General features: G+C 61.3%; 52 protein-coding genes and 1 pseudogene (2 of these 53 running past the window's edge). 24 read left to right on the forward strand and 29 right to left on the reverse strand.

Going from position 1 to position 56,973, the window contains the following annotated elements; genetic code table 11:
• The 4 genes from A7X77_RS23230 to A7X77_RS23245 form a co-directional block, all read right to left on the reverse strand.
• Window positions 1–410: the beginning of an ABC transporter ATP-binding protein gene (locus A7X77_RS23230; RefSeq protein ID WP_064685198.1), read on the reverse strand. Its footprint begins 598 nt before the window's first position; the window shows 410 of its 1,008 coding nt (coding positions 1–410); the start codon lies at window positions 408–410; the stop codon falls past the left edge of the window.
• The gene (locus A7X77_RS23235; RefSeq protein ID WP_064685199.1) at window positions 407–1,366 is read right to left on the reverse strand and encodes an ABC transporter permease; all 960 of its coding nucleotides are present in this window, start codon (window positions 1,364–1,366) and stop codon (window positions 407–409) included. Before A7X77_RS23235 ends, A7X77_RS23230 begins: the two co-directional genes overlap by 4 nt.
• Before the next feature lie 2 nt (window positions 1,367–1,368).
• The gene (locus A7X77_RS23240) at window positions 1,369–2,325 is read right to left on the reverse strand and encodes an ABC transporter permease (protein ID WP_064685200.1); all 957 of its coding nucleotides are present in this window, start codon (window positions 2,323–2,325) and stop codon (window positions 1,369–1,371) included.
• Window positions 2,326–2,452: 127 nt separating this feature from the next.
• Window positions 2,453–4,090: an ABC transporter substrate-binding protein gene (locus A7X77_RS23245; protein WP_064685201.1), complete on the reverse strand. Its 1,638-nt coding sequence runs from the start codon at window positions 4,088–4,090 to the stop codon at window positions 2,453–2,455.
• A 317-nt stretch (window positions 4,091–4,407) separates the two neighbouring features.
• Between A7X77_RS23245 and A7X77_RS23250 the strand changes: the two genes are divergently transcribed.
• The 4 genes from A7X77_RS23250 to pdxA all read left to right on the forward strand — a co-directional run bounded on the left by A7X77_RS23250 (window position 4,408) and on the right by pdxA (window position 9,000).
• Complete coding sequence (locus A7X77_RS23250; RefSeq protein WP_064685338.1) at window positions 4,408–5,313, forward strand: dihydrodipicolinate synthase family protein; 906 nt, start codon at window positions 4,408–4,410, stop codon at window positions 5,311–5,313.
• A 12-nt stretch (window positions 5,314–5,325) separates the two neighbouring features.
• Window positions 5,326–6,513, forward strand: a complete 1,188-nt coding sequence (locus A7X77_RS23255) for a sialidase family protein (protein ID WP_064685202.1) — start codon at window positions 5,326–5,328, stop codon at window positions 6,511–6,513.
• A 336-nt stretch (window positions 6,514–6,849) separates the two neighbouring features.
• Window positions 6,850–7,983 (forward strand): iron-containing alcohol dehydrogenase, encoded by a 1,134-nt coding sequence (locus A7X77_RS23260; protein WP_064685203.1) that lies wholly within the window; start codon window positions 6,850–6,852, stop codon window positions 7,981–7,983.
• A gap of 30 nt (window positions 7,984–8,013) precedes the next feature.
• Entirely contained in the window at window positions 8,014–9,000 is a 987-nt protein-coding gene (gene pdxA, locus A7X77_RS23265; protein ID WP_064685339.1) for a 4-hydroxythreonine-4-phosphate dehydrogenase PdxA, read from the forward strand.
• 104 nt (window positions 9,001–9,104) lie between these two features.
• On the opposite strand, the gene glpK is transcribed toward pdxA, so the two are convergent.
• The 10 genes from glpK to A7X77_RS23315 all read right to left on the reverse strand — a co-directional run bounded on the left by glpK (window position 9,105) and on the right by A7X77_RS23315 (window position 20,223).
• Window positions 9,105–10,607 (reverse strand): glycerol kinase GlpK, encoded by a 1,503-nt coding sequence (glpK, locus tag A7X77_RS23270; protein ID WP_064685204.1) that lies wholly within the window; start codon window positions 10,605–10,607, stop codon window positions 9,105–9,107.
• A 150-nt stretch (window positions 10,608–10,757) separates the two neighbouring features.
• A complete protein-coding gene (locus A7X77_RS23275) occupies window positions 10,758–12,482 on the reverse strand; it encodes an ABC transporter substrate-binding protein (RefSeq protein WP_040112842.1) in 1,725 nt (574 codons plus the stop codon).
• Window positions 12,483–12,561: 79 nt separating this feature from the next.
• Entirely contained in the window at window positions 12,562–12,843 is a 282-nt protein-coding gene (locus A7X77_RS23280) for a DUF2160 domain-containing protein (protein WP_064685205.1), read from the reverse strand.
• A 12-nt stretch (window positions 12,844–12,855) separates the two neighbouring features.
• Window positions 12,856–13,683, reverse strand: coding sequence for a carbohydrate ABC transporter permease (locus tag A7X77_RS23285; protein WP_064685206.1), 828 nt, complete (start codon window positions 13,681–13,683; stop codon window positions 12,856–12,858).
• A 14-nt stretch (window positions 13,684–13,697) separates the two neighbouring features.
• Entirely contained in the window at window positions 13,698–14,564 is an 867-nt protein-coding gene (locus A7X77_RS23290; RefSeq protein WP_064685207.1) for a carbohydrate ABC transporter permease, read from the reverse strand.
• A gap of 3 nt (window positions 14,565–14,567) precedes the next feature.
• Window positions 14,568–15,638 (reverse strand): ABC transporter ATP-binding protein, encoded by a 1,071-nt coding sequence (locus A7X77_RS23295; RefSeq protein WP_064685208.1) that lies wholly within the window; start codon window positions 15,636–15,638, stop codon window positions 14,568–14,570.
• Between the two features lie 9 nt (window positions 15,639–15,647).
• Window positions 15,648–16,742 carry an ABC transporter ATP-binding protein gene (locus A7X77_RS23300; RefSeq protein WP_064685209.1) on the reverse strand — a complete coding sequence of 365 codons (1,095 nt, stop codon included), beginning with the start codon at window positions 16,740–16,742 and terminating at the stop codon, window positions 15,648–15,650.
• A gap of 41 nt (window positions 16,743–16,783) precedes the next feature.
• The gene (glpD, locus tag A7X77_RS23305) at window positions 16,784–18,298 is read right to left on the reverse strand and encodes a glycerol-3-phosphate dehydrogenase (protein ID WP_064685210.1); all 1,515 of its coding nucleotides are present in this window, start codon (window positions 18,296–18,298) and stop codon (window positions 16,784–16,786) included.
• Window positions 18,299–18,419: 121 nt separating this feature from the next.
• A complete protein-coding gene (locus tag A7X77_RS23310; protein ID WP_064685211.1) occupies window positions 18,420–19,193 on the reverse strand; it encodes a DeoR/GlpR family DNA-binding transcription regulator in 774 nt (257 codons plus the stop codon).
• A gap of 112 nt (window positions 19,194–19,305) precedes the next feature.
• Window positions 19,306–20,223: a DMT family transporter gene (locus A7X77_RS23315; protein WP_082928855.1), complete on the reverse strand. Its 918-nt coding sequence runs from the start codon at window positions 20,221–20,223 to the stop codon at window positions 19,306–19,308.
• A gap of 73 nt (window positions 20,224–20,296) precedes the next feature.
• Here A7X77_RS23315 and A7X77_RS23320 point away from each other — a divergent pair, with 73 nt between their 5' ends.
• Complete coding sequence (locus A7X77_RS23320) at window positions 20,297–21,226, forward strand: LysR substrate-binding domain-containing protein (RefSeq protein ID WP_064685213.1); 930 nt, start codon at window positions 20,297–20,299, stop codon at window positions 21,224–21,226.
• 143 nt (window positions 21,227–21,369) lie between these two features.
• Here the strand turns inward: A7X77_RS23320 and A7X77_RS23325 are convergent, their stop codons facing one another.
• The 4 genes and pseudogenes from A7X77_RS23325 to A7X77_RS23340 form a co-directional block, all read right to left on the reverse strand.
• Window positions 21,370–21,891: a DUF992 domain-containing protein gene (locus A7X77_RS23325; protein ID WP_064685214.1), complete on the reverse strand. Its 522-nt coding sequence runs from the start codon at window positions 21,889–21,891 to the stop codon at window positions 21,370–21,372.
• 327 nt (window positions 21,892–22,218) lie between these two features.
• Window positions 22,219–22,383, reverse strand: a complete 165-nt coding sequence (locus A7X77_RS23330; RefSeq protein ID WP_003571841.1) for a DUF1328 domain-containing protein — start codon at window positions 22,381–22,383, stop codon at window positions 22,219–22,221.
• Between the two features lie 99 nt (window positions 22,384–22,482).
• Window positions 22,483–23,072 (reverse strand): annotated as a pseudogene (locus A7X77_RS23335) (hypothetical protein).
• A gap of 132 nt (window positions 23,073–23,204) precedes the next feature.
• Window positions 23,205–24,827: an ABC-F family ATP-binding cassette domain-containing protein gene (locus A7X77_RS23340; RefSeq protein ID WP_064685216.1), complete on the reverse strand. Its 1,623-nt coding sequence runs from the start codon at window positions 24,825–24,827 to the stop codon at window positions 23,205–23,207.
• 140 nt (window positions 24,828–24,967) lie between these two features.
• On the opposite strand from A7X77_RS23340, the gene A7X77_RS23345 reads away from it, so the two are divergent.
• The gene (locus A7X77_RS23345) at window positions 24,968–25,297 is read left to right on the forward strand and encodes a DUF6665 family protein (RefSeq protein ID WP_064685217.1); all 330 of its coding nucleotides are present in this window, start codon (window positions 24,968–24,970) and stop codon (window positions 25,295–25,297) included.
• 39 nt (window positions 25,298–25,336) lie between these two features.
• Complete coding sequence (locus A7X77_RS23350; RefSeq protein WP_064685218.1) at window positions 25,337–26,209, forward strand: aldose 1-epimerase family protein; 873 nt, start codon at window positions 25,337–25,339, stop codon at window positions 26,207–26,209.
• Between the two features lie 157 nt (window positions 26,210–26,366).
• Here A7X77_RS23350 and uxuA read toward each other — a convergent pair whose 3' ends face one another.
• Window positions 26,367–27,554 (reverse strand): mannonate dehydratase, encoded by a 1,188-nt coding sequence (gene uxuA / locus A7X77_RS23355; RefSeq protein ID WP_064685219.1) that lies wholly within the window; start codon window positions 27,552–27,554, stop codon window positions 26,367–26,369.
• Between the two features lie 43 nt (window positions 27,555–27,597).
• Entirely contained in the window at window positions 27,598–28,320 is a 723-nt protein-coding gene (locus A7X77_RS23360) for a GntR family transcriptional regulator (protein WP_064685220.1), read from the reverse strand.
• 183 nt (window positions 28,321–28,503) lie between these two features.
• On the opposite strand from A7X77_RS23360, the gene A7X77_RS23365 reads away from it, so the two are divergent.
• From A7X77_RS23365 to A7X77_RS23370, 3 genes are all read left to right on the forward strand, one after another.
• Window positions 28,504–28,905: a DUF2934 domain-containing protein gene (locus tag A7X77_RS23365; protein WP_064685221.1), complete on the forward strand. Its 402-nt coding sequence runs from the start codon at window positions 28,504–28,506 to the stop codon at window positions 28,903–28,905.
• 52 nt (window positions 28,906–28,957) lie between these two features.
• On the forward strand, window positions 28,958–29,203 hold the full coding sequence (locus tag A7X77_RS32600; RefSeq protein ID WP_082928856.1) for a hypothetical protein: 246 nt from the start codon (window positions 28,958–28,960) through the stop codon (window positions 29,201–29,203).
• Between the two features lie 310 nt (window positions 29,204–29,513).
• Entirely contained in the window at window positions 29,514–30,788 is a 1,275-nt protein-coding gene (locus tag A7X77_RS23370; protein WP_064685222.1) for an O-antigen ligase family protein, read from the forward strand.
• Between the two features lie 33 nt (window positions 30,789–30,821).
• Here the strand turns inward: A7X77_RS23370 and A7X77_RS23375 are convergent, their stop codons facing one another.
• The 6 genes from A7X77_RS23375 to A7X77_RS23400 form a co-directional block, all read right to left on the reverse strand.
• Window positions 30,822–32,816 carry a polysaccharide biosynthesis protein gene (locus A7X77_RS23375; RefSeq protein WP_064685223.1) on the reverse strand — a complete coding sequence of 665 codons (1,995 nt, stop codon included), beginning with the start codon at window positions 32,814–32,816 and terminating at the stop codon, window positions 30,822–30,824.
• Between the two features lie 123 nt (window positions 32,817–32,939).
• Complete coding sequence (locus tag A7X77_RS23380; protein WP_064685224.1) at window positions 32,940–33,506, reverse strand: sugar transferase; 567 nt, start codon at window positions 33,504–33,506, stop codon at window positions 32,940–32,942.
• Window positions 33,507–33,780: 274 nt separating this feature from the next.
• Window positions 33,781–35,073, reverse strand: coding sequence for a plasmid replication protein RepC (repC, locus tag A7X77_RS23385; RefSeq protein ID WP_064685225.1), 1,293 nt, complete (start codon window positions 35,071–35,073; stop codon window positions 33,781–33,783).
• Between the two features lie 149 nt (window positions 35,074–35,222).
• A complete protein-coding gene (gene repB, locus A7X77_RS23390) occupies window positions 35,223–36,272 on the reverse strand; it encodes a plasmid partitioning protein RepB (RefSeq protein WP_064685226.1) in 1,050 nt (349 codons plus the stop codon).
• A gap of 42 nt (window positions 36,273–36,314) precedes the next feature.
• The gene (gene repA, locus A7X77_RS23395; RefSeq protein ID WP_064685227.1) at window positions 36,315–37,529 is read right to left on the reverse strand and encodes a plasmid partitioning protein RepA; all 1,215 of its coding nucleotides are present in this window, start codon (window positions 37,527–37,529) and stop codon (window positions 36,315–36,317) included.
• A gap of 297 nt (window positions 37,530–37,826) precedes the next feature.
• A complete protein-coding gene (locus A7X77_RS23400; RefSeq protein ID WP_064685228.1) occupies window positions 37,827–38,285 on the reverse strand; it encodes a helix-turn-helix domain-containing protein in 459 nt (152 codons plus the stop codon).
• Window positions 38,286–38,635: 350 nt separating this feature from the next.
• Here A7X77_RS23400 and A7X77_RS23405 point away from each other — a divergent pair, with 350 nt between their 5' ends.
• The 5 genes from A7X77_RS23405 (at window position 38,636) to scpA (ending at window position 45,097) form a co-directional block, all read left to right on the forward strand.
• Entirely contained in the window at window positions 38,636–39,838 is a 1,203-nt protein-coding gene (locus A7X77_RS23405) for an MFS transporter (protein ID WP_064685229.1), read from the forward strand.
• 343 nt (window positions 39,839–40,181) lie between these two features.
• Window positions 40,182–41,021, forward strand: coding sequence for a MetQ/NlpA family lipoprotein (locus tag A7X77_RS23410; protein ID WP_064685230.1), 840 nt, complete (start codon window positions 40,182–40,184; stop codon window positions 41,019–41,021).
• Between the two features lie 90 nt (window positions 41,022–41,111).
• Entirely contained in the window at window positions 41,112–42,200 is a 1,089-nt protein-coding gene (locus A7X77_RS23415) for a methionine ABC transporter ATP-binding protein (RefSeq protein ID WP_064685231.1), read from the forward strand.
• On the forward strand, window positions 42,181–42,834 hold the full coding sequence (locus A7X77_RS23420; protein ID WP_064685232.1) for a methionine ABC transporter permease: 654 nt from the start codon (window positions 42,181–42,183) through the stop codon (window positions 42,832–42,834). Before A7X77_RS23415 ends, A7X77_RS23420 begins: the two co-directional genes overlap by 20 nt.
• A gap of 124 nt (window positions 42,835–42,958) precedes the next feature.
• Window positions 42,959–45,097, forward strand: a complete 2,139-nt coding sequence (gene scpA, locus A7X77_RS23425) for a methylmalonyl-CoA mutase (RefSeq protein ID WP_064685340.1) — start codon at window positions 42,959–42,961, stop codon at window positions 45,095–45,097.
• On the opposite strand, the gene A7X77_RS23430 is transcribed toward scpA, so the two are convergent.
• Entirely contained in the window at window positions 45,098–46,258 is a 1,161-nt protein-coding gene (locus A7X77_RS23430; RefSeq protein WP_064685233.1) for a fumarylacetoacetate hydrolase family protein, read from the reverse strand.
• Between the two features lie 36 nt (window positions 46,259–46,294).
• Between A7X77_RS23430 and A7X77_RS33175 the strand changes: the two genes are divergently transcribed.
• The 3 genes from A7X77_RS33175 to A7X77_RS23440 all read left to right on the forward strand — a co-directional run bounded on the left by A7X77_RS33175 (window position 46,295) and on the right by A7X77_RS23440 (window position 48,718).
• Window positions 46,295–46,453: a hypothetical protein gene (locus A7X77_RS33175; protein WP_156668149.1), complete on the forward strand. Its 159-nt coding sequence runs from the start codon at window positions 46,295–46,297 to the stop codon at window positions 46,451–46,453.
• Window positions 46,454–46,623: 170 nt separating this feature from the next.
• Window positions 46,624–47,634 (forward strand): Gfo/Idh/MocA family protein, encoded by a 1,011-nt coding sequence (locus A7X77_RS23435; protein ID WP_064685234.1) that lies wholly within the window; start codon window positions 46,624–46,626, stop codon window positions 47,632–47,634.
• A 10-nt stretch (window positions 47,635–47,644) separates the two neighbouring features.
• On the forward strand, window positions 47,645–48,718 hold the full coding sequence (locus A7X77_RS23440) for a Gfo/Idh/MocA family protein (protein ID WP_064685235.1): 1,074 nt from the start codon (window positions 47,645–47,647) through the stop codon (window positions 48,716–48,718).
• Between the two features lie 79 nt (window positions 48,719–48,797).
• On the opposite strand, the gene A7X77_RS23445 is transcribed toward A7X77_RS23440, so the two are convergent.
• Entirely contained in the window at window positions 48,798–49,307 is a 510-nt protein-coding gene (locus A7X77_RS23445) for a GNAT family N-acetyltransferase (RefSeq protein ID WP_064685236.1), read from the reverse strand.
• A gap of 155 nt (window positions 49,308–49,462) precedes the next feature.
• Here A7X77_RS23445 and A7X77_RS23450 point away from each other — a divergent pair, with 155 nt between their 5' ends.
• Window positions 49,463–49,858, forward strand: coding sequence for a VOC family protein (locus A7X77_RS23450; RefSeq protein ID WP_064685237.1), 396 nt, complete (start codon window positions 49,463–49,465; stop codon window positions 49,856–49,858).
• A 35-nt stretch (window positions 49,859–49,893) separates the two neighbouring features.
• On the opposite strand, the gene A7X77_RS23455 is transcribed toward A7X77_RS23450, so the two are convergent.
• Window positions 49,894–50,814 (reverse strand): helix-turn-helix domain-containing protein, encoded by a 921-nt coding sequence (locus A7X77_RS23455; RefSeq protein WP_064685238.1) that lies wholly within the window; start codon window positions 50,812–50,814, stop codon window positions 49,894–49,896.
• Between the two features lie 86 nt (window positions 50,815–50,900).
• Here A7X77_RS23455 and A7X77_RS23460 point away from each other — a divergent pair, with 86 nt between their 5' ends.
• From A7X77_RS23460 to A7X77_RS23480, 5 genes are all read left to right on the forward strand, one after another.
• On the forward strand, window positions 50,901–52,175 hold the full coding sequence (locus tag A7X77_RS23460; RefSeq protein WP_064685239.1) for an ABC transporter substrate-binding protein: 1,275 nt from the start codon (window positions 50,901–50,903) through the stop codon (window positions 52,173–52,175).
• Between the two features lie 82 nt (window positions 52,176–52,257).
• Window positions 52,258–53,118 (forward strand): carbohydrate ABC transporter permease, encoded by an 861-nt coding sequence (locus A7X77_RS23465; protein ID WP_064685240.1) that lies wholly within the window; start codon window positions 52,258–52,260, stop codon window positions 53,116–53,118.
• A complete protein-coding gene (locus A7X77_RS23470; protein ID WP_064685241.1) occupies window positions 53,115–53,951 on the forward strand; it encodes a carbohydrate ABC transporter permease in 837 nt (278 codons plus the stop codon). Before A7X77_RS23465 ends, A7X77_RS23470 begins: the two co-directional genes overlap by 4 nt.
• 12 nt (window positions 53,952–53,963) lie before the next feature.
• A complete protein-coding gene (locus A7X77_RS23475; protein ID WP_064685242.1) occupies window positions 53,964–55,046 on the forward strand; it encodes an ABC transporter ATP-binding protein in 1,083 nt (360 codons plus the stop codon).
• A gap of 35 nt (window positions 55,047–55,081) precedes the next feature.
• Window positions 55,082–56,973, forward strand: the 5' portion of a protein-coding gene (locus A7X77_RS23480) for an aldo/keto reductase (RefSeq protein WP_064685243.1). The gene runs 112 nt beyond the window's last position; the window shows 1,892 of its 2,004 coding nt (coding positions 1–1,892); the start codon lies at window positions 55,082–55,084; the stop codon falls past the right edge of the window.

Raw genomic sequence — 56,973 nt, forward strand, 5'->3', positions numbered from 1 at the left:
CGGGCGCGAGCCTCGGCCTTCTTCATTTTGCGGTGATAGATCAGCGGCTCGCAGATCTGGTCGCCGACGCGCATGACGGGATTGAGCGAGGTCATCGGATCCTGGAAGACGAAGCCGATATCGCCGCCGCGCACCTTGCGCAGCTCGGCATTCGACATCGTCTGCAGATCGCGGCCGGCGAAGGCGGCCGTTCCCTTGGCGACCTTGATCTTGTTCGGCAGAAGCCGCATCAGGCTCAGCATGGTGAGGCTTTTGCCGCAACCGGATTCGCCGACGACGCCCAAGGTTTCGCCTTTGTCGACATGGAGATCGATGCCGTCGACGACGACGGCCGGGCCGTTGCGGCCGTCGATCTCGACGGTAAGTCCCCTGACATCGAGCAGGCGATCGCTGTTTTGCGTGTCCATCATTTGCTGCCCCGCGGATTGAGCGCGTCGTTGAGACCGTCTCCAAGGAAGCTGAAGGCAACCGAGGCAAGGCCGAGCACGGCCGCCGGGGCGGCGAGAAGATGCGGATAATGCTGCCAGACGCGCAGGCCGTCCGAGATCATATTGCCCCAGCTCGGCGTCGGCGGGTTGACCCCGACCCCGAGGAAGCTGAAGGCGCTTTCCAGCACCATCGCCGTGCCGAGACCGGCGCTGACCGAGACGATCAGCGGCCCGAGCGCATTCGGCACGACATAACGCTTGATGATGACCCAGTTCGACAGGCCGAGCGCCTGGGCGGCGGTGATATAAGGCCGGCTGCGGATCGACAGCACCTGGGCGCGCACCAGGCGCGCATAGGGCGGCCAGGAGATCAGCGCCATCGACCCGAAGACGAGGATGAAATCCACCCAGATCGTCTGGCGGTAGAAGGGATTGAGGGTCTCCAGGTAGCGCGCCTCCATCCAGCGGGTGATCGGCGCTTTCAGCGAGGCGTTGATGACGACGACGAGCAGCAGGTTAGGAACCGACATCGTCACGTCGGTCAGCCACATGATGGCCCGGTCGAAGGGATTGCCGAAGAAACCGGCCACGGCACCGAGCGTCAGGCCGATCAGCACAGCGAAGAAGGTGACGATGACGGCGACGAGGAAAGCGGTCCGCGTGCCGAACACGACGCGGCTGAAGACGTCGCGGCCGAGGTCGTCGGTGCCGAAGAGATGGCTCATCGACGGCAGCGCGTTGCGGGCATTGAGATCCTGGCTGAGATAATCATAAGGCGTGAGGTAGGGACCGAAGATCGCCGTGAAGGCGAGGATCAGCACGATGACGAGGCCGAAGACGGCGAGCTTGTTGCGCCGCAGCCTATGCCAGGCGTCGCGCCACAGGCTAACCGGCGGTTCCTCGACGGTTTCGGTGGTGGAAAGAGGGATGGCGGACATGGTCAGCGGCTCCTTCTTGAATCATTGGCGCGGGGATCGAGCAGCGGATAGAGCACATCCACCAGCAGGTTCGACACCATCACCAGGAACGAGCCGATCAGCGTGATCGCCAGGATGACCGGATAATCCGAATTGATCAGCGCCTGCACTGTCAGCCGTCCGAGACCCGGCAGGCCGAAGACGAGTTCGACGAAGATCGCGCCGTTGACGATGGTGATCATGATCAGGCCGAGCTGCGTCACGACAGGGGTCAGTACCGGCCGCAGGATATGGCGCAGCGCCACGATGATCTCGGGCACGCCCTTGGCGCGGGCGGTGCGGACGAAATCCTCCGACAGCACTTCGATGACGGCGGCACGGGTCTGGCGCACGATCAAAGCGATCGGCTGGAACGACAGCACGAGCAGCGGCAGCAGGATGCGGATATCGAAGATGCCGCCCCAGCCATAGGGCACGCTGGCGCCCGGCAGCAGCACGATGAGGCCGACCATCAGCAGTGGACCTGCGACATAGGCGGGGATGGCCCAGAGGAAGAGCGCCGAACCCAGAATGGCATAATCGAGGCGCGAATTCTGGTTCAGCGCGGCGACCATGCCGAGCGGGATTGCGACGAGGGCCGTCAGAATGATGGAACAGAGGGCGAGCTGGAAGGAGACGGGTGCTGCGGCCGAGACCATCGCCCAGACGGCGCGGCCCGAGGTCAGAGAATTGCCGAACCGGCCGTGCAGCAGGTTCCAAATATAAAGGCCGAACTGCTCGATGAAAGGCCTGTTGAGGCCGGCACTTTCACGGATGGCTTCGATGCGCTGCGGATTATAGGCGACGTCACCAGGCGCGCGCAGGAAGATCAGCTTGATCGGATCGCCGGCGCCGTAGAAGGCCAGCGCGTAAACGGCCAACATCACCACCAGAACGGACGGAATCCAGATGGCAAACCGGGTTAGCACGTAGCGCAGCAAGGCCACCTCCCACCTGTTGTCGATGCGGTCCGTCCTAAAGCCAGGCAGATCGCATATCTTCTTCTTGAAACTTGCGCGAAGGCCTTGCAGCCTTCGCGCGCTTATTGCCAGGGACGATAATTCCCAATCAGCCGATGGAGATGTTCCAAGGCTCGGCGATCTGCCAGTCGAGGTTCTTCTCGAGTCCCTTGATCTCCTTGGTGGCCCAGCGCGACATCGCCTGAGAATACCATGGAATGAAGGCCCAATCCTCGCGGAATGCCTTCTGGGCTTCCTGGGCGAGAGCAACGCGCTGCGGATCATCCGCAGCTTTGGTTGCCGCTTCGGCAAGGGCGCTGTCGACCTTGTCGTTCTTGTATCCGCCGAGCTTGTTCTGCGCGTTCGACGAAGTCGAGGCGATGCTGCCCGTCAGATAGGAAACGGCGTCGGGAACACGGGTGCCGACGTCGTCGCGGAAGATCTGAACCGAGTTCTGATCCGGACCGGCATAGGAGTCCTGCTGCGGCTTCATATCGACGGCCGTGATGCCGAGGTTCTGACGCCACTGCTCGGCGATGAACTGAGCGGCGGCCTGAATGGCCGGCGCCGAAATGCCGACGAACAGGATCTTCGGCAGGCGCTCGGGCCCGCCATAGCTCGATTCGGCAAGCAGCTTCTTGGCGGCCGCCGGATCATAGGGAAAGGGCTCGAAGCCGGAATTGTCGGCGCCGGGGACCGAATTGAGGATCTGATCGGCCTTCTTGTGCGGCCCATCCGGATAGGACGCCTTGAACAGGCCGTCGCGATCGACCGCCATGATCAGCGCCTGTCGCACCTTCGGATCGTCCATCGGTGCGCGGGAAATGTTGAACCAGAAGTGCTGGCTGGTCGGAATCAGCGGGCCTGCCGAGAATTCCGCGCCGAGATCCTGAATGATCGTTGAGGTGACGAGCTCGGTATGAGCATTGAACTCGCCCGACTTGATCAGCGAAGTCGCCGTCACATTGTCCTCGACCGAGGTGATGTCGATGCGGGCAAGCTTCGGCTTCTGCCCAAAGAAGTTCTCATTCGGCTCGAAGCTGATCTTGCCGGCATCGATATCGATGCTCGTCAGCTTGAACGGGCCGGAGAAGACCGGCTTGTTCTCCGGCTTGTACCAATCGATGATTTCCTCGCCGTCGCTGCCGCGCGACTGCGACGCCTTGGTGATCGGGGCGATGTGGTTGGCGAGTCGCATGAAGAAGATCGGATCGGCAGCAGCCAGCGTCACCACGACCGTGCCCTCGTCGGGCGTCGCGACGCCGGTCAGCTCGTTGCCGGAGCCGGCGGCGATTTCCGCATAACCCTTGACCTTACTCAGCACCTGGTCGGCGCGCTGGCTCTTGGTGTTCGGCATCGAGGCGACTTCCCACGATCCCTTGACGTCGGCCGAGGTAATCTTGCTGCCGTCGGAGAAGACGGCCTTGGGGTCGAGCTTGAAGGTCCAGACCGTGTTGTCGGCCGATTCCCAGCTGGTGAAGACGTAAGGCTTGATATTGCCCTGACTGTCGAAATACATCGGCGAAGCCCACCAGATCGAGTTCCAGCGGAACGTTCTGCCGCCGCCGCGCAGCGGCGACCAATCCTGGTCGAAGGCCGGATGGGCGACTTTCAGGACCTGGCCTTCTTCGGCCAGCACGATGCGGGCATTCATCCCGAATACGGTCAGCCCGACGCCGGCGGCAAGGCCGAGCTTCAGCGCGTTTCGGCGCGATAGATTGGTTTCATCCGACTGATCAAAAGACATGGCATTCCTCCCAGGTGAAATCGGCAGCGCTCTCCCCGCGCTGCCAGGCACAGCACAATCCGCCGCCTATCGTTCTATCGTTATTGTAAATATGTCAACAAAAAACCGCGTTTTTCATTCGAACAAAAATTTATCTCTAAAAAGCAACAACAATTACAATTAGATGAATTTTCGCTTTCAGATTAAGCCTCTTTGTCTTCTTGACAAAAGCGCCACAATGGAAAAGTTCTTATCACTCCATTGCGGGCGGATGCATGACCATCGGGCGCGGTCGCGCGGTCCGGACACGGATCACCAGCGCGCCGAAGGAGGGGGAAATGAGCCACCACAGGATCACCGGCGTCTTCAGCGCGGCCGCAACACCGCTGACCGCTGACAACACGCCGGATTTCGCGCTTTTCACCGACCACTGCCGGCAACTGCTGGCCGAGGGATGCCATGGTGTGGCCCTGCTCGGCACGACCGGTGAGGCCAATTCCTTTTCCTGTAGCGAGCGACGCGCCATTCTCGAGGCTGCTGTGAAGGCCGGCATTCCGGCCGAGAGGCTTTTACCCGGTACCGGCGTCGTCGCCATTCCGGAGACCGTGGAACTGACACGGCACGCGCTGTCGCTCGGCGTCACCAAAGTGGTGATGCTGCCGCCCTTCTATTATAAGGGCGTGTCCGACGACGGCCTCTTCGCTGCCTATTCGCAAGTGCTGGAAAAGGTCGCCGATACGCGTCTGCGGGTCATTCTCTATCATATCCCGCAGGTTTCGGGCATTGCGCTGTCCGTTCCACTGATCGGCCGGCTGATTGCGGCCTTTCCGGAAACCGTCGTCGGCATCAAGGAATCGGCGGGCGATTTCAACAACATGCAGGCAATTATCGCCGCTCATCCCGGATTTTCTGTCCTGGCCGGCGCCGATCCGCTGCTGCTGCCGCTGATGAAGGCTGGCGGTGCCGGCTGCATCACGGCCACTTCCAATCTGGTGGCGGATTCACTCCGCACCGTTTACGACCACGTTCATGACGAGGCGCGCAGCGCCGATGTCGAGGCGGCGCAGGCGCGCATCAACGCCTATCGCACGCTGTCCAACTCCTACGTCCAGATCCCGACGATCAAGGCAATGATCGGGCTGAAGACCGGCAATCCCGCCTGGAAGCGCACGCGCGCACCGCTGATGCCGCTCGCCGAGGCGGATTATGCCGCACTCGCCGACAGCTACGCCAAACTGCCCTGAGGAGATACGCCATTGACATTTACCGGTCTGCCTCCGGAAGCCGTGCCCGCTCTGATGACCGGGACCGTCACCCCTCACCCCTCTGTCGCAGGCCGCGCCGACGCCTACCTGCCCTCCCCCTGCATCCAGAACCATGCGGCCAATCTTGCCTTTCTCCCCGACGGCACGCTGACCTGCGTCTGGTTCGGCGGCACGATGGAGGGCATGGGAGACATTTCGATTTACATGTCGCGGCTGGCGCCGGGCTCCGAGCGCTGGTCAGAACCGGAAAAGATGAGCGACGATCCGGAGAAATCCGAGCAGAACCCCTTAATATTCAACGCCCCGGACGGAAAGATTTGGCTGCTTTACACGTCGCAGACGTCAGGCAACCAGGATGGCTCGGTTGTCAAATTCCGGACATCGGATGATGGCGGCAAGACATTCGGCCCGGTCCAGATCCTCTGCGACAGCCCCGGTACCTTCGTCCGCCAACCGATTGTCGTCACCGACCGCGGCGACTGGCTGCTACCGATCTTCCGCTGCGTCGGCCGTGAACGCCAACGCTGGAGCGGCGATGCCGATACTGCAGCGGTGCTGATCTCGCGTAACGGCGGCGCCAACTGGCAAATGGTCGATATTTCGGACAGTCTCGGCGCCGTGCACATGAACATCCTGCCGCTTGGCGGCAGCGAGATGGTCGCCTTCTACCGCAATCGCTTCGCCGAAACGATACTTTCCAGCCGATCGGCGGACGGCGGCGAAAGCTGGAGCCCGCCCGAGCCGACCGACCTGCCGAACAACAACTCCTCAATCCAGGCCACCGTTCTCGATAATGGAAGGATTGCAATGGTTTACAACCATTCGAATGCGACGATGTCGGATGCGCGGCGTCAGTCTCTCTACGACGAGATCGAGGGTGACGGGGTTGGAGAGAGCGCTGCGATCGTTGCCGAGACGGGCCGCAAGGCGGTCTGGGGGGTTCCCCGCGCGCCCCTTAGCCTGGCGATATCGAGGGATGGCGGCAGGACCTTTCCGCAGCGCATGGATCTCGATACCGGCGACGGCTTCTGCCTCAGCAACAATTCGAAGGATTCGCTGAACCGCGAATTCTCCTACCCCTCCGTCATCCAGGGAAGCGATGGCGCGCTCCATGTCGCCTACACCTATTACCGGCGCGCCATCAAATATGTGCGGCTCGCCCCGCAAGCGCTGCCGTAAGCAAGTTGCCGGCCTTAATTGTAAAATCTGCTCTTTCGATCCTGCGTGAGAGTATGCGGGACATCAGAAAATTGGCCGGCTCGCGCCGGGATTTGACAACAACACTGGCTCTCCGCCACCGGCGCGATCGCGGCTAACCTTTCAACTGCCGCTTCATTTATACATCTAATAAGTATTTGTTTTCAAACTAGATATTCACACGACCCGGCCGGTTGGACGGGCATGTCCCGCGATAAAATTTCCCCGAGCCAGGAATGCCTGCTTGACATTGATCTTACAACTTTACAATAAATGGAATGACATTATCGCCGCAAGATCCTGCAGGAGGACTGGTTCATGGCCAGCTTGGATTCGCCAATCACCATCGTTCGGCCGCATCTGATCGAATTCGGCATCGGCACGGCGGCAAAGCTCGGCAAATGGGCTGCCGAAAAGGGTTTCAGGCGCACGCTCGTCATCTCCGACGCTTTTAACGCGACGCGCCTCGACCTGCTGGAATTAAAGGGCGAGGCGACGGTCTTTGCCGAAGTGACGCCCGAGCCGGATACGGCCAACCTCGAAAAGGTGCTGGAGGCGGCCAACGGCGCCGACGCCGAGCTGATCGTCGGCTTCGGCGGCGGCAGCGCCATGGATCTGGCAAAACTCGCCGCCGTGCTTGCCGGCTCCGCGCAGACGCTGCACGACGTCGTCGGCCCGAACAAGGTGCATGGGCCGCGCAAGGCAGCGCTCGCCCAGGTGCCGACGACATCGGGCACCGGCAGCGAGGCAGGCATCCGCGCACTCGTCACCGATCCAAGGACGATGGCCAAGCTCGCGGTCGAAAGCCTGCATATGCTGGCCGACATCGCCGTCATCGATCCGGCGCTCACCTTCACCGTGCCGGCCCGAACCACGGCCGCCACCGGCGTCGACGCGATGGCCCACTGCGTCGAGGCCTTCACCAACCGCAAGGCTCATCCGATGGTCGATATCTATGCGATCGAGGGAACTCGGCTGGTCGGCAAATATCTCGCCCGCGCCGTCAGAGACGGCAACGACGCCGAAGCGCGCGCCGGTCTGTCGCTCGCCTCGCTCTATGGCGGCTTCTGCCTCGGCCCGGTCAACACCGCCGGCGGCCATGCGCTCGCCTATCCGCTAGGCACGCGCTGGCATATAGCGCATGGCGCTGCCAATGCGCTGATCTTCCCGCATGTTCTGGCCTTCAACACGCCGTCTGCGCCTGAGAAGACGAAAGCGGTGATGGAAGCGCTGGGGCGTCAAACCTCGGACAACACGACATCCGTCTTCGATGCTGCCTATGCTTTTTGCGCGGAACTCGGCATCGAGATGAAACTGTCAGGCCTCGGCGTGCCGGAAAGCGATCTCGACGCCATGGCCGACGACGCCTTTGCCATCCGCCGTCTGCTCGATAACAATCCGCGCGATCTCACCCGCGCCGACATTCGCTCGATTTATGCGGCCGCTTTCTAGGCGACACGGTTTTCAGAAGGGACTTTGATGATGGACAGGAATGCAAAAGTCGCCGTGACGCTCGGTGATCCCGCCGGCGTCGGCCCAGAGGTGATCGTCAAGGCCCTGGCGGCTCTTCCGAGCGACGAGCGCCGCGATTTCGTCATCGTCGGCAATGTCGAAGCGCTGGAACGCGCCGACCGCGTCAGCGGCACCGGGCTGAAATTCGGGCCGGCCGATGCCCCCGGCGATGACAGGATCGCTGTCGATGAAGTTCCGCTCGGCGCGGCCCTGCCCGAGATCGGCAAGGTCAGCCCGATCGCCGGCGATGCCTCGGTGCGTTATATCACCCGTGCCGTCGATCTCGCCATGTCAGGTCAAGCCGATGTTATCGTCACCGCGCCGATCAACAAGGAGGCGATGAACCTTGCCGGCCACCACCATGATGGCCATACCGGGCTGCTCGCCCATGTCACCGGTTCGAAAAGCTCCTTCATGCTGCTTGCCTCCGAGCGACTGAACACCATCCACGTCTCAACCCATATCTCGCTGAAGGGCGCGATCGAACGGGCCAAGACCGAGCGGGTGTTGGCAACCATCGAGGCCGGCCACAATCATTTCCTGCGTCTCGGCAAAAAGGCGCGCATCGCGGTAGCCGGCCTCAATCCGCATTGCGGCGAAAATGGCCTGTTCGGCACCGAGGACATGGAATTCCTGGCGCCCGCCGTCGAACAGGCGCAGGCCAAAGGCATCGACGTCGTCGGGCCGATCTCCGCCGATACGGTCTTCGCCCGCGCCTATAACGGCGCTTTCGATCTCGTCATCGCCCAGTATCACGATCAGGGCCACATCCCGATCAAGCTCGTCGCCTTCGAAACGGCGGTCAACGTCTCGCTTGGCCTGCCGATCGACCGCGTCTCGGTGGATCACGGCACCGCCTTCGATATTGCCGGCACCGGCACGGCCAATCACGTCAACATGCTCTCGGCCATCGCCTATGCCCGGCTGATGGCGCGCTCACCGCGGCGGCAGATGTGATCGGAGCGTCCGAGGAAACAAGAAGGGCGCCAGATACGATCGACGAATAGCGTGAACAGGCCTCCCGACATAACCGGGAGGCATTGTAGCCACTCCGTCCGTCGTTACCCCGCAGCGGTATCCGATATCATCCGCGATACGGCATTCTTCCAGCCGATGATCTTGGCCTGACGCTCGCCCTCCTCCATCGACGGGCTGAAGCGGCGGTCGCAGGCCCAGGCTTGCGCAAACTCCCGCCGGCCGGGCCAGATGCCGGCCTTCGAGCCGGCAAGCCAGGCCGCACCAAGCGCCGTCGTCTCGCGGATCGCCGACCGGTCGACCGGATTTCCGGTCATGTCGGCCAGGCATTGCATCGTCCAATCCGAAGCCGCCATGCCGCCATCGACGCGCAACACCGTCTCCAACTGGTTGGCGCCCCAATCCCGCTTCATCGCCACCAGCAGGTCGAGCGTCTGATAGGCCACGGATTCGAGCACGGCGCGAGCAAATTCCGCCGGTCCGCTGTTGCGCGTCAGGCCGAAGATCGCACCACGCGCAGCCGGATCCCAATAAGGCGCGCCGAGCCCGGTGAAGGCGGGGACGATATAGACCTGCTGCCCGGGATCAGCCTTGGCCGCAAGCACGCCTGCCTCCGACGCCTGGCCGATAATGCCGAGGCCGTCGCGCAGCCATTGCACGGCGGCACCGGCGATGAAGATCGAGCCTTCGAGCGCATAGGTCGTCTTGCCGTCGAGGCGGCAGGCAATGGTCGTCAGCATCCGGTTGGCGGAGGAGACTCGGTCCCGTCCGGTGTTGAGCAGGGCGAAGCAGCCGGTGCCATAAGTCGATTTCATCATACCGGGCTCGAAGCAGGCATTGCCCATCGCCGCCGCCTGCTGGTCGCCGGCGACGCCGAAGATCGGAAGCTCGGCGCCGAGCAAGGCTTTGTCGAGGCGGCCGAAATCGTCGGCGCATTCCCTGACCTCGGGAAGCATGGCGGCCGGGACGCCGAGAATGCCGAGAAGCTCCTCGTCCCAGGCGCCGTCATCGATATTGTAGAGCAGCGTTCGCGATGCATTGGTTGCATCGGTCGCATGCACGCGGCCGCCGGTCAGCTTATAGATCAACCAGCTGTCGATCGTGCCGAAGCAGACCTCGCCCGCCTCGGCCTTCTCACACAGCCCATCGACATTGTCGAGCAGCCAGCGCAGCTTGGTTCCCGAAAAGTATGGGTCGAGCAGCAGGCCGGTTTTGGCGCTGAACAGTTTCTCATACCCATCGGCTTTCAGGCTCTCGCACATTTCGGCGGTGCGCCGGTCCTGCCAGACGATCGCGCGGTGAAGCGGAGCGCCCGACCGTCGATCCCAGACGACTGCCGTCTCGCGCTGATTGGTGATGCCGATCGCGGCTATGTCGACAGCCTTGAGACCGGCATCGGCGATCGCCATGCGTGCTGTGTCGACGACGGAGCGCCAGATTTCCGCGGCATCGTGCTCCACCCAACCGGGCTGCGGATAATATTGCGTGATCTCCGCCTGAGCGGAGCCTGCCATTTTCATGTCGCCGTCGAAGATGATCGCACGCGAAGACGTCGTGCCCTGGTCGATTGCAAGAATATAGCCGCTCATATCCGTCTCCGGCTCACACGAGATCGTTCCGCCTGCCGGCGATCGGCAGGACGCGGATGTTTCATGAGAGATAGATTGTGGGTGCCACCGGCTTGTCGCCGGTGGCAGGAGGGATGGCCGGAGGCCTCGTTGCCTCCGGCCGGGGTCCGCTTACTTCTTCTGCCAGCTCTTGACGAGTTCGTCGTAGTTGACGGTGAGCGGCTTGTCCTTCTCGTTCTCGATCTTCAGCTGCGGAGCGAGGTTACCCTTCTTCACCGCGTCAGCGTTCCAATAAGCGAGATCATGCTCTTCGGCGAGCTTCGGGCCGATGTCGCCCTGGACCTTGGCGCGTTCCAAGCGCTGCAGCACCTTTTCCTGCTCCGAGCACAACGAGTCCATTGCTTCCTGCGGCGTCTTGGCGCCGGAGGATGCGTCACCGATCGCCTGCCACCAGAGCTGTGCGAGCTTCGGATAGTCAGGAACGTTCGTACCGGTCGGCGACCACTGCAGGCGGGCCGGCGAACGATAGAACTCGATCAGGCCGCCGAGCTTCGGGGCGCGGTCGGTGAAGGACTTGTGGTCGAGCGTCGACTGGCGGATGAAGGTCAGACCCATATGGCTCTTCTTCACGTCGACAGTCTTCGAGGTGACGAACTGGGCATAAAGCCAGGCCGCCTTGGCGCGGTCGACGGGCGTCGACTTCATCAGCGTCCAGGAACCTGCATCCTGGTAGCCGAGCTTCATGCCGTCCTTCCAGTAGACACCATGCGGGCTCGGCGCGAAACGCCATTTCGGCGTGCCGTCGGCATTGACGACCGGCAGGCCTTCCTTGACGAAATTGGCGGTGAAGGCCGTGTAGGTGAACATCTGCTGGGCAACTTCACCCTGCGAAGGCACCGGACCGGATTCGGAGAAGGTCATGCCCTGAGCGGCAGCCGGTGCGTATGCCTTCATCCAGTCCAGATATTTCTGGATGGAATAGACAGCGGCCGGTCCGTTGGTATCGCCGCCGCGCGCGACGCACGAACCGACAGGACGGGAGTTCTCATCGACCTTGATGCCCCATTCGTCGACCGGCTTGCCGTTCGGAATACCCTTGTCGCCGTTGCCGGCCATCGACAGCCAGGCATCGGTGAAGCGCCAGCCGAGCGACGGGTCCTTCTTGCCGTAGTCCATGTGGCCGTAGACCTTCTTGCCGTCGATCTCGCGGCCGGTGAAGAACTCGGCAATATCCTCATAGGCCGACCAGTTGACCGGCACGCCGAGATCGTAGCCGTACTTCGCCTTGAAGTCCGCCTTGTTCTTCTCGTCGTTGAACCAGTCGTAGCGGAACCAGTAGAGGTTGGCGAACTGCTGGTCCGGCAGCTGATAGAGCTTGCCGTCAGGCGCTGTCGTGAAGGACTTGCCGATGAAGTCGTCGACATCGAGGCCTGGATTGGTGACATCCTTGCCTTCATTGGCCATCCAGTCGGTCAGCGAACGGGCCTGCTGGTAGCGCCAATGGGTGCCGATCAGGTCGCTATCGTTGATATAGGCGTCATAGATGTTTTCGCCGGACTGCATCTGCGTCTGCAGCTTCTCAACCACGTCGCCTTCGCCGATCAGGTCGTGGGTGATCTTGATGCCGGTTATCGCCGTGAAGGCGGGCGCCAGCACCTTCGATTCATAATCATGTGTGGTGATCGTTTCGGAAACCACCTTGATGTCCATGCCGGCGAAGGGCTTCGCGGCATCGACGAACCATTGCATTTCCTTTTCCTGATCGGCGCGGGAAAGCGTCGAGAGATCGCCGACTTCCTTGTCGAGGAAGGTCTTGGCCTCGTCCATCCCGGCATAGGCCGATGCCGTCATCGCCAGCAGCAGGCCTGCTGTCGTCGTCAATAAGTGCCGTCGCATAATATCCTCCCAGGGTTTGCGATTGCAGTCACATAGTCAGGCGGCCAAGCACCCCCGGCCATCTGTTTTCTCCTTGCCGTCACACGTAGCGGAAGACGCCGATGGCGTAGACCACGGAGATGGCAAGAGCCCACCACAGGTTGGGCCCAGCGAGCCCAAGCCATGCAAGATGAATGAAAGCGCTGCCCAGCAGCGAAATGAAAAGCCGGTCGCCGCGCGTCGTTTCGAAACGCAGCACGCCCGTGCGCGGCGAGCCACCCGGAGAAAAATACTCCCCGACGCTCATGGCGATCAGAAGCGCCAGGATCGTCAGGAAGAACAGCGCCGTCGGCAGCGTCCAGGCCATCCAGGAAAAGGTCATGTCCGGTCCTCCTCAGACGCGGCCCAGGGCAAAGCCCTTGGCGATGTAGTTGCGGACGAAATAGATGACGAGTGCGCCCGGAATAATGGTGAGCACGCCGGCAGCTGCGAGCACGCCCCAATCCAAGCCGGCCGCCGAAACCGTTCGCGTCATGATCGCCGAGATCGGCTTTGCCGCCGTCGTCGTCAGCGTGCGGGCCAGCAGCAGCTCGACCCAGGAAAACATGAAGCAGAAGAAGGCCGCCACGCCGACGCCGCTCGCGATCAATGGAATGAAGATCTTGATGAAGAAGCGCGGGAAGGAATAACCGTCAATATAGGCCGTCTCGTCGATTTCCTTCGGCACGCCGGACATGAAACCTTCAAGGATCCAGACGGCGAGCGGCACGTTGAACAGGCAGTGGGCCAGCGCCACGGCAATATGCGTATCGATCAGGCCGAAGGCCGAATAGAGCTGGAAGAAGGGCAGTGCGAAGACCGCCGGCGGCGCCATTCGGTTGGTCAGCAACCAGAAGAACAGGTGCTTGTCGCCGAGGAAGCGGTAGCGCGAGAAGGCATAGGCCGCCGGCAGCGCCACGGCAACTGAGATCACCGTGTTCATCACTACATAAATGATCGAGTTGATATAGCCGTTATACCAGGACGGGTCGGTGAAGATCACCCTATAATTGTGCAGAGTCGGGGCCGCCGGCCAGAGCGTGAAGGCGCCCGTGATTTCGGCATTTTCCTTGAAGCTCATGTTGATCAGCCAGTAGATCGGCAGGAGCAGGAAGAGGATATAGAGCGTCGTGACCACCCAGGAGAGGTTCCCGGCGGGTTTGAATTTCATCGTCGAAGCCATGGTTCTCTCCTTTCTCAAGCGTTGGCGTCGCTACTGGTCATGACCGTGTAGAAGATCCATGACAGCAGCAGAATGATGAGGAAATAGATGATCGACATTGCCGCCGCCGGGCCGAGGTCGAACTGGCCAACCGCCATCTTCACAAGGTCGATGGAGAGGAAGGTCGTCGAGTTGCCGGGGCCGCCGCCGGTGACGACGAAGGGCTCGGTATAGATCATGAAACTGTCCATGAAACGCAGGAGCACGGCGATCAGCAGCACCCGCTTCATCTTCGGCAGCTGGATGTAGCGGAAGACTGACCAGCGCGAGGCGCCGTCGATCTTGGCGGCCTGATAATAGGCATCGGGGATCGAAACCAGGCCGGCATAGCAGAGCAGCACGACGAGGCTCGTCCAGTGCCAGACGTCCATGACGATGACGGTGACCCAGGCGTCGATCGGATCGCGGACATAGTTATAGTCGAGGCCGATCGCGGCGAGCGTATGACCGAGCAGACCGATATCGACGCGTCCGAAAACCTGCCAGATGGTGCCGACGACATTCCATGGAATGAGCAGCGGCAGCGCCATCAGCACCAAGCAGACCGGGACGCCGGGACCCGACTTCGGCATGTTGAGGGCAATGAAGATGCCGAGCGGAATCTCCAGCGCCAGGATGATGAAGGAGAATAGCAGATTGCGCTGGAGCGCTTCCCAGAAGCGGTCGGAATGCAGCGTCTGGACGAACCAGTCGGTGCCGGCCCAGAAGAACTCGTTATTGCCGAACGTATCCTGCACCGAGTAGTTGACGACGGTCATCAGCGGAATGACCGCCGAAAACGCCACGAGCAGCAGCACCGGCAGCACCAGAAACCAGGCTTTGTTGTTCCACGTCTTCTGCATGGCTCAGGCCTCCCTGCCGACACGCCAGCTGTCGGCGTAGATGCTGATGGCGGACGGATCGAAGGTGACGCGGGCATCCGCGGGAATGGTGTCGTCTTCGGAGACGACGATCGCGATCGGCTGGCCGGCGAAACGGGCGCGCACGATCTTCTGCCGGCCGATATCCTCGATCTTGTTGATTGTAACCGGCATGCCCTCCCGCCCGAGTCGGATGAATTCGGGGCGAATGCCAAGTTCGGTCTTCACCGCGCCGTTGGTATTCGGCGCATAATCCAGCGTCAGCACCTCGTCTCCGACCTTGACGGCGCTGCCGTTGATCTTTGCCGGCATGACGTTCATGCCCGGCGAACCTATGAAATAACCGACGAAGGTGTGGCTCGGCCGCTCGAAGAGCTCGGCCGGCGTGCCGATCTGAACGATCTGGCCGTCATACATAACGACGACCTTCTCGGCGAAAGTCAGTGCCTCGGTCTGGTCGTGGGTGACATAGACCATGGTGAAGCCGAACTGCTTGTGCAGCCGTTTCAGCTGTGAGCGCAGCACCCATTTCATATGCGGATCGATGACGGTCAGCGGCTCGTCGAACAGGATGGCGTTGACGTCGTTGCGCACCAGCCCGCGGCCGAGCGAGATCTTCTGCTTCTGGTCGGCGGTCAGCCCCTGCGCCTTGCGCTTGGCCCAGCCCGCAAGGTCGATCATTTCGAGAATGTCGCGCACGCGCCGGTCGACATCGGCCTCGGCTACGCCGCGGTTGCGCAACGGGAAGGCGAGATTGTCGTAGACCGTCATCGTGTCGTAGATGACAGGAAACTGGAAGACCTGCGCGATGTTGCGACTCTGCGTCGAGAGGTTCGTCACATCCTTGCCGTCGAACAGAATGCGGCCATGCGAAGGCTGCAGCAGGCCGGAGATGATGTTGAGCAGCGTGGTCTTGCCGCAGCCGGAGGGGCCGAGCAGCGCATAGGCGCCGCCGTCGTTCCACTCGTGATCGACTTCCTTGAGCGAATAATCCTTTTCCGTCTTCGGATTAGCGCCGTAGGCGTGGCGGATATGGTCGAGCGTGATGCGTGCCATGGTGCTCTCCTATGCCTTTCCGGCTGCAGCGACAGCGCCGACCGCAGCAATGGCGCGGCCGTCGGCGCCAAAGGCCATCAGGTGACGGGTGTCGAGAAAGGCCTCGATCTCGATGTCCGGGTCGATGTCGTGAATGCCATGCGCCAGCATCACCCAACGCACGCCGTCATATTCCAGATGCACGAAGCTCTCCGAGCCGGTGATCTCAGAGACCAGCGTGCGCGCCTGCAGGCGGGCCGAATCGCCGGTCTGGCCGCGGAGGCCGAGATGATGCGGATGAAAGGCTATCGTCACGGGCCCGTTCGGCACCTCGGCCAGATGCGAGGGGACGGGAAGCGTGGCCCCGCTCGGGCGCGTGAAGATATCGCCCGATTTCGTCACGTCCAGCGTGTTCAACGGCGGATCGGCGAAGATGCCGGCGCTGTCGAGATCGACAGGGCGGCGATAGACGTCGATGGTCGGCCCGAACTGGGTGACCCGACCTTGGTTCAAAGTTGCCGTATTGCCGCCGAGCAGCAACGCCTCGGACGGTTCGGTGGTGGCGTAAACGAAGATCGCACCCGACTGGGCGAAGATCTTCGGCAGCTCCTCACGCAGTTCTTCGCGCAGTTTGTAATCGAGATTGGCAAGCGGCTCGTCCATCAACACCAGGCTCGCATTCTTGACGAGCGCGCGGGCAAGCGCGGTGCGCTGCTGCTGCCCGCCGGAGAGGTTCAGCGGCGTGCGGTCGAGATAGGGCGTGAGCTTCAGAAGCTCGGCGGCCTTGCGCACGTCGCGGTCGATCGTGGCGGCGTCCTTGCCCGAGATGCGCATCGGCGAGGCGATGTTTTCATAAACTGTCAATGCCGGATAATTGATGAATTGCTGGTAGACCATGGCGACATTGCGCTTCTGCACCGGCATGCCGGTGACGTCGGCGCCGTCGAAATGTACGGAGCCGGCGGTCGGACGGTCGAGCCCGGCCATCAGCCGCATCAGCGACGTCTTGCCCGACAGCGTCGGCCCGAGCAGGACGTTCAGCGTGCCGCGCTCGAGGACCAGATCGGTCGGATAGATGTGATAGTCCGCGCCCACCATCTTGGCCGCGTTTCGCAGTTCCAGCATTCCCGTTCCCGTGCCTCCACGCAGCGGGGATCACACGCCGCCTATCCGGCCATCGCCGGCATGGCAGCCATGTACTCCTCCAGTGACTGAGCCTGCTCCTTCGAAAGGCGCAGACCATCCTTTGTTCTCCTCCACAGCACGTCTTCGGCGTGCCGGGCCCATTCATATTCGACGAGATAGGCGACCTCTGCCTCGTAGAGATCGCCACCGAACAACCGTCCAAGATCATCGATGCCACGGGCATTGCCAAGCAGCGTCTCGGCCCTGGTTCCGTAGCGACGCACCAGCCGGCGCGCGTGCCGATCGGCGAGGAACGGATAGCGCCGCTTCAGCGCGGCGACCTGCCCCTCATAGCCCCGGACCGCGAAGTCGCCGCCAGGCAGATGGCTCTTGGCCGTCCACGGAGCACCCTTGACGCCGATCGCAGCACCGATCTTCTCCAACGCATGCTCGGACAGCCGGCGATAGGTGGTGAGCTTGCCGCCGAAAACATTGAGCAGTGGCGCCGCCCCCTCCTCGCCGTCCAGCTTCAGCACATAGTCGCGCGTCGCCTCCTGCGCCTTCGAGGCGCCGTCGTCGTAAAGCGGGCGGACCGCCGAATAGGTCCAGACGATATCCTCCGGCCGCACCGGCTCCTTGAAATATTCCGACGCCGCATTGCAGAGATAGACCGTCTCCTCCTCGGAGATCCTAATATCCTTGGGATCGGCGGTATAGTCGCGGTCGGTCGTCCCGATCAGGGTGAAATCGCCCTCGTAGGGAATGGCGAAGATGATGCGATTGTCCGGATTCTGAAAGAAATAGGCGCGCGGATCGTCGAACTTCTTCTTCACGACGATATGGCTGCCCTGGACGAGGCGGACATTGTGGGCTTCGTTCTGGCCGAAGGCGGAACGGATGACGTGATCGACCCAGGGGCCGGCGGCATTGACGAGCATGCGGGCCTGGTGGCTGTCATTGTGGCCGGTGACGGTATCGACAGTTTCGATATGCCACAGGCCGTTCTCGCGCCTTGCCGACACCACTTTGGTACGCGGCAGGATCGTCGCGCCCTTGTCGGCGGCGTCGCGGGCATTCAGCACCACCATTCGGGCATCGTCGACCCAGCCGTCGGAATATTCGAAAGCCCTCGTAAACAGCGCCTTCAGCGGCTTGCCGGCCGGATCCTTGCGCATGTCGAGCACCGACGTGGCCGGCAGCAGCTTGCGGCCACCGAGATGGTCGTAGAGGAAGAGCCCGAGCCGGATCAGCCAGGCGGGACGGATACCGCCCTTATGATAAGGCAATACGAATCGCAGCGGCCAGATGATGTGCGGCGCCATCGCCCAGAGGATCTCGCGCTCCATCAGCGATTCACGCACCAGGCGGAATTCGTAATGCTCGAGATAGCGCAAACCGCCATGGATCAGCTTGGTGGCGCCCGATGAGGTGCCGGAGGCGAAATCGTTCATCTCCGCCAGCGCCACGGAATAGCCGCGCCCGACGGCATCGCGCGCGATGCCGCAGCCGTTGATGCCGCCGCCAATGACGAAAATGTCGTATATCTCCCGGCCCAATTGCCCCTCCGAGCCTGCTACTGATTTCGCATCGCACAAAACTTGCGCGATTGCGAAAGTGACATCAGTTAAAACGAAAGAAATACGAATGTCAAACGAATGTTTGCGTGGGCCGGTCGGCCTAACGTGATCTGCTGTTCGTTTCGATCAGCTTCACATTATTTTCTAGGCAGAGATTTCGGATCGATGGCACGGGACAGTGGTCGGTGATGAAGGTATGAACCTGGGTCAACTGGCCGATTCGAACCGGCGCAGTGCGTTCGAACTTTGTAGAATCGGCAACAAGAATGACGTGGCGGGCATTGGCGATAATCGCCTGGGCGACCTTCACCTCGCGAAAGTCATAGTCGAGGAGCGCGCCGTCGGCATCGATCGCCGAAGCGCCGATAACGGCATAATCGACCTTAAACTGACGGATGAAATCGACCGCCGCTTCGCCGACGATGCCGCCGTCCGAACCGCGCACGACCCCGCCGGCGATCACCACCTCGATTGCCGGGAAGAGGCGCAACCGGTTGGCAACGTTGATATTATTGGTGATCACCATTAGTTCGTGATGATTGGCGAGCGCCTCGCCCACCGCCTCGGTCGTCGTGCCGATATTGATGAAGAGCGAGGCTCCACTCGGGATCAGTTCGACGGCCGCCATGCCGATCGCCTGTTTCTCCGAAGCGGCGATCTGGCGGCGCGCCTCGTATTTGACGTTTTCCGTGCCGCTCGGAAATGTCGCACCGCCATGAATGCGAGTCAGCACCTGCGCGTCGCAGAGATCGTTCAGGTCCTTGCGGATGGTTTGCGGCGTCACCGAAAAGCGGGAGGCGAGCTCTTCGACCAGAACCCTGCCGCTCGATTTCGCGATCGCCACGATTTCAGTCTGTCGGTCGGTCAAGAACATCGGCGCCCCCTTTCGATCTGCTTTCGTTTTTAAAGAAAGCGAACGGCAGCGCAATGCCTATTTCTCGGCGGCCGAGTCTCGCTCCGAATATAATCGCCGTCGCGCCATGCAATTAGCGTTTCCGCATGAGGTTGACCACGAGAACGCCGAGGATTGCCATGGCGCCGCCGATTGCGCCGATTGCCGTCGGCGTCTCCCCGAGCCAGACGAAACCGATCAGCGTCGCGACTGGCGGCACGCCATAGAGGAAATTCGAGGCGCGACCCGCCGTCAGCCGCTTCAATGCGATTGCCCAGGTGAGATAGCCGATCGCGGTCGGGAAGATGACCAGATAGGCGACGCCCCAGTTGACCTCCGCGGGAGCTTCCGCCAGCGCACGGATCGTCGCCGGAACGGCTGGAAACAGCGGCACCGAACCGATGAGCAGGATCCAGGCGGTGACGGCAAGCGCCGGCAGCCTGCCGAGCAGCGGCTTCTGCAGCACGCTGGCGACCGCCGAGCAGAGCGCTGCGCCGAGGATGAGGACTGCATTCGGATCGAGCTTGAAGCCGTCGTCGGAGGCGACCGCGATCAGCGCTACGCCGCCGAAGGAAACCGCGGTGCCCGCCCAGCCCCAGCGGCCGAAGCGCTCGCCGAGCGCGAAGGTGGCAATGAGGGCGGTGAAGACGGGCATGGTATTGATGATGAAGCTGGCCGGTCCCGCCGCAACCGTCTGCTCGCCGGTGTTCAGCAGAACCGCATAGGCGGCGATGAAGAGCACGGCGGCAACGGAGAGACGCACGACATCGCGTTTTTCGGGCATCGGCCGATAGATGGCGAGATAGATTAGGGCGAGGACGCCGGCTGCCACGTAACGCGCCGTCGCCAGTTCGATCGGCGTCAGCGGTCCGAGGCAGATGCGGATCACCACGAAGGAGGAGGCCCAGAAAAGAATAGTGACGACGATCGCCGCGAAGGCCACTAGATCAAACCTGCCCTGCTCCTTCGCCGAAACCGGTACGCTTGCCGCCATACTCATTGTCGCCTCCATTGGTGCTTTGACCCAAGGATTAAGCCGCTAACGCGTGCTTGAAAAGCATCGCAATCGATGATCAAATGTGCTCATGGTTCACAGCTCGCCCGTACTTCCGCCACTTGATACGCTCGAAACCTTTGCCCGTGCCGCCCGGCTCGGATCGTTCTCCGCTGCGGCCGAGGAAAGCGGCATCACCCATGGCGCCGTGTCGCGCCAGGTCTCGCGGCTCGAACGCTGGATGGGCGTGCGCCTGTTTGCGCGCGAGGCCCGCGGTGTGCGCCTGACGCCGGAGGGCATGCGGTTTTTCGCGCGCGCGGAGGAAGCGCTTTCCTTGCTCGGCAATAGCGGCGAGCGCTGGCTGCCTCGGCCGAACAAGGCGGTGGTGCGCCTTTCGGTGACGCCGTCGGTGGCATCATTGTGGCTGTTCCAGCGCCTGGCGAAGCTCGAAGGAAACGAGCTGCATGTCGAGCTGACGCTCGAGCACCGGTTGGCAGATTTCGGCGAAGGCACGGATCTTGCCATCCGCTGCGGCAAGGGACCATGGGCCGGCGTGCGCGCCCTGCCGCTCTGGCAGGAGAAATCCTTTCCGATCGCCGCCCCGGCGCTGGCAAACCGGCTTGAGCGCCGCTCCGATGCGCCTTCCCTGCTCGAGCTGCCGATCCTGCACGACTCCAATATCGAAGGCTGGCGCCGCTGGCTCTCCCGCGAAGGTATCGATTATACGCCGCGCGGTCAGGATCGGCGCTTCGAGGATTACAATCTGGTGATCGATGCCTGTGCGCAAGGACTCGGTATCGCGCTCGCCCGCCCTCCCCTATCGGATGCGGCAGTCGCCGCCGGGCGGGTCGTGGCGGTGTCGGACCGGACGCTCGACTATCACGTCGCCTTTCACCTGATCCGGCCGGACGATGCACTGCGAAGCCCCGCCATCGAATTTGCCAGCCGCTTCCTCCGCGAAGCCGGTCATGACGAGGCGACGATCAGCGCCTTTATCGCACCCGGCAGGGCGAAGATTTAAGACTCGCCGCCGCATCCTTTACGTTTCGGCGGCATGTCACGGCCGTCCTAGATTTCGGATAATCGTCCATTACAGCGCCCGCAAACAGGCGCAAGTGGCTTGACGCCCCGGCCGCGTCGCGGCAGGGGCGCGTCAACAACCGGTCAGTCCGCCGGAGTGAGTGTCATCGATGCGCTGCCGGCCGCAACGTTCAGGCCGAGCTGGCCGGTCAGGCTTACCGTCTGCAGATGGATTGAACCGGAGGTGCCGCCGACCAGGAGGTTGGCGCCGACACCGGCACCAACCGTGGCCTCCGCGCTCGCGCCGACATAAAGGCCGGCGAGCGACCCGCGGTGATAACCGGCTGTCGGCGCAAACACCGCCCAGATCAGCCGGCTGCGCGTGGTGAAGCCGAGGTCGATGCCAAGCTTTCGCATTTCGCCGGTATAGTGATCCAGAAGTTCATTACCGACGATCGACTGGAAGACACAGTCTGCTTCCTTGGAGGAGCCGAGCACATAACCCGTGCCGCCGCCGATATCGCAAGTGAGATAACCGACCTTCACGCCATTGCGCAGATCCGGCTCTTCATATGTTCTGGTGACGGGGTCGGCGGCATTGACCGCCCCCGCGCCGACAAACGTCAACGATACCGCGGCAAATGCCGTCGCAAGAGTTTTATTCATAAGTCTCTCCTTCTCAAATCGTGACGGGAACACCCGGCTGGCCGGCACCGGATAATCGGAGGGATCACAAAAGCAATCCCGAACGGTGCCGTTTTCGCGTCGCAGGCAAAGCGCGTGGGAGGCGCAAGCGACACGCTTACGGTTTAGCCCCATTGGGACATTTCGAAGGCACCATGCGGGCCGGATGCGCCATTTCACGATCTTGTCAGGAATGGTTGCACGAAAAACACATTCGCCCAAAGCGGGTTCTCGCCGCGCGGGGCGACCGCCAAGAAAAGGAAAACCCGGAGATGGTTATCACCGGGTTTTATACTTCATTTCTCGTCGCTATACTCTGCGCATGAAGCGCATGACGAGCGAGACGACGAACAACACCAGGAAAATGAAGAACAGAACCTGGGCAATGGAAGCAGAAGCTCCTGCGATGCCGCCAAATCCGAGGACGCCGGCAATCAGGGCCACAACGAGAAATACCAGAGCGTAGTAAAGCATCGCAATCTCCTTTTACGTTGCTGCTGAACATAACGGAGACCGCCCGGTTTAGTTCCCTGCCGATCATGGCCGGCAGGGGAGCATCGCATCGGCTTTCGTTCAGCCGAAATGAAAGACGCCGCTGTACGTCCGGTCGCCTTCGGTCGGCTCGGGAGGTTCGGCCGCGTCCAGATAGGTCTTGAGCGGCCCGGTCAGCACGAACCAGACGCTTGCCCCCAGCATGAAACAGGCGCCTACCGGATCGTCGATGCGAACGATGAACGGAAGGCAGGCCGACGAGAACAGAACAATGATCCGCACCGACCACTCCGCCTCACGTTTGGCCACGGCGCGCGCCCTCAGCGACTTGTACTCCCGGGCGCCATAGGCGCTTCCTCCCGCCTTTACCGCCGAAAACAGCTTTCTGGCCGAAGGCAGGGCCAGCATGACCAGCGCGGCGACGCTGAGCGCGAAAGGCCGGCCGGCCATCACCTGCCCGCTCGCGACAAGGAGAAAAGAGAGCACGACGAGATTCCACGTCGGCTCCAACAGTTCCGGCGGCTGCCGCGTGCGGATGTGCCAACTCCGCAGCAAGCCCGCCGCACCGTGCAGTAGCGGCTGATCGATATAGCGATTGATCCAGTCCATGCAGACCCGCCCGTCCCCGATTGAATGAAGAGGGCTCGAACACCACGGAAATAGGTCATCATCGTGGCAGAGCGCCGACAATATCAGCCGAAGCTATGCTTCGTCACAGGAAACCACCTATTGCAGCGCAACTCCCCAGACCTGGCCCGACGGATCGGTGAAGGCACCGTGCGGGCGCACACCGAAAAATTGCGTCAGCTCCGCAGGCCAGGCGCCTCGTGACCGGTGCGCGCCACATATTCCGTATAACCGCCGCCATACTGGTGGACACCCTCCGGCGTCAGTTCCAGCACGCGGTTGGAGAGCGCAGCCAAGAAGTGTCGGTCATGCGAGACGAACAGCATGGTGCCCTCATATTGCGAGAGCGCCTTGATCAGCATCTCCTTGGTGTCGAGGTCGAGATGGTTGGTCGGCTCGTCCAGCACGAGCAGGTTCGGCGGATCGAACAGCATCATCGCCATGACCAGCCGGGCCTTCTCGCCGCCGGAGAGCACCCGGCACCGTTTCTCGACATCGTCGCCGGAAAAACCGAAACATCCGGCAAGCGCCCGCAATGGCCCCTGCCCTGCCTGAGGAAACCGATCTTCCAGCGATTGGAACACCGTCGGCTCGCCGTCGAGAATATCCATCGCGTGCTGGGCGAAGTAACCCATCTTGACGCTGGCGCCGAGCGCAACACTGCCCTGGTCAGGGGTGGTAGTGCCCGTCACCAGCTTCAACAACGTCGATTTACCGGCGCCGTTGATGCCCATGATGCACCAGCGCTCCCGCCGCCGCACCATGAAGTCGAGACCCTCATAGATGCTTCGGCTGCCGTACTTCTTATGGACATTCTTCAGGCTGACCACGTCCTCGCCGGAGCGCGGCGCGGCCTGGAACTCGAAGGCCACCGACTGGCGGCGCTTGGGTGGCTCCACCCGGTCGATCTTCTCCAGCTTCTTCACCCGGCTCTGCACCTGCGAGGCATGCGAGGCACGCGCCTTGAAGCGCTCGATGAATTTGATCTCCTTGGCGAGCATCGCCTGCTGACGCTCGAACTGGGCCTGCTGCTGCTTCTCGTTCTGCGCCCGCTGCTGTTCGTAGAATTCATAGTCGCCGGAATAGGCAGTCAGGCCGCCGCCGTCGATCTCGATGATCTTGTTGACGATGCGATTCATGAACTCGCGGTCGTGCGAGGTCATCAGGAGAGCCCCTTCATAGCCCTTCAGGAACTCTTCTAGCCAGATCAGGCTTTCGAGATCGAGATGGTTGCTCGGTTCGTCGAGCAGCATGACGTCGGGGCGCATGAGCAGGATGCGGGCAAGCGCCACGCGCATCTTCCAGCCGCCCGACAGCGCGCCGACATCGCCGTCCGCCATCTCCTGGCTGAAGCTCAAACCAGCAAGCACCTCGCGGGCCCGGCCCTCGAGCGCATAGCCGTCCAATTCCTCGTAACGCGCCTGCACCTCGCCGTAACGCTCGATGATCTCTTCCATGTCGCTGGCCCTGTCCGGGTCGGCCATGGCGGCCTCGAGCTCGCGCAATTCGGCGGCAACGATGCTGACCGGGCCGGCTCCGTTCATCACCTCGGCGACGGCGCTGTGGCCCGCCATCTCGCCGACATCCTGGTTGAAGTAGCCGATCGTCACGCCCTTCTCGCAGGAGACCTGCCCCTCATCGGGCTGCTCTTCGCCATTGATCATTCGGAAGATCGTCGTCTTGCCGGCGCCGTTCGGGCCGACCAGACCGATCTTCTCGCCTCTGTTGAGGGCGGCCGAGGCCTCGATGAAAAGGATCCGGTGGCTGAGCTGTTTGCTGATATTCTCAATACGAATCATGGTGTGCGCGGGTGTCCGGGAAAGTTTCGGCGCCCTTATGCCACGCATGGAAACGACAGGATAGGCCCGTATCCACCCTCGATCTCCGGCTTCCGATTGGATAATATTGCCGCCTACGCTGATTTAAGGATTTCCAGCCAATGAGCGTTCGCCTACCACAGTCTTTCAGGCAGTCACAGCAGGACGGCAATGGCATCAACGTGCTCGAATATGGGCTGATGTCGGAACGCGCCAATTCGCTCGGGCGTCATGGGCTGAAGGTGGAGGCGGCGCTCGCCGCGTTAAAAGCCTGGACCGTCGAGCGCCAGAGCGCAGAGGAACGCGAGAGGCTGCTCAACGAAGCCTCCGATGCCGTCTGGGCATTTTTCGTCCAACGCGAGAGCTGCGGGTTGCGAAACAATCGCGACGCCATCCAGCGTTACGACATCCCGAACGAGGTGCTCGCCCGACTGGGCGCCATACGAACATGACGTGAAGCTTGTGCCCATCCCGGGCGAAAGGAAATTGCGATGCCAAGCTCAATACGGATCGGCAATCAGCATCTTGCCGTCGAGGTCTCCTCCCTCGGCGCCGAGATGCAGGCGCTCACGAGCAGCGATGGGCGCTCCTGGCTATGGACGGGGGACGCGACCTACTGGGCGGGACGGTCACCGATCCTGTTTCCGATCGTCGGCAAGGCGCCTGATGACAAGCTGGCGATCGGCGACACGGTCTACCCGATGGCCCAGCATGGCTTTGCCCGGCGGAGCGAGTTTAGCCTCGCCGCGTCGACGCCGACCATGTGCCGGCACGAACTGCCAGCCTCGGCAGCCACGCAGGCGGTCTATCCGTTCGATTTCCTGCTGGCCGTGGAACATGCGGTGGAGGGACGCGCGTTGACGGTAACGGCAGAAGTAAACAATCGCGACGCAAGAGCGCTGCCCTTCGGTTTCGGCTTCCATCCGGCCTTCGTCTGGCCGTTTCCCGGTGCTGCCGGGCGCCCGCACACCATCACGCTCGACAATGAAGGCGAGCCGGCGCTCGTGCGGCTGGAGGGCGGCCTTATCAATCCCGCCCCATTTCCCTCGCCTTTCGATAAAGGCCGGCTGGTGCTGGATCACGCCATGTTCGAGAAGGACGCGATGATTTTCCCGAAGGGTGCGGGCGATGGGCTGCGTTACGGCGCCGAAGGCGGGCCGAGCCTGCGGTTCCAATTCGAAAACCTGCCCAACCTTGCCCTGTGGACCAAACCAGGCGCGCCCTTCCTCTGCGTCGAACCGTGGCATGGAACCGCGGCGGAAGCCGGAGGTTCGTCCGAGCTGTCGCAACGACCCTCCACCACCATCCTGTCGCCGGGGGCGACGGCGCGTTTCGCCTTTACCGTCGAGATCCTGCAGGAATAAGCCGCCGCCCGAGAGACGCGCGAAGAAGATTTTTTCCGGCCACGTCGTCTCCAATCAGTCGCGGGTCGATCGTCAATGGGCGCCAGCGCCGCCGGCAGCCCTGGCTTCCGGGTGAGCAGCAGCGCGACGATTCGACTGCGGGCAGTTCCGGATGCCCTCAGGTCGGCGGAGCGCCCAGCGCATGCAGGATACCGCGGAGTTCGGCAAGGCCGCGCATGCGGCCGATGGCGGGATAACCGGGGGTGACGACCTTGTGGAGATCGTCGAGCATCCGGTGGCCATGGTCCGAGCGGAAGACGATTGCATCTTCAGCGCTGCGGCGGCGGTCTTCCGCCACCAGTTCCCGGAGAACCGCGACCATGTCGACGTCGCCCTCGAGATGCGCGCTTTCATGGAAGGTCCGACCGTCGCCTTCGCGGGTCGTGGCGCGCAGATGGGCGAAGTGGATGCGCGAGGCAAAGCGCCGGGCGATCGCCGGCAGGTCGTTGTCGGCGCGCACGCCGAGACTACCGGTGCAGTAACACATGCCGTTCGCCGCCGACGGCACCGCATCGAAGAGCGCAGCATAATCGTCGGCCGTCGAGGCGATGCGGGGAAGACCGAACAGCGAACGCGGCGGATCATCAGGATGCAGCGTCAGCTTGACGCCGCGGGCTTCGGCAGCCGGCGTCACCGCCTCCAGGAATTCGATCAGATGCCGGCGCAGCCGTGCGGCGTCGATACCGCTATAGGCGACCAGTTTTTCCCGGAAGGCAGGAATGGTCAGGGGTTCGGTGGTCGAGCCGGGCAGAGCCGAGGTGATGATACGGGTGATCTCGGCAATCTCCTCCTCCGACATCGCCTCGAAGACGACACGCGCCCGTTCGCGGTCTTCCGCCGAATATTGCCGGCCCGCATCCGGCCGTTCCAGAACGAAGAGGTCGAAGGCTGCAAAGCGCTCGTGATCGAAGCGCATGGCTGTGGCGCCTGTCGGCGTCACGAAATCGAGTTCGGTGCGGGTCCAGTCGACGACCGGCATGAAATTATAGCAGACGATCGGGATGCCACAGGCGGCGACCGCTTCGAGGCTGGCAATCCAGGCTTCGATTTCGGCTTTCGCCTCCCCGCCCTTGCGCTTGACGGCGTCGGGAATCGGGATGCTTTCGACGACCGACCAGACGAGCGGCGACCGGTCGGCAGGCGTGGTCTCGATCAGCGATTGGCGTTCGCGCACTTCCTTTTCCGTCCAGGCCCTACCGATCGGCACCTGATGCAGCGACGAGACGATATTGGTCGCGCCCGTCTGACGGACCTCATCCAGCGTCACCGGCGCCTCCGGCCCGAACCATCTCCAACCCTGCCGCATCTTTCTTCCTTCCCTTGCTTTTCGTTTCGTGGTGGTCCTGCCGTCAGCAGAAATAATCGGGGTAACGCGAGCGCAACTCGTCGACGTCTGGAATAACGGCGCTTAAATGATGGATCATGGCGCTACGCGCGGCCGCTGCATCATGGGCGGCGAGGGCGTCGCGGATGATCACATGTTCGGACACCACGCTGCTCATACGGCCAAGCGCCGGCAGCGTCAGCCGCCGCGCCCGGTCGATCTGCACCTTGACCGTCTTCAGGAGCCCCCAGATGCCGGGATAGCCTGATATCTGCGCGATCGCCTCATGAAAGGCCTCGTCCTCCTCGTGGAAGCTTGAGGCATTGCCGACGGCGGCATGCGCGCGCTGTCGGGCGATAATGGCATCGAGGCAGGCGACATCGGCAGCGGTGGCGGTCTGAGCCGCCATCTCGGTGGTCGTGCCTTCGAGCGCTTTGCGCACGATGACCGCCTCGGGAATCGCCGAAACCGGCACCCGCGATACGACGGTGCCCGACTGCGGAAAGATATCGACCAGTCCGCCTTCGGAGAGCCTCAGCAACGCCTCACGCACCGGTGTCCGGCTGACCCCGAATTCGTCCGCGATCCGCTTTTCCTGCAGAAACAGGCCGGGCGGCATCCGGAGCGAGATAATATCGGCATAGAGACGCTCATAGATGGCGCTGGCCGTGGTGACGCGGCGCGACCTCCGGCCGGCTTCCTGCGAGGTCGAGCCGACAAGCGCGGCGATTTCTGAAGCTTGCCTCATAAACGGTACCGGCCATTGGTTTTGGCATACTAGTATATTAGCCGCGATGCCTTGCCAAGGCACTGGACGGATCGGTTGAATTTTGAACAGCAGGGCTCTCAAGCAGCCTTCCAGTGCTGATCGAGGCTCAATGTGGGAACTTAGATCAGCGGAATTGGTTGAGATCCGATCAAGGAGACGCCGATGAAAAATCCGTTACGACGCAAAAGAAACGAAATCGCCACCGACGATATGCGGCTGAAGGATGCACCCCCAGCCGGCGCTGGCAAAGGGAAAACGCCGCGGCAAGCCATGCAGAAACCAGCAGATCAGAGCATCGGTTCTCAGGCAGCCGCCCGTGAGGACAGTATCCGGAAAAGGGCCTACTCGCTGTGGGAGAAGGAAGGAAGGCCGGAAGGCAAGCATCAGGATCACTGGACCCGCGCCGAGCACGAGCTCGATGCACGTGGTGAGACGGACAATCTTCCTCGGCTCGAGGCGCTGCGCGAGGCTTCGCGCGAGCATCGCGACACCTTCCTCGTCAAAACGGATCTCGAAGACGCGGATCAACGCGAAGCCTCACCCGGCACACGCGAGCAGGATTGAATTGCAGCCTCGAGCAAATTCAGGATGAGCAAATTCAGGAAAGGGTCCCGACATGGCTGACAAACAGGATTTGAACGCTGGCTTCACCGGCACACCCGTAGAACAGCCGGAAGGATTGGCCAAAGCTGCGCAATCGGCGGCGGGAGGAGTGAAACGCGAGGTCTATGCAGTCACCGCCGGCGCCAGAGACCACCCGCACACTGCAAGCGCATTGTTGCTTGGCATTGGTATTGTGGCGTTCGGGTTCGGTTATCTCCTTGGTCGATCATCCGAAAGCTCGGCCTCATATTGGCGTTAGCTGTCGACCTCAACGAATGGGCCGCATGGGAAGAATGATGGAGCCGGATCGTGTGTTCGACCGCCGTCCTATGCGCGGCGCAATGACAACCCCCACGGCAAGATCGCACTCCAAGCGTGTTTCGTCATCACATCAGCTTTGCTGCTGCAGGGCGTCGCGGCGCATCGACGGCAGAGGAAGAAGCATTCGGTTTGCTGTTGCCGGAATACAATAGTGAGAAAGGCGCGGGTTGGGGCCTGCTTCCACAACTTGACAGCGGTGACGTCGGTCCTTAGCGAGGCTGGATCAACGACACCTCAGGATCAGCAAAGTGAATTATTTCAGGCAACTCGTGATTGCGGTACTTCATCCCGGGGGCGGGTCTGGAAGCACGCTTGATCGAACCAACGGCATTGCGGTTTTTCTCTTTGCAATCCTGCCCGGACTTTCACCTAATTTCAACGGCTTCATCCTCCTCGGGTCGATGCTATCGGGCATCTACTTACTGGCGACAGCCCGCTTTCCTCTGAACCTGTCGAAATCGGACCGGGCAGTTGCCATCTGCATGACGATCTACCCGCTGGTGATGATCGCCAGCATCTTCATCAACCCGCCCTATTCCGAAGTGGCGGACTGGATATTCCGGCTCCTGCCCTTCTTTTCGATCTGGCTGATATTGCCGCGAATGCGCCAATCTCCCGATGGCCGCCTCTTGCCGCTGTTTATCCTCGGTGCCGGGATCGGCATGATCGTTACCTTTCTCATCAGCCTGGTGCAGATCATGTTTCTGATGGAGAGAGCAGAGGCTGGGACGTCGAATGCCGCACTCCTCGGAATCATAGGCCTTCTTTTCGGCGGCGTTGCGCTTCTTAACGTTCAATCTCCGAAAAGCGTCGAGCAAAGAATTGCGATCTTGGGATATGCCGCTGGCCTCGGCTGCGTGCTGCTTTCGGGAACGCGTTCGGCGTGGCTGGCCATTCCCGTCCATCTTGTCATCCTTCTCTGGTATTTTCGCAAACATAGCTTCCATTTGAGTTTGCGCAGTCTCGCCATCACCGGCTCTTTGCTGTTTGCTGGACTTATCGCGCTGGGCAGCGGCCAGATCATCCACCGCATCCACGCGCTGCAGGAAAATATGGCAGCGCTTGAACGCAGTGAAGGTGAGATTACCTCACTCAGCGCACGGGTCGCATTGTACAAAGGCGCACTGTCGGCAATCAGCAAGGACCCGTTGACCGGTTATGGCCCGCAAAACAGGATGGCCTCGGTCTTGGCGGAACTGCCAGACAGCATGCGGCCATACTTGACCTTCTCGCATGTCCATAACGGCTTTCTGACAGCGGGAATTGACGCCGGCGTTGTCGGCATCGCGGCGCTTTCGCTGCTGCTCCTGGCGCCCTTGATAGCCGCGTGGAAAAAGGAACCCGGTCCTGGCAGGGACCTGTCCATAACGCTCGCTCTTCTGCTCACCAGCAGCTACATTGTTACCGGCAGCGTCGGCATTATGTTCAACCAAAAGGCACTGGATCCGATCTTCGCCTATATGGTCGCACTGATTTGCCTGGATCGGGGCAGCACAGTCTTCGCGCCCGTGGTGCGAAGCTGAATTCCCACGCTCAACGCTTGCGCGTTGTCGTCTTCAGGCCGCCGGAACGGTTTCGGCGCCGGTGAAGGCAAGATCCGAAACCTCACCGGTTGAGGAATAGCCGGAGACGAGTTCTGCCAAGGTCGCGCGTGCCGCGACCATATCGTTTCGATCCAATGCCGCATTGAGCAAGCTGAGCTTCTTGGAAAGCTCCGGCCAGAACAGGAAATCCTCGCGCGCCTTCATAATCCGGGGATGTTCAGTTGTCTCAGGGTTATCGCCGATCAACAGTTCTTCATAAAGCTTCTCGCCGGGCCTCAGGCCGGTAACGGAAAGCTCGATGTCCCCTTCGGGATTATCCTCGTCGCGGACGGTCAATCCCGAAAGCTCGACCATCTTGCGGGCGAGGTCTGCGATGCGGACGGGCTCGCCCATGTCGAGCAGGAAAACATCCCCGCCCTCGGCCATCGCGCCCGCCTGAATGACCAGTTGCGAGGCCTCCGAAATGGTCATGAAGTAGCGGGTTATTTTCGGGTGGGTCAGGGTAACCGGCCCGCCTTCCTTGATCTGCTGCCGGAACAGCGGCACGACGGATCCGGAGGAACCGAGCACGTTTCCGAACCGGACCATGGAGAAATTCGTGCGCACTCTGTCAACGGCCGATTCTGCGGCAAGCGCCTGCAGAACCATCTCCGCCAGCCTCTTGCTGGCGCCCATCACATTCGTCGGACGCACGGCTTTGTCCGTGCTGATCAGCACAAAATTCAAGACGCCGCATTTGTTCGCCGCGCGTGCAGTGATCAGCGTCCCCATGACGTTGTTCTTGATGCCCTCCACGGCATTGTGTTCGACAAGAGGCACATGCTTGTAAGCGGCGGCATGATAGAGCGTCTGAGGCCGCCAGCTCTGCATGATATGTTCCATGCGGTCATGGTCGCGGACGGAACAAAGGATCGGAACGATCTGCAGGCTTTCCTGCTGGTAAAGTTCGGCCAGCTTTAGCAATTCGGCGTGAATATTATAAAGCGAAAACTCGTTCTGATCGATGAGGATGAGGGTCGAAGGCGCATTGCGCAGAATCTGGCGACAAAGTTCACCGCCGATGGAACCGCCGGCGCCGGTGACCATAACCACCTTTTTGCGCATCGCCTTGTCGAGCAATTCCTGCCGCGGCGCCACCGCTTCCCTTCCCAGCAGGTCTTCGATCTCCAGCTCACGAATGTCGGAGACCGCGACACGGCCCTGAGCAAGCGCCGTGAGATCCGGCAATGTCCGAACATTCACCCTGGCTTTGCGGATGCGCTCGAGGATCTCGTTGCGCCGCTGCCGCGATGCGGATGGCAGAGCAAGAAGCACGTTGTGCACGCCAAGAGCTTCGGCGAGCACCGGAAGGTCCGACGGGTCGTAGATCGGCAAGCCGCCCATGATGCCGCCCTTAAGACGCGGATCATCATCCAGGTAGCCGACGACATTGAGTTCGGCGCTGTTCGTCAGAGCGCCGGCGAGTTGTCGGCCGGAATTCCCTGCTCCGTAGATCAGCACCTTGGCGAGCGTATTCTGGTGCAGGATCCGCTGATAGGTATCGCCGAGCCAATAGCGGATACCCAACCGAGACAGACCGATCGCGATCAGCAGCAGGAAGGGCTGGAGAATACCGACGGTTCTCGGAACGCCGGGGACGCTGAGCGCCGTAAATATCGTCATGAAGGCGACGCCGTAGATCGCAATCGCCTTTAGAACCGCGATGAAAGCGGCCATATTGGCATAACGAAAGATCGCCCGATACATGCCCATGACGATGAAGATGGGAAGGGCCATGCACAAGGAAACGAAGACCGGCAGCCACTGCACGCCGGTCAGGACCGTCCATTCGTTCAAGCGGAAGCAATAGGCCAGCCAGATCGTCAGGACACAAAGACTGGAATCCACGAGCAAGGCAAGCGCGCGTTTGGCAGCACGCGGCATCGCCAGCAGAGGCGCGACAAGCGCCTGCATCGGCACTAAGAACCATGCTGAGCGTGGCGTCTCAGTGGGGGTATTTTCAGGCATTGCTTCCCAGCGTCTCGCAGATCAATCAGACAATCACCTTCTTGTCATTTTCTACAACGAGCGCAACTGAAATAATCGGAAATCAAGGTCTTCCGCACCGCTTATCTATCGGAAGTTGGTAACTTAATGCCTTATTCCCTTGCGGCCGATCACCTTGCCGGCCGTCAGAAACAGAATGCGCATGTCGAAAGCGAACGAGCGCCGCTGAAGATATTCGACATCGAATTTCACCTTCTCCGGAATCGGCAACTCGTCGCGGCCGTTGATCTGCGCCCAACCGGTCAATCCGGGCAGGAGTTTATCGACGCCGTGGGCTGTCCGCAATTCAATCAGATCATGCTGATTGTAGAGCGCCGGCCGAGGCCCGACAAAACTCATATTGCCCTGCAGAATGCACCAGAGCTGCGGCAATTCGTCGAGGCTCGATTTGCGCAAAAACGAACCGATGGGTGTCAGAAACCGATCGGGATTCTCGAGCAGATGTGTGGCAACCGTCGGCGTGTCGACGCGCATGCTGCGAAATTTCGGCATCAGAAAGATCTGATTGAAGCGGCCGACACGTTTTGACCAGTAGAGGATTGGCCCGGTCGAGGTCAGCCGGACACAGAGAGCGACGACAAGGATCGGAACCAGCAGGATGACTGACGCGACCACAGCCAGAAGGAAATCGACCGCCCGTTTCAAACCCATGCTCCCCAATTGTTTCATCACCTCATGGGGATTTCGCCAACGCCCCAACGCGCCGTATCGTCAAAAAGGCGTTTCGCGTCAACTCCAGTAGCTGCCGTTCCTCAATGGAACGCCCGGCCGCTCATCGGCCAGTTCCGCTCCCCCGCCCCGCCAACCAGAAATATGTAACCTAATGATCGCAAAGGGAGAAGGCGCCAATGAGAAGCTATTTCCCTCTTTAGTTCCGTCACACTTCGTTAACCATAAATTCTCGCAGCAAAGGCCACCAGGAATCTCATCCCGTTTTGCCTCTCACCGGCACATTGGTGCGGGCAAGGGCCATCAACATCGGGCCGATGGCAAACTCTCCTCTTTCGGCACGGCGCGTCAAGTCGCGGAGATAGCCGCCGGCGGAGTTGATGTGCCCTGCCCTTTCGAGAACGCAAGCCACGACAGTGGCCGCGTTTTCCGGCCCCATGATCTCACAGGCCTGTTCGTAGGCCGACGGACTGACACCGAGCATCGAACGAACGACCACCGCCGCGGCCATCAGATCGCGCCAGGAGCCGATCGCGCCCTGCGGTCCGTAGGCCGCGATCTCGGGGCAGGCCTGCAGCACCAGGCCCAGGGGGAAGGATTTGAGCGCGCTGCTGCCAATGGAGGCAGATCTGGCGGCCTGGACATGGCCGTTCGTCCCTTCCCCTTTCTGCATTCGGGCTGCCGGTTCGGCCCGACCTGCCGATCGATCATCCGCCGTTGCGCCCTGCTTCGTTTCGAAGCCTGGTTCAAGTTCAGTAATGGAATGTGGGTTTGAATTCTGTATGTGCCGCTCATAATGTGGGGCATTGCCGCTTTGATTTTGTGTTTCTTCCTGCATTTCCAACTGATTGGTGATTTCCTCGCGCAGCAGCTCCAGTTCGTCGAGTGCTGCAGTGATCTGTGCGGCGGATGGCGAGCGTGGCAGTCGCTCGACGACATCACGGAAATGCAGATGGATCCGGCCCCAGTCGCCGGCGATCCCCTCTTCCAGCGCCATCTCGATGAGCTTAGCGACGTCGCGACGGCATAGCGTCAGACGCTCTCTGAGCCGCTGTAGATGCAACCGTTCGGCCGTCACCTCCGCCGCCAGCCGCTCGATCTCGTCGGCGCGCGCGAGCAGCGGCGCCAATGAGAAACCGAATGCCTCGCGGATGTCCCCGCCGTGCTCCTTGCGGGCATAACGCTTGCCGTTCGGGCTGTCCTTGCGGATCAGCAGTCCGGCCTCGATCAGGCTCGCCAGGTGGCGGCGGATCGTCTGCTCCGCCATCCCATGTGCGCGTAGGGAAAGCTGGGCGTTAGACGGGAATACGACAAGCCCATTTTCCTCGGAGAGCTCTCCCTTGGGATAGAAGCTCAACAGCGCGTTGAGGATGGCGAGCGCCCGGTCGGTGATGCCGAGCAGCGGCTTGGCCTCACACAGGGCGCGGTAGAGTTTCCACTTGTCGATCGATTGACCGGGCTCGATTTTTCGAGCCGCCGTCTGGCTTGCCAACATGCCAAACGTCATCGGCCGCCGCCCGAAGGGCGTCGTCACATTTCCGCTTTCCATTTTCTTCGCCTTCTTCAAGGCAAAAGATCACGGCTCACCAAATTCGGTGCCAAAGACTCTTGACTATGATTCGCGGAAATGTGATTCTCTGGGTGTCTAGATCAGAGAGGGCTTCCGCGACGGCAACGTTCGGGGGCCTTTTCTTTTGCTTAATGATCTCCGTTCTTCGTCGAATCCTGCGTCTTCTCGAACGCCTCGTACAGGCGATCCAGATTGCTGGCGATGTAGGCTCCAAAGGCAGATGCCTTTTCCGCCTTTAGCGCGATGGTGAACTGTCTTCCATCATCCTTGATCTTCGCCTTGACGGCTCCATCCTTGTGCTGCCAGGCGTGGGCCACGGGCTGAAGCGCGGCGGTGGACGAGGCTTGATGTTTCCTGGTGATGAAGGCCACGAGCATGTCGAAGCGAGCGTCCGGCTCCGCCGTCTCGAACTCCACCGACCCGGTAAACTCGATCGCCCGGGCGGCGATGTTTCCAGTCTCGAACTTCACCGACAGATCGTGCCAGCGATCGCGGCCGATGGTCTTGGCCGCGCCGATCGCAACCAGGACTTCGGCTGGAATCCGTTTGGTGACGGACAGCATCTTGGAAACCGTGGTCTTGTCGGCACTGAGGGCCGACATGATCGTTTCCCGGTCGAAGCCCAGCGTATCGAGCCTGTCGGCAAACATCGTCCTCTCGATGAAGGACAAATCGGCGCGCGCCGAATTCTCCTGTCCCTGAGCAATGACGTGGTCGCGATCGTCGAGCTTCTTGACCACCGCGCGGACGGGACGGCCAAGCTCTTTTGCAGCGCGTGCGCGGCGATGCCCGAAGGCAATCTGATATCGGCCGTCTTTCTCGGGGTGCGGACGCACGAGGATCGGCGAATCCTGGCCGCGCAGGCGAATCGCCTCGACCAGTTCGCGGAACTGCTCGTCGGTATGGACCAACCGATCCGTCACGAAGGAATCTTCGATCAGCGCGGGATCGAGATCGACCACCGTCTCGCCGCTCGCCAATTGCTCCTCGATCGCCCTGGCTGCATCAGCCTTCGCAGCCAGCGCATCAATGCTGCGCGTGACGGCCCCGAGAGCGCCGATCCCTTTATAGGTGATGTGCTGTCTCTCATCGCGATGGGTCGGCTCATCCTCATTGTTTACCGCAGTAAACTTCTTGGAGTCGTCCATCAGGCCGGAGAGGAGATTTTTACGTGCCATCAGCCATCTCCCCGCCCCGGTTTACCGCAGTAAACTTCCTGGTCATTTCCGCCCCCACGCCTTGTGGATCAGATCGACAATTTCGGTGTTGACCGCATCCATTGCCTCCATGGCGCGGTCATAGGTCGCCCGGGTAAACTGACTTCGCTCGACCTCGTAAAGTGTCTGGTTGGTCATCGCCGCATCTGAAATCGCCACGCTGCGCAACATCGGATTGGTGAGCACGTGGTTTTTGAACATCGACCGCATGAACGCGACCATCTGTGTCTGCGGCCCATCCTGCGGATCGTAGCGGGTCACGAGATAACGCAGCCAGTCGAGATTCATGTTGCCGCCGGCGCCCTTCAGCGTGTTTAACACTTCACCGAGCATCTGCAGGAACTGGCACATCGACATGACATCGAGCATCTGCGGATGAACGGTGATCAGGACCGCCGTCGCGCCGCAAATGGCGCTCATGGTCAAAAAGCCGAGCTGGGGAGGGCAGTCGATGATGACGACGTCGTAGTCGTCGGCGACCGAAGAAAGCGCCTCATCCAGCCGGGCGAAGAAGACGCGTCCATAGTCGCCTGCCTTGCCCTGAGCGAGGACCCGCGGCGTGTCATGCTCGAATTCCATCAGCTCGAGGTTGCCCGGCACCAAATGAAGGTTCGGGAAATTGGTCGGGCGGATCACGTCCCGCAGCGGCCTCCGCCGATCGTCGTAGCGAATGGCAGCGTAGAGCGTCTCGTTCTCGTTGACGTCGAACTCCGGCTGAAAGCCGTGGATGGCCGAGAGGGACGCCTGCGGGTCGAGATCGACGGCAAGGACGCGGTGACCCGTCAGGGCAAGGTGCTGGGCAAGATGCGCCGCACTTGTCGTCTTGCCGCTGCCGCCCTTGAAGTTGACGACGGCGACGACCTGCAGATGTTCGTGGCCGCGGCGATGGCGCACATAATGTGTTCCGGCGCGTGCATTGTGCTCGAGAAAGGCGCGCATCTCTTCCATCTGCTCCGCCGTATAGGACCGACGGCCCGACGGGGTAACCTGGGGGAGGGCACCCTTGCCCTCCAACGACAGATTGCGAAGATAGCCGCTGGTCACGCCGAGAAACCGCGCCACTTCGGCAAGCTGAAATTCCCTGAGCCCTTTCAGCGCCCGCGGCGGAAACATTTCGAGCCGATGCTGCTTCAGCTTGTCGGATAGTTCCTGCGCCTGACCGATGATCAACTGGTCGACATCGGAAATTGCTTTCTCTATTTGCGGTGCCATATTCATGGAAATCTCGAAAATGCGATTTAAAAGCTCTACGTGCTTTGAAACCGCATTTAGCGCCGATTCTGGAGCAGTGGCAAGGCAAATAGGGTTAACAAGACCCTATCAAGAAGTTGTCCAATCTTTTTCAAGCACTTGCCCAAGCGGACGCGCCCTTGGCCGGTGCCGCAATCGCGCATTCACAGGCCGAATCGGACGAGACCAGGCTGCAACAACGGCATTGTACCGAGATCGCAACGTCGAGACTGCAAACCCCCGACACAAATGACTGAACTCACACGCGATTGCCGTTCTGTCCGGTCACTCTCCGAGCGGGTGGGTGATATCCCCGATGGAGGCAGCCAGTGTCGGACCGCGGCCTTCCGCCTGCCCCATCGCCGTCACCAGTGCGATGATCGTTGAACGGATCTGGGGATCGGCGATCTTCAGAAAGGCACGATTGAGCACCAGCCCCTCTTTGGTTCGCAGGAATTCGGCCACCGGATCGGCATGGTCCGGTGCATCCAGCCCTCGCACCGCCAACGCCTCGGAGTCGCCCTGCTCGAAAAAGAAGCTGGGCGAGGTGTGAAGCACTTCGGCGATCCGCTGCAAACGACTCGCGCCGATGCGATTGATGCCCTTTTCGTATTTCTGAACCTGCTGAAAGGTCACGCCGATCTGCTCGGCAAGCCGCTCCTGGCTCATTCCGAGCAGCTGTCGGCGCGTTCGGATGCGCGCTCCCACATAGCTGTCTATGGCATTCGGTGTCTTGACATTCATCGCGTATTGTCAGCCTCGATCGCATTTCAATCGCCGCAGCTGTAGTGCCGCTCTGAGCGGTTTTCCACGCTTGTTTCCATATAGCATACCACATATGCGATGATCCCGGCTGACTGTGATATGAAAACCTCCATCGGAAGGGGAGACAGCGCAAGAACCGGCTCGACGGAAGAAAAATCGAACAAAAGCCGTACCGATCCCGGAGAAACCGGGCTGGCGATTGCTGCCAGGCGTGGGTTAAATGCTTCTCAGCGACCGTCGCGCGACAGTCTGGCCAGCCCCCGATCGCCACAAATCTATCGAACACGACGCAGCACCGCACCGATCGTGCCCGTTCAGGAGTGATATTGATGGCAACCGTTGCCGAAGGCGCGCCCCGTTTCGAAAAAACGACGATGTCTATTCTGATGGCGGTCAGCTTCTGCCATATGCTGAACGACATCATGCAGTCGCTGCTCGCCTCGCTTTATCCGCTGTTCAAGGCGAATTACGATCTGGACTTCGTGCAGATCGGCCTTCTTACCATGACGTTTCAGGTCACCGCTTCTTTGCTGCAGCCCCTGGTCGGAATCGTCACCGATCGCTGGCCGATGCCCTATTCTCTGCCGGTCGGCATGGCGAGCACCTTTTGCGGCCTCATTCTGCTCGGCAACGCCGGCAGTTTCGCACTGCTGCTGGTGGCAGCAAGCCTGATCGGCTTCGGTTCGGCGGTCTTTCATCCGGAATCCTCGCGTGTTGCCCGTCTTGCCTCCGGCGGTCGCCACGGTTTTGCCCAGTCCTTTTTCCAAGTCGGTGGCAATGCCGGCCAAGCGATCGGTCCGCTGCTCGCCGCATTCATCGTGCTGCCCCTCGGCCAGCACAGCGTGTCCTGGTTTGCCGCCATCGCCATGGTCGGCATGATCGTGCTGAGCTGGGTGGGCAACTGGTACATGAGCCATAGGCGCCAGAACGCCAGCAGACCTGCCGTCAGTCGAACCCTGCCGCTGCCGCAGAACAGGGTCGTCTGGGCACTGCTGATCCTGGTGCTGCTGACGGCAACGAAGAACGTCTACATGGCGAGCGTCTCCAGCTACTTCACCTTCTATGTCATCGACAGATTCGAACTCAGCGTGCAGCAGGCGCAGCTGATGCTCTTCCTGTTCCTCGGCTCGGTTGCCGTCGGCACTTTCCTCGGCGGACCGATCGGCGATCGCTTCGGTGCCCGTTTCGTCATCTGGTTTTCCATCCTCGGCGTCATCCCCTTCGCATTGCTGCTGCCCTATGCGAATCTTCTCTGGACGGGGGTGCTCAGCGTCGTCATCGGCCTGATCTTCGCTTCGGCGTTTTCGGCGATCGTGGTTTTTGCTCAAGAGCTGGTGCCCGGCCGCGTCGGCCTGATCGCCGGCGTCTTCTTCGGCTTCGCGTTCGGGGCAGGGGGGCTTGGTGCGGCGCTGCTCGGTGATTTTGCCGATACGCACGGCATCGACTTCGTCTACCGCATCTGCTCCTACCTGCCGTTGCTCGGCCTGCTCACGATCTTCCTGCCGCGCATCCCGAAGCAGAAACCGGCCTGAGGCTATATAGTCCGCAACCAATGCGAAGATTTCCTCCGAATCTGGATGGGGGATTGCATGGCTTTTCCCTGATGTCGCCCCACGCTTGGACAGGCGCTGCGCCATCACGATCTCGGCGAGCGCGCCCCTCAAGCGCAGCCTTCATTCTTTAGGACATGCTTAAATGGCCGCAATTAATCCATAAATTTAATGGAAATTAATCCTGCCGATATTGGAGGCAGGGCAAGAGTTTTTCAGGCTCTTCCTTCACATCAGACTTTCGTGCTTCGCCCCTGATCCGCGCATTTGCGATGCTCAGCGCGCTCGGGGCGTTCTGCCTCATTCAGTCAGACGGGATGTAATAATGACCAACAACAAAAAACTTCACGGACTACAGCTTTCGCGCCGGGCGGTTCTTGCCGCCGCCGCCGTTTCAGCAGCCGCACTTTTTACCTTTGCAGCACCCGCTCCCTCCTTCGCCGAGGACAAGTCGATCAAGGTCGGAATCATGGCCGGCGAAGAGGAGGACATCTGGCGTGTCGTCACGAGCGAGGCGGCCAAGAAAGGCCTCAAGATCGAGACCGTCGTCTTCAACGACTACACACAGCCGAACGAAGCGCTGGAGCAGGGCGAGATCGATGCCAACGCCTTCCAGCATCAGCCCTATCTCGATAACCAGATCCAGCAGCACGGCTATCATATCGTCCGCGCCGGCTTTACCGGGGTCTGGCCGATCGGCCTCTACAGCAAGAAATACAAATCCGTCGCCGAAATCCCGGAAGGTGCGGTCATCGGCGTCCCGAACGATCCCTCGAATGAAGGCCGGGCGCTGCGCGTTCTTCAGAACGAAGGCCTGATCAAGCTGAAGGACGGCACGGGCATTCTCGCGACCGTCGCCGACGTCAGCGACAATCCGAAGAAGATCGAGATCAAGGAGCTCGATGCCGGCATCGTCGGCCGTTCGATCGATGATCTCGATGCCGGCGTCGTCAATACCGATTGGGCTTTGAAGAGCGGCCTTTCTCCGGCCGAACGCATCGCGCAGGAGCCGGTCGCCGATAATCCATACCGCAATTTCATCGCCGTCAAGGACGAGAACAAGGATGCGGACTGGGTCAAGACGCTTGTGTCGTCTTATCAGAACGACACCGTCAAGGCCGAATTCGACAAAGTCTATAAGGGGACGGGCCTCAGCGCCTATTGATCCGAAACTCGGCTGGGGTTAAGGCCTGCCGAAAGGCGGTCCGGGCGTTTCTTGCCGGGACCGCCTTTGGCGTTTTTAAGGAAAAAGCAGATGAATTCCTTTGTTTCCGCCACGACAATCGAGCCGCAGCCGCAAGCAGCAACGGCCGAAGAAGTGGTGAGGCTCGTCGATGTGAAGCGGCGGTTCGGAACCACGGCGGCGCTCGACGGTATTTCGCTGAGCGTGAAGAAGGGCGAGATTGTCGGCATCATCGGCCGCAGCGGCGCCGGCAAGTCGACGCTGATCCGCTGCCTGAACGGCCTAGAGCGCGCCGACAGCGGCGAAATCCGTATTGAAGGCCGCGATATCACCGGGCTTCAAGAACAGGAACTGCAGCCGCTGCGCCGCCGCATCGGCATGATCTTCCAGCACTTCAACCTGCTTTCCGCCAAGACGGTGGAGGAAAACGTCGCACTGCCGCTGAAGATCGAGGGCGTTGCCAAGGCCGAGCGCCTGAAGCGGGCGCATGAACTGCTCGATCTCGTCGGCCTCGCCGATAAGGCGAAGGCCTATCCCGCATCGCTCTCCGGCGGCCAGAAGCAACGCGTCGGCATCGCCCGCGCGCTCGCGGCACGCCCGGCGCTGCTGCTGTCCGACGAGGCGACGTCGGCGCTCGATCCCGAGACGACCCGGTCGATCCTGTCCTTGCTCAAAGACATCAACCGCAAACTCGGCCTGACCATTCTGCTGATCACGCATGAGATGGAAGTGGTGCGCGGCATTGCCGATCGTGTCGCCGTCATCGATGCCGGGCGGATCGTCGAGCAGGGCCAAGTCTGGTCGGTCTTTGCCAATCCGCAGCAAGCGATCACGCAGAGCTTGCTCGGCGGCATCCGCCCGCAGCTTCCCGATCATATTGCCGGCCGGCTGTCTGGGACATCTGGCAGCGAGGCGATCCTCAGTGTCGATCTGGCCGGACCTGAAGCGCAAGGCGCGCTGTTTGCCGAGCTGTCGGCGGTGCTGCCGCATTCCTTCCGCCTCGTCCATGGCGGCATCGACCATATCCAGAACCAGCCGGTGGCACGGTTCTTCATCGCCGTTCCCATGCGCGACCCCGCGCTTGCCGGCAAGGTCGAACAATTTCTGACGGCCCGGTCCGCCCGGGTGGAGGTGCTTGGTTATGACGCCGATCATGTTTGAACTGCTGATCCGCTCGCTTTGGGAGACGGTCCTGATGACCGTCGCCTCCGGCCTGATTTCGCTCGTCGCCGGTCTGCCGCTCGGCCTTGCCCTCGTCGTCACGGCACGCGGCGGCATTGCTGAAAATCTCTGGATCAACCGTGTGCTCGGCGCTGTGATCAACGGCTTCCGCTCGGTGCCCTTCATCATCCTGCTGGTGGCGCTGATCCCGCTGACGCGGCTGATCGTCGGCACGGCGCTCGGCACATGGGCGGCCGTCGTGCCGCTCGCCATCGCAGCGACGCCCTATTACGCCCGCATCGCCGAAGTGTCGCTGCGCGAGGTCGACCGCGGGCTGATCGATGCGGTGCGCGCCATGGGCGGCAACCGCTGGACGATCGTGCGCGAAGTGCTGGTGCCCGAAGCGCTGCCCGGCATCGTCGCCGGCTTCACGGTCACGCTGGTGACGCTGATCGGCGCTTCGGCCATGGCGGGCGCGATCGGCGCCGGCGGCCTCGGCGATCTTGCCATCCGCTATGGTTATCAGCGCTTCGACACCAACGTGATGATCGCGGTCGTAGCCGTCCTCATCGTCCTCGTCTGCGGCATGCAATGGCTTGGCGACCGGCTGGTCGCCAAGCTCGACCGCAAATAGACCAGCGCCGGAGCGGTGGGTGAATGACAGCGGCGAATGCTTTCCCGCGTGAAAAGTCCTAAGGCTGTATCGCATCAGTCACCTGTGAAATGATAAGGTGGCGATGAAGCAGCCGGAGGAACGCATGACGAAGAAGACGCTGTCGGATTGGGCGGAGCTTGCGCAGAAGGAGCTGCGTGCCTCGCCCGAAACGCTGACCTGGCAGACGCCGGAAGGCATTGCCGTCAAGCCGCTCTATACGGCCGAGGATCTCGACGGCGCCGCGCATCTCGGCTCGCTGCCCGGCTTTGCGCCGTTTACCCGCGGTCCGCGCGCCACGATGTATGCCGGCCGGCCGTGGACAATCCGTCAATATGCCGGCTTCTCGACGGCAGAAGAATCGAACGCCTTCTACCGCCGCAATCTGGCCGCCGGCCAGAAGGGCCTGTCGGTCGCCTTCGATCTCGCCACCCATCGCGGTTATGACAGCGATCATCCGCGCGTCGAAGGCGATGTCGGCAAGGCAGGCGTGGCGATCGACAGCGTCGAGGACATGAAGATCCTATTCGACGGCATTCCGCTCGGAGAAATGTCGGTGTCGATGACGATGAACGGCGCCGTCATCCCGATCCTCGCCTCCTTTATCGTCGCCGGCGAGGAGCAGGGGGTGCCGAGGGCCGAGCTGTCGGGAACCATCCAGAACGACATCCTCAAGGAGTTCATGGTCCGCAACACCTATATTTATCCGCCAGAACCCTCGATGCGGATCGTTGCCGACATCATCGAATATACGGCAAGGGAGATGCCGAAATTCAACTCGATCTCGATCTCCGGCTATCACATGCAGGAGGCCGGTGCGACGCTGGTGCAGGAGCTCGCCTTCACGCTGGCCGATGGCCGCGAATATGTCAGGGCGGCGATCGCCAAGGGCCTCAACGTCGATGATTTTGCCGGACGGCTCTCCTTTTTCTTCGCGATCGGCATGAACTTCTTCATGGAGGCGGCGAAGCTGCGCGCCGCCCGGCTGCTCTGGAGCCGGATCATGGAGGAGTTCCAGCCGAAGAAGGCGTCCTCGCTGATGCTGCGCACCCATTGCCAGACCTCCGGCGTGTCACTGCAGGAGCAGGATCCATATAACAACATCATCCGCACCGCCTTCGAGGCGATGTCGGCCGTGCTCGGCGGCACGCAATCGCTGCACACCAATTCCTTCGACGAGGCGATCGCACTGCCGACGGAATTTTCCGCCCGCATCGCCCGCAACACCCAGCTCATCCTGAGCCACGAAACCGGCGTCACCAAGGTGGTCGACCCGCTGGCAGGCTCCTATTACGTCGAGAGCCTGACGAAGGAGCTTGCCGATAAGGCCTGGGCACTGATCGAGGAGGTGGAAGCTCTCGGCGGCATGACGAAAGCCGTCAATGACGGCCTGCCGAAGCGGCTGATCGAGGAAGCGGCGGCGCGCCGCCAGGCTGCCGTCGACAAGGGCGAGGAGGTCATCGTCGGCGTCAACCGCTACAGGCTCGACAACGAGCAGCAGATCGACATTCTGAAGATCGACAACAGCGCGGTGCGCAACGCCCAGATCAAACGGATCGAGGAGACCAGGCGGCGGCGCGACGGCAATGCCGTGCGCGAGACATTGGCCACTCTTTCGGAAGTGGCGCGCAGCGGCGGGGGCAACCTGCTCGAAGCCGCGATCGAGGCGGCGCGAGCCCGTGCCACCGTCGGCGAAATCTCCGATGCCATGCGCGATGCCTTCGGCGACCATGCCGCCACGCCTGCCGTCATCAAGGGCGTCTATGGCGAGGCCTATGACAACGAGCCGGAACTCGCGGTGCTGAAGACCCGGATGGCGGAGGTCACTGAAGCGATCGGTCAGCGGCCGAAGATCATGGTCGCCAAGCTCGGCCAGGACGGGCATGACCGTGGCGCCAAGGTGATCGCTTCGGCGTTCGGCGATATCGGCTTCGATGTGCTTGCCGGACCGCTTTTCCAGACGCCGGACGAGGCAGTCGACATGGCGCTTGACGAAAAGGTCAATGTCGTCGGCGTGTCGTCGCTGGCAGCGGGCCACAGGACGCTGCTGCCGCAATTGATCGACAGGTTGAAGGAGAAGGGCGGCGGCGACATCATCGTCGTCTGCGGCGGCGTCATTCCGCGGCAGGACTATGAATTCCTGCACGAACACGGCGTTGCGGCCGTGTTCGGTCCAGGCACCAACGTCCTCGAGGCGGCAAACTCCGTCCTCGACCTGCTGCAGGGCAGGCGGCGGAACCAGTAGTTACAGCAATCCACGCTTCGCCAGGTTGCTCATCAACGCCGAAATGCCGAAGGTCCAGGGCGGGCATTCGGTGGAGAGGCGCACGGTGTTGACGAGCGTGCCGAGCCCGGCCGAGGAGATCTCGACGACATCGCCGATCTTGTGCGTGAAACCCTGTTTCGGTGCGTCGCGATCCTGTGTCGGCGCAAACAGCGTGCCGAGAAAGAGCATGAAACCGTCGGGATACTGATGATGAGGCCCGAGCGTCTGTTTGACGAGATCGGTCGGATCGCGGCTGATCTGCGACATCGAACTTTTGCCGTTGAGCACGAAGCCATCGCGGCCCGTGACCTTGAGGTCGAGTTCCGCCCTGCGCACATCATCCAGCCCGTAACCGGCATCGAACAGGCGGATGAAGGGACCGATCGCGCAGGAGGCGTTATTGTCCTTGGCCTTGCCGAGCAAGAGCGCCGAACGGCCTTCGACGTCACGCAGATTGACGTCATTGCCGAGTGCGGCCCCCTTGATCTCGCCGCGGCTGTTAGCCGCCAGCACGATTTCCGGCTCGGGATTGTTCCAGGTCGAGATCGGATGCAGGCCGACATCCGCACCCCAGCCGACCGAGGACAGCACCGGCGCCTTGGTGAAGACCTCGGCGTCGGGACCGATGCCGACCTCGAGGTATTGCGACCACATGCCTTCGTCGATCAGGGCCTGCTTGACCTTGGCGGCCTCCGGCGAACCGGCCTTGAGATTGGTGAGACTGCCGCCGATCAGCGTGCTGACGCGCTCGCGGATCGAGGCGGCGCGCTCCGGATTACCGGCCGCCTTCTCCTCGATGACGCGCTCGATCATCGACTGGGCGAAGGTGACGCCGCAGGCCTTGACCGCCTGCAGGTCGGCCGGCGCCAGCAGATAGGGACGCGCCGTATCCGGCGCCCCGGTACTGTTGCCAGCGACTTCCTCCAAGGAACCGACCGCCTTGCCCTTTGCCGCGCGGACGAAGCCGGCGGCATCCTGTTTTTCAAGCAGGGCGCTCAGCGTCGGCGCGTCGCGCGAGGTAATGTCGACCAGCATCCCCTCGCGAAGCGTTACGATGCTCGGGCCGGCAGCCTCGGGGCTCCAGACGCGGCCGAGATAAAGACCAGCCGAAGCAGCGGCATCGAGAAGGGGATGAGACATGGTGATCCTCCGTCACAGGCAAGCGGGGAGCGCTCTTTGAATATCTTCGAGGTCGTTGCCGCCTCCAACCCGGCGGCGGCGGAAATCGATCACATTCACGCAGACAGGGCAAGACATGCTGGAGAAAAAGACTTTCGTCCAATCGGATCGAATGAGCGACTTGTCGGCAAAACGGCGCCGGAAGTTGCTAAATAACTATTTAGATACAAAATATCTATTTAATTTCAGTCACTTACATATATCGATACACACTTTCAGCCTCGATCTCGCCTTGACAGGAGGCAAGTTTCGTTATCTGTTTTGCCCGACATGGAGGATGCCGGCGCCAGCCGGCGCTCAGAAAATCCCGGGAGGATATTGCAGTGATGTTGAGATTTGCCGTCGTCGGAATCGACCATGGGCATACATTCGATCATGTGAAGGGATTGCTGGCCGCAGGCGGCGAGTTCGTCGGCTACTGCCCTCGGACCTCGGTGCCGGCATTGCGTGAGACGTTCGAGAAGATCTATCCGGATGCGCCGCAGATCGATCGCGAAAAGCTGTTCGACGATCCGTCGATCGGTGTCATCTGCATCGCCGCGATCCCACGCGACCGCGCCGGGATTGCCATCCGCGCAATGAAAGCGGGCAAGGACGTGATGACCGATAAGCCTGGTGTCACGACCTTCGCGCAGCTCGAGGAGGTCCGGAAGACCGTCGCCGAAACCGGCAAGATCTTCTCGATCTGCTTTTCCGAGCGCCACTGCGTGCGCTCCGCCGTCAAGGCCGGCAAGCTCGTCGCCGACGGCGCAATCGGCAAGGTAATCCAGACGCTCGGCGTGGGCCCGCATCGACTGCAGCTGCCGACCCGGCCGGACTGGTTCTTCGATCCGGAAGCTTTCGGCGGTATCATCGTCGACATCGCCTCGCATCAGGTCGACCAGTTCCTGTTCTATACCGGCTCGACGTCGGGGGAGGTCATCGCCAGCTCGATCGGCAATTTCGGCATGCCCGACAAGCCGGCCTTCCAGGATTTCGGCGAAGTGCTGCTGCGCTCCGACAGGGCGGCAGGTTATGTCCGCGTCGACTGGTTCACCCCGGAGGCGCTGCCGACCTGGGGCGACGGACGGCTCACCATCCTCGGCACCGAGGGTTATATCGAACTGCGCAAATATATCGATATTGCCGGCCGGCCGGGCAAGGATCATCTCTTCCTCGTCAACGGCAAGGAGATGACCCATATCGATTGCAGCGGCGAGAAACTCGATTATTTCGATGCTTTCACCGCCGATGTCGCCAACCGCACGCAGACGGCGATGACACAGGACCATGTTTTCGAAGTCTGCCGCCTTTCGCTCGAAGCCCAGACGAAAGCCGCGCGCATCGGCGCTCGCTGAGGAGGATATCATGACCAGGAAATTGCGCGTCGGCGTCATCGGCGCAGGCATTGCCGCGCGGCATCTGACCGGCTTCGGCTGGAACAAAGATCTTTTCGACGTTGCAGTGCTCTGCTCGCTCGATGAGGACCGCGGCAAAGCGCTGTGCGAAGAGTTCGCCATCAACGAATATACGCAGGACGCAGACTCGCTGTTTGCCCGCGACGATCTCGACATCATCGATATTTCGACGCCGCCGAGCTCGCATTTCGAGCTTTGCCGCAAGGGCATCGAATCCGGCAAGCACGTGATCTGCGAGAAGCCGCTCTTCGGCTCGATCGCCGAGGTCGACGAGATGGAGCGCATCCTTGCCCGTTTCCCCGGCAGGAAGCTGATGCCGATCTTCCAGTATCGCTACGGTTCCGGCCTGCAGAAGCTGAAGCTGCTGATCGAAAGCGGTCTGGCCGGCAAGCCGTTCCTGACGACGATCGAGACCCATTGGTGGCGCGGCCCGGATTATTACGCCGTGCCGTGGCGCGGCAAATGGGCGAGCGAGCTCGGCGGCGGCCTTCTCGGCCATGCGATCCACGCTCATGACATGCTGAATTACGTGCATGGCCCCTGTGCCGAGGTGTTTTCCTATGGGGCGACGCTGGTCAACCCGATCGAGGTCGAGGATACGGCCGCGCTTTCAGTGAAGATGCAGAACGGTTCTCTGGCGACGCTGTCGATGACGCTCGGCTCGCGCAAGGAGATCTCGCGGCTGCGTTTTTGCTTCAGCGATCTTGTCGCCGAAAGCATTCTCGAACCCTATACGATGGGCCGCGATCCCTGGGTGTTCACGGCAGGAAACGAGGAGCATCAGGCGAAGATCGACGCGGCGCTTTCCGCCTATGTACCGGGCGAAGACGGCTATACCCGCCAATTCGAGCTCTTCCACCAGGCGATCATCGAGGACAAGGACCCGCCCGTGACGCTGGAGGATGCCCGCAATTCGCTGGAGTTGGTGACAGCCGCTTATTTCTCGCAGCGCACCGGCAAGCCGACACCGATGCCGATCGCCGCCGATCACCCGCTCTACCGCTCCTGGCTTCCGCAGGAATAACAGGCGGCTCCCGGGCTGTGAGCGAAAGGGAAGGGCGATGCTTTGGCCTCGGATCATTCCGAGGCCGGCTTCGGCACAGTCAAACGGAGGATGTTGGACGGCGTTCGACACCCACTCTGAAACGCTTCTTGATCCGGTCGACCGGTGTTCCATCCAGAAGCGGAACCTGGACGAGCCTGTCATAGGGCTCGAAGCCCATCTTGGCGTAATAGGCAAGTCCGCCGATATTGTCGGCGCGAATGGTCGCATTGATGAATTTAAGCCCGAGCGCTTCGGCGGCTGCCCGCGTCGCCGGAAAAAGGGCGCTCCCGGCGCCGGAAATCCTCGGGCTCATGCGGGCAAATGTTGCGATATCGGCATAACCCTTCGGCGGATCGCCGTGCACGCTCAACGACTGAAAGCCGACAAGCGACCGATCATGCTCGGCGACATGGCAGACAAGGGGAAACTCACCGTCGATGAACCAGTCTGCGAATTCCGCGGCCGTAAGCGGCGTCTCGAGCGCGGTTGTTCCACCGGCCAGGATGATCTCGTTCAGGAGACCGCACAGTTCCTCCGCGTCGGCGGCTACCGCTCTTCGAACATGCATTGCTTTGGGTCGCTCCATCTCTCAATCGGCAGCCTAGCCGATGGCCGCGATGGAGCACAAGCCACCCGTCTGCCGCCCCCAGCAATCTTCGCTCACCCTTGAAATTCCAGGGCCGTCGATGAAATTTCTCGCAAACGGAACAGAAAGAAGCACCCATGCTAAAATCCTTCGAGCATGTCGGCATGACGGTCAGCGATATGGACCGCGCGGTCGACTTCTATTGCGGCCTGCTCGGCCTGCGCCTGCATCTGCGCAAGATGATGGCCGACGGCTCTCAGGTCGCCTTTCTCGACGCCGGCGGCAGCATGCTTGAAATTTTTGCGCCGGCGGGTGGTGCGGGGAGGGCGGTAGATGTGCCGGACGATACCGCCGGCCTGCGCCACCTGACCTTCCTGTTCGAAAATGTCGCGGAGACCTTCGCTCGTCTCGAAAGAGCCGGCGTCGAGATCAAAGAACGGCCGCGTCTGGCTGTTAACGCCGAAGTGCTGCACAAGGTCGCTTTCCTGCGCGATCCCGATGGAATTCAGATAGAACTCGCTGAAAAAAGATAACGCGGCGCTTGCAGGACAGCCGAGGCGGACATGATTCAATTGCGGAAGGCGCCGGCGGGCATCGTCGTCACCAGCCTGATATCGCGCCGGAAATCCGACGGCGACATGCCGGCGATGTGGCGGAAGGATTTGTTGAAGGCGCTGATCGAGCCGAAACCGCTGTCCATCGCCACCTGCAGCACGTTGGCGCCCTCGCTCATCAGCATCGCCTGAGCGCGCGACAGCCTGAGCAGCGTCACATATTTGCTGAGCGTCATGCCGGTCGATCGCTTGAACAGGTTCATCGCATATTTCGGATGCAGGTCGGCGGCGCGAGCGATGTCGACCGAATCGATGTCCTGCAGGAAATTGGCAGCGATGAAATCGCACATGCGCGCGACGCTGCGCGAGGAATGCGGATGCGGCTGGTCGCCTTCAAGACTGGTGGTCGTCTTCGACGTCGCCATCGAGTAGGGTTCGAGCGCAATGCGCTCGATGCGCAGCAGCAGTTCGTCGACGGCGTGCTGGGCCTTGGCGGAATCGCCTGAATTGGAGTAGCGGACCCAGCGGGCGAAGTTTTCTCTGTCGGCGGCATCGGTCGCCGACGTCAGCAGCGTCTCGCCCTTCATCAGCCGGCTGGAAATGCTGATCGGCAGACGCAGCCGGAAGAAATAGACCAGCGGCAGATGGGCCCCTGCATAGAGCGAATCATCCGAGGATTCGTCCATCTGATGCGGCTGGCCACCCCAGAAAAGGCACATCTGGCCGGCGTTCAGCCGAAATTCGTGATCGTTCATGCGGTAGTGCACGGTGCCGCGAATCACATAATTGACCTCGACCTGCGCGTGCCAGTGCGGCATGGCCATGATGGGCGGGTGGGCATGAAACATCTGCAGCGCCGTCGGCGAACCCTCGATGCTGCTTGCGCCGGGCTGATAGATTGCACGCGTACCGACCTTACTTTCCGCCAAATCCATATTCCCTTTTTAGGAGACAGCCGCTCCCTTGCGGATAGTCTAACCGCGTTCGTGAAAGATCGGCAATTGAAAAGGGAGGATTTTCAATGCGCTTCAAACTTCTCGCTGCGACCGCAGCTGTTGCACTGCTTGCTTCCGGCTCCGCCTTCGCGCAGTCGGCCAATCTGACCATCTGGAGCTGGAACGTCGCCGCGTCGGCATTGAAATCCACGCTGCCGGGCTTCAACAAACAATATCCCGACATCAAGATCACCGTCGAGGACCTCGGAAACAGCCAGGTCTTCGACAAGACGCTTGCAGCCTGCGCTGCCGGCGGCGACGGCCTGCCCGACATTGTCAGCATCGAGAATTTCGAAGCTGAAATCTTCTGGAGCCGTTTCCCGGATTGCTTCGCCAATCTGAAAGAGCTCGGCTACACCGCCGATATTCAGGCGAAATTCCCTGACTTCAAGCGCACCGAACTCGAGGTCGGCGATGTTGCTTATGCCATGCCGTGGGATTCCGGCCCCGTCGCCGTTTTCTATCGCCGTGATTTCTACGAGAAGGCCGGCGTCGATCCGAGCACGATCAGCACCTGGGACGATTTCATCGCCGCCGGCAAGAAGATCTCGGCCGCCAATCCCGGTGTCGTGATGGCGCAGGCCGATTTTAACGGCGACAGCGAATGGTTCCGCATGATCGCCAACGAGCAGGGCTGCGGCTATTTCTCGACCGACGGCCAGAACATCACCATCAACCAGCCGGCCTGCGTCGCTGCGCTGCAGAAGGTGAAGGAGATGAAGGATGCCGGCACGCTGACGTCCGCCAACTGGGACGAGAAGATCCAGGCCAACACGGCCGGCAAAGCGGCAAGCCAGCTCTATGGCGGCTGGTATGAAGGCACCGTGCGCTCGACCTCTCCCGATCTCAAGGGAAAATGGGGCGTTTACAGAATGCCGAGCCTGACGGCCGACGGTCCCCATGCCGCCAATCTCGGCGGTTCGTCGCTCGCCATCTCGGCGGCCTCGGCAAACAAGGAGGCGGCCTGGAAATTCGTCAACTACGCCCTTGGTACGACCGAGGGTCAGGTCACCATGCTGAAGGAATTCGGCCTGGTTCCGTCGCTGCTTTCTGCTGAAAAGGATCCCTTCGTCAACGAGCCGCAGCCCTATTGGGGCGGTCAGAAAGTCTGGGCCGATATCCTCGCGACACTGCCGAAGATCGTGCCGAGCCGCGGCACCGCCTTCCAGAGTGATGCCGAGGGCATCTTCAGGGCAACGCAGGCAAAATTCTTCGCCGGCGGCTATCCCGATGCGAAGGCGGCTCTCGACGACGCCGCCAACCAGATCGCTTCGGCAACCGGACTTCCTATCGCGCAATGAATGACGATGCCGGGCGCCCGAAGCGCCCGGCTTTCCCCGGTTTGCAACGCGGCTGGTCATTCGTTCGTAAGGAGGAGGCTCGATGCCGTTCAGAACCCGGAGCGCCTATGCGTTCCTCGCCCCCTATCTGCTGATCTTTGCCACCTTCTGGGTCTGGCCGATCATCAATTCGTTCTTGATTTCCTTTCAGAACACGCGCATCAACCCGTGGAAATACAGCTTCCAGGCCAATTGGGGCCGGCTCTTTTACGATCCGGCCTTCTATAATGCTCTTTACAACACGCTGATCATCCTGGTGATCCAGGTGCCCGTGATGATCGCGCTGGCGACGGTCATGGCCGTCATGCTCAATTCGCCGCTGTTGAAAGCGCGCCCGCTTTTCCGTTTCGCCTTCTTCGCACCTGTCGTCGTCGGCGAGGTCGCTTATGCGGCCGTCTTTCGGCTGATGTTCAGCCTCGATTTCGGCATCATCAACAAGATGATTTCAGCGGTTGGCTTCAGCCCGATCTCCTGGTTCGACAACGCCAATGCTGCGATGGCAGTGATCATCCTCGCCGTCACATGGCGCTGGGCGGGCTATAACGCCATCATCATCCTTGCCGGCCTGCAGGCCATTCCCGACGATGTCTACGAGGCGGCGACGCTCGACCGGGTGAGCAAGGTGCAGCAATTCTTCCACATCACCCTGCCGCTCCTGAAACCGATCATCCTCTTCTGTGTGGTGCTCTCGGTGATCGGCACCATGCAGCTCTTCACCGAACCCTTCCTCATCACCAATCGCGGCGGTCCGGGCGGCGGCACGGAAACACTCGGCCTCTTCCTCTATCGCCAGGGTTTCACGGCGCTGAACTTCGGTTATGCCTCGGCAATCGCCTATACGATGGCTGCTCTCGCCGTGGTGATTTCTCTTCTCAATCTCTGGATCGGGAGGGATCCGAAATGAAATCCAAATCGCAATCCCTTCTCGCCCGTCAGATCGCGCTGCACGCCGTGCTGGCGCCGCTGGCGCTGATCTGGCTGTTTCCGCTCTGGATGATGTTCGTCTTCTCGACAATGCCGGACAACGGCATTTTCAGCCCAGACATCGTGCTGTGGCCGTCGACCAACTTCGTCGAGAATTTTAAGAATCTGCAGGCCGATACCGATTTCATCGGGGCAATGGTGATCTCCATCGGCGTGGCGCTCATCTATACCGTGCTCTCGGTGATGCTGACTTCGATGGCCGGCTGGGCGCTGGCGCGTTACCGTTTCGTCGGCCGCGCCGTCGTCATCGCCATCATCCTCGGCACGATCACGCTTCCCTTCTCCGTGGTCGTCATCCCGCAATTCATCATGGTGGCGCGCGAGTTCAAGCTGGCAAACACCTGGGTGGCTCTGATCGTGCCGCCGCTCTTCAATTCGCTCGGCGTCCTATTCATGCGGCAGTCCTTCTCGATGATGCCGGGCGAACTCTTCGACGCGGCCCGCGTCGAGGGCGTCAAGGAATGGCAGATCTTCCTGCGCATCGCCCTGCCGCTGGCGCGCCCGACGATGGCAGCTTTGGCGATCATTCTCTTCCTGCATTCGTGGAACAATTACCTCTGGCCGCTGCTCATCAATTCCAGACCGGGGATGATGACGGCGCCGGTGGCATTGGGAACGCTGATCGGCCTCACCAAGGTTTCCTGGGGTGGCATCATGGCCGGCGCGGTGCTGCTGACGGCGCCGATCCTCGTCGTATTCGTGGCTCTCCAGCGCCATTTCATCGCCGGCATCGCGGCCGGCGCAATCAAGTAATCGGGGGGCCGCATGGCAGAGCTTTCACTTAGCAACATCGTCAAGCGCTTCGGCGGCTTTGAGATCATCCATGGCGCCAATCTGGAGGTCAAGGACGGCGAATTCGTCGTCTTCGTCGGCCCCTCCGGCTGCGGCAAGTCCACGCTGCTCAGGATGATCGCCGGATTGGAGGATATTACATCGGGCGAGCTTCGGATCGCCGGCAAGATCGTCAACGACGTCGAGCCGGCCGACCGCGGCATCGCCATGGTCTTCCAGTCCTATGCGCTCTATCCGCACCTGACCGTTGAGGAGAATTTGAGCTTCGGCCTGCGCATGAACGGCAATCCGAAAGCCGACACCGAGCGTCGCGTGGGCCGTGTTGCGGAAATCCTGCAGATCACCGAGCTGATGAAGCGCCGTCCGAAGCAGCTTTCCGGCGGCCAGCGTCAGCGTGTCGCGATCGGCCGCGCCATCGTCCGCGAACCCGAGGTTTTCCTGTTCGACGAGCCTTTGTCGAACCTCGACGCGGAACTGCGCGTGCAGATGCGCGTCGAGATCTCAAGGCTGCACAAGCAGCTCGGCACGACGATGATCTATGTCACCCACGACCAGACGGAGGCGATGACGCTTGCCGACCGGATCGTCGTGCTCCGCGCCGGCAATATCGAACAGATCGGCGCGCCGCTTGACCTCTACGACGATCCCGCCAACCAGTTCGTCGCCGGCTTCGTCGGCTCGCCGAAGATGAATTTTCTCAAGGCCGTGGTGGTCGAGACGCAGCCGGGCAGGGCGGTGATCGCACTGGAAAGCGACGGCAATATGCGCCTGCCGCTGGCCATTGCCGATCCTGTCGAAGCCGGTGCGAAAGTGACGCTCGGCATCCGTCCCGAACATTTCGTCGATGCCGGCGCGGGTGACGCCGATCTTACCGTCGCTGTCGACGTTGCCGAACATCTCGGCAACACAAGCTACATCTACGCCGCCATCGGCAGCGAGCAGCTGATCATCGAGCGGCCGGAATCGCGTGTCGCCGGCAATCGCGAAACGCTGACGGTAGGCTTTCCCGCAAGCCGCACATTCCTTTTCGACGGCGCCGGCAACCGGCTTCGTTAAACCCCTCCCAAGGCAGAAAGACGAAAGAGGTTTTCATGACTTCCGATCAACCGATCCGCTGGGGCATCATCGGCCCCGGCACCATCGCTCGCACCTTTGCAGACGGCGTCGCCCATTCGCGCACCGGCAAGCTGGTGGCAATCGCCACCCGCAATCCTTCCAAGCCGGGACTTGCCGAAGCTTTCCCCGGCGCCCGCATCGTAAACGGCTATGAGGCGCTGCTTTCCGACCCCGAGGTTGATGCGGTCTATATTTCCGTGCCTCATACCGGCCATGCCGAATGGGCGATCAAGGCTGCGCGCGCCGGCAAACACATCCTGGTGGAAAAGCCGATCGCGCTGTCGGCCTATGATGCCGAGGCTGTCTACTATGAAGCCAAGAAGGCCGGCGTCTTTGCCGGCGAGGCCTTCATGTACCGCGTGCATCCGCAGACGGCGAAGCTGGTCGAACTCGTCAAGAGCGGCGTCATCGGCACCCTGCGCATCATCCGCTCGAGCTTCGGCTTCAACATGGGCAGCTATAAGCCGGAACACCGGCTATTCGCCAATGATACCGCCGGCGGTGGCATTCTCGATGTCGGCGGCTATCCGGTCTCGATGGCCAGGCTGATCGCCGGCGCCGCCGAGGGCAAGGCCTTCCTCGAACCAGAAAAGGTTTCGGGCGTCGCCCATCTCGGAGAGAGCGGCGTCGATGAATGGGCGTCGGCCGTGCTGAAATTCCCGAACGAGATCATCGCCGAAGTCTCCTGCTCGATCATGGCGCAGCAGGACAACGTCCTGCGTATCATCGGCTCCGAGGGCCGGATCGAGGTCGCCGACTTCTGGTTCGCCTCCGGCCACAAGGGCGGCGTCGGCAAGATCGAAATCTTCAAGGGCGGCAAACAGGAGACGATCGAGGTCAAGGAAGATCGCTGGCTCTATTCCTTTGAGGCCGATGCGGCGGGCGACGCCATCCGCGCCGGCAAAACCGAGTTCAGCACTCCCGGTATGAGCTGGGCGGATTCGATCGGAAACCTGCGCGTGCTCGACCAATGGCGCGCCTCGGTCGGTCTCGAATATGGTGTCGAGAAGGCGGTGAAGCGCACGAACAATATTGCCGGCGGCGCGGTCACGCGCGGCAATAGCATTCCGCAGCGCCAGATTCCCGGCATTTCCAAGCCGGCTTCGGTCGTGACACTCGGCTTCGAGTTCTTCCCGAATTTCGCTGCCGCCTCGCTGACGCTTGACGCCTTTTACGAGGCGGGGGGCAATGCCTTCGATACGGCCTTTGTCTATGGCGCAGGCAAGACGGAGGCGATCTTCGGTGACTGGCACACCAGCCGCAAAGTGCCGCGCGAGGAGATCGTGCTGATCGGCAAGGGCGCCCATTCGCCGCTCTGCTACCCCGATATGATTGCAAAACAGCTCGATCAATCGCTCGCCCGGCTGAAGACCGACTATGTCGACGTCTATTTCATGCATCGCGACAATACCGACGTGCCGGTCGGCGAGTTCGTCGATGCCATGGATGCCGAGGTCAAGCGCGGCCGCATCCGCGGCATCTGCGGCGGCTCGAACTGGACGCGAGCGCGTTTCGACGAAGCGATCGCCTATGCCGAAAGGACCGGCAAGGCGGCGCCGGCCGCACTCTCCAACAACTTCTCGCTTGCGGAAATGCTCGATCCGATCTGGGCCGGCTGCGTTGCCGCTTCCGACGACGACTGGAAAAAGTGGCTGAACGAGAAGCAGATCCCGAACTTTGCCTGGTCGAGCCAGGGCCGCGGCTTCTTTACCGACCGCGCCGGCCGCGACAAGCGAGACGATGAGGAGATCGTCCGCGTCTGGTATTCTGAGCGCAATTTCGGACGCCGCGACCGCGCCATCGAGCTTGCCGACAAGCTCGGCCGCAACCCAATCCACATCGCGCTCGCCTATGTCATCGCCCAGCC

It is taken from the genome of Rhizobium bangladeshense (assembly GCF_001662075.1).
Lineage (GTDB): Bacteria > Pseudomonadota > Alphaproteobacteria > Rhizobiales > Rhizobiaceae > Rhizobium > Rhizobium bangladeshense_B.

Bases quoted from the DNA above. Each gene is read 5' to 3' on its own strand.
- A7X77_RS23235 (WP_064685199.1), bottom strand. From the start codon at position 1,366: ATGTCCGCCATCCCTCTTTCCACCACCGAAACCGTCGAGGAACCGCCG.
- A7X77_RS23245 (WP_064685201.1), bottom strand. From the start codon at position 4,090: ATGTCTTTTGATCAGTCGGATGAAACCAATCTATCGCGCCGAAACGCG.
- A7X77_RS23250 (WP_064685338.1), top strand. From the start codon at position 4,408: ATGAGCCACCACAGGATCACCGGCGTCTTCAGCGCGGCCGCAACACCG.
- A7X77_RS23260 (WP_064685203.1), top strand. From the start codon at position 6,850: ATGGCCAGCTTGGATTCGCCAATCACCATCGTTCGGCCGCATCTGATC.
- pdxA (WP_064685339.1), top strand. From the start codon at position 8,014: ATGGACAGGAATGCAAAAGTCGCCGTGACGCTCGGTGATCCCGCCGGC.
- glpK (WP_064685204.1), bottom strand. From the start codon at position 10,607: ATGAGCGGCTATATTCTTGCAATCGACCAGGGCACGACGTCTTCGCGT.
- A7X77_RS23275 (WP_040112842.1), bottom strand. From the start codon at position 12,482: ATGCGACGGCACTTATTGACGACGACAGCAGGCCTGCTGCTGGCGATG.
- A7X77_RS23280 (WP_064685205.1), bottom strand. From the start codon at position 12,843: ATGACCTTTTCCTGGATGGCCTGGACGCTGCCGACGGCGCTGTTCTTC.
- A7X77_RS23285 (WP_064685206.1), bottom strand. From the start codon at position 13,683: ATGGCTTCGACGATGAAATTCAAACCCGCCGGGAACCTCTCCTGGGTG.
- A7X77_RS23290 (WP_064685207.1), bottom strand. From the start codon at position 14,564: ATGCAGAAGACGTGGAACAACAAAGCCTGGTTTCTGGTGCTGCCGGTG.
- A7X77_RS23295 (WP_064685208.1), bottom strand. From the start codon at position 15,638: ATGGCACGCATCACGCTCGACCATATCCGCCACGCCTACGGCGCTAAT.
- A7X77_RS23300 (WP_064685209.1), bottom strand. From the start codon at position 16,742: ATGCTGGAACTGCGAAACGCGGCCAAGATGGTGGGCGCGGACTATCAC.
- A7X77_RS23310 (WP_064685211.1), bottom strand. From the start codon at position 19,193: ATGTTCTTGACCGACCGACAGACTGAAATCGTGGCGATCGCGAAATCG.
- A7X77_RS23315 (WP_082928855.1), bottom strand. From the start codon at position 20,223: ATGGAGGCGACAATGAGTATGGCGGCAAGCGTACCGGTTTCGGCGAAG.
- A7X77_RS23320 (WP_064685213.1), top strand. From the start codon at position 20,297: ATGGTTCACAGCTCGCCCGTACTTCCGCCACTTGATACGCTCGAAACC.
- A7X77_RS23325 (WP_064685214.1), bottom strand. From the start codon at position 21,891: ATGAATAAAACTCTTGCGACGGCATTTGCCGCGGTATCGTTGACGTTT.
- A7X77_RS23330 (WP_003571841.1), bottom strand. From the start codon at position 22,383: ATGCTTTACTACGCTCTGGTATTTCTCGTTGTGGCCCTGATTGCCGGC.
- A7X77_RS23340 (WP_064685216.1), bottom strand. From the start codon at position 24,827: ATGATTCGTATTGAGAATATCAGCAAACAGCTCAGCCACCGGATCCTT.
- A7X77_RS23345 (WP_064685217.1), top strand. From the start codon at position 24,968: ATGAGCGTTCGCCTACCACAGTCTTTCAGGCAGTCACAGCAGGACGGC.
- A7X77_RS23350 (WP_064685218.1), top strand. From the start codon at position 25,337: ATGCCAAGCTCAATACGGATCGGCAATCAGCATCTTGCCGTCGAGGTC.
- uxuA (WP_064685219.1), bottom strand. From the start codon at position 27,554: ATGCGGCAGGGTTGGAGATGGTTCGGGCCGGAGGCGCCGGTGACGCTG.
- A7X77_RS23360 (WP_064685220.1), bottom strand. From the start codon at position 28,320: ATGAGGCAAGCTTCAGAAATCGCCGCGCTTGTCGGCTCGACCTCGCAG.
- A7X77_RS23365 (WP_064685221.1), top strand. From the start codon at position 28,504: ATGAAAAATCCGTTACGACGCAAAAGAAACGAAATCGCCACCGACGAT.
- A7X77_RS32600 (WP_082928856.1), top strand. From the start codon at position 28,958: ATGGCTGACAAACAGGATTTGAACGCTGGCTTCACCGGCACACCCGTA.
- A7X77_RS23375 (WP_064685223.1), bottom strand. From the start codon at position 32,816: ATGCCTGAAAATACCCCCACTGAGACGCCACGCTCAGCATGGTTCTTA.
- A7X77_RS23380 (WP_064685224.1), bottom strand. From the start codon at position 33,506: ATGGGTTTGAAACGGGCGGTCGATTTCCTTCTGGCTGTGGTCGCGTCA.
- repC (WP_064685225.1), bottom strand. From the start codon at position 35,073: ATGGAAAGCGGAAATGTGACGACGCCCTTCGGGCGGCGGCCGATGACG.
- repB (WP_064685226.1), bottom strand. From the start codon at position 36,272: ATGGCACGTAAAAATCTCCTCTCCGGCCTGATGGACGACTCCAAGAAG.
- repA (WP_064685227.1), bottom strand. From the start codon at position 37,529: ATGAATATGGCACCGCAAATAGAGAAAGCAATTTCCGATGTCGACCAG.
- A7X77_RS23400 (WP_064685228.1), bottom strand. From the start codon at position 38,285: ATGAATGTCAAGACACCGAATGCCATAGACAGCTATGTGGGAGCGCGC.
- A7X77_RS23405 (WP_064685229.1), top strand. From the start codon at position 38,636: ATGGCAACCGTTGCCGAAGGCGCGCCCCGTTTCGAAAAAACGACGATG.
- A7X77_RS23410 (WP_064685230.1), top strand. From the start codon at position 40,182: ATGACCAACAACAAAAAACTTCACGGACTACAGCTTTCGCGCCGGGCG.
- A7X77_RS23415 (WP_064685231.1), top strand. From the start codon at position 41,112: ATGAATTCCTTTGTTTCCGCCACGACAATCGAGCCGCAGCCGCAAGCA.
- A7X77_RS23420 (WP_064685232.1), top strand. From the start codon at position 42,181: ATGACGCCGATCATGTTTGAACTGCTGATCCGCTCGCTTTGGGAGACG.
- scpA (WP_064685340.1), top strand. From the start codon at position 42,959: ATGACGAAGAAGACGCTGTCGGATTGGGCGGAGCTTGCGCAGAAGGAG.
- A7X77_RS23430 (WP_064685233.1), bottom strand. From the start codon at position 46,258: ATGTCTCATCCCCTTCTCGATGCCGCTGCTTCGGCTGGTCTTTATCTC.
- A7X77_RS23435 (WP_064685234.1), top strand. From the start codon at position 46,624: ATGTTGAGATTTGCCGTCGTCGGAATCGACCATGGGCATACATTCGAT.
- A7X77_RS23440 (WP_064685235.1), top strand. From the start codon at position 47,645: ATGACCAGGAAATTGCGCGTCGGCGTCATCGGCGCAGGCATTGCCGCG.
- A7X77_RS23445 (WP_064685236.1), bottom strand. From the start codon at position 49,307: ATGCATGTTCGAAGAGCGGTAGCCGCCGACGCGGAGGAACTGTGCGGT.
- A7X77_RS23450 (WP_064685237.1), top strand. From the start codon at position 49,463: ATGCTAAAATCCTTCGAGCATGTCGGCATGACGGTCAGCGATATGGAC.
- A7X77_RS23455 (WP_064685238.1), bottom strand. From the start codon at position 50,814: ATGGATTTGGCGGAAAGTAAGGTCGGTACGCGTGCAATCTATCAGCCC.
- A7X77_RS23460 (WP_064685239.1), top strand. From the start codon at position 50,901: ATGCGCTTCAAACTTCTCGCTGCGACCGCAGCTGTTGCACTGCTTGCT.
- A7X77_RS23465 (WP_064685240.1), top strand. From the start codon at position 52,258: ATGCCGTTCAGAACCCGGAGCGCCTATGCGTTCCTCGCCCCCTATCTG.
- A7X77_RS23470 (WP_064685241.1), top strand. From the start codon at position 53,115: ATGAAATCCAAATCGCAATCCCTTCTCGCCCGTCAGATCGCGCTGCAC.
- A7X77_RS23475 (WP_064685242.1), top strand. From the start codon at position 53,964: ATGGCAGAGCTTTCACTTAGCAACATCGTCAAGCGCTTCGGCGGCTTT.